Genomic DNA, 55,130 nt, shown 5'->3' on the forward strand with positions numbered 1-55,130 from the left:
GGACGCCCCCGTGACCATCGTCGCGGACCCCGCCGGGACCGGCATCCGCCGCGTCCGCCTCACCCGCGCCAGCGGCGACGTCCAGCTCTTCCGCCCCGGACTCTCCATCGCCGAACTCACCCAACCCGGCCAGCCCGCCCATCGCACCCCCCTGCTCCGACGCAGCCTGCGCGACTGCCTCGCCGAAGAACTCCGCCGCCTCGACCCCGACGAAGTCTTCGGCCTGACCCTTGGCTGCGTCAACGCTGCGCCCTTTGCCCATCCTTTTGGGTAGGCCCAACCGCCCAATCATGGCGTGGCGCCCCTTGGCCATAGGGGAGAGGATGGAGGGCAGCACCTTTCAGGAGGTCCAGTCAGTTTCCGGGCAATATTCGGGAAGCCTCCTCGAACGCCGCACCAGCCGCCGAAGTCGGCCGCAGTGCGGTTGTTAGCTGCAGCCGCCAGTTTCCTGGTCATCCAGCCACGGCGGCGAGTATTTTCCCTAAGGAGTTCCGTGTCTTCCAATCCGATTCGTGTCGCTATCGTCGGTGTGGGTAACTGCGCCGCCTCGCTGGTCCAGGGTGTCCACTATTACCGGGATGCCGACCCCCAGGCCACGATCCCGGGTCTGATGCATGTGGAGTTCGGCAAGTACCACGTCAACGACGTGAAGTTCGTTGCTGCCTTTGATGTGGACGGCAAGAAGGTCGGCGTGGACCTGGCCGATGCGATCCTGGCCAGCGAGAACAACACCATCAAGATCGCGGATGTGCCGCCGACCGGTGTGACGGTGCAGCGCGGGCACACTCTGGACGGGTTGGGCCGGTATTACCTGGAGACCATTGAGCAGTCCACCAAGGAGCCGGTCGACGTCGTGCAGGCGTTGAAGGATGCCGAGGTTGATGTGATGGTCTGCTACCTGCCGGTCGGGTCGCAGGAGGCGGCGGAGTTCTATGCCCAGTGCGCGATCGATGCCGGGGTGGCGTTCGTGAACGCGCTGCCGGTGTTCCTCGCGGGGACCAGGGAGTGGGCGGAGAAGTTTACGGCGGCCGGTGTGCCGATTGTGGGTGATGACATCAAGAGCCAGATCGGTGCGACAATCACGCACCGGGTGATGGCCAAGCTGTTTGAGGACCGTGGTGTGACGCTGGACCGTACGTACCAGCTGAACGTGGGCGGGAACATGGACTTCAAGAACATGCTGGAGCGGGACCGGCTGGAGTCCAAGAAGATTTCCAAGACCCAGGCCGTGACGTCCAATGTGGAGGCCGAGATGGCGGCGAAGGATGTGCACATCGGCCCGTCGGACTACGTGCAGTGGCTCGATGACCGCAAGTGGGCGTTTGTGCGCCTGGAGGGCCGGAACTTCGGTGACGCGCCGGTGTCGCTGGAGTACAAGCTGGAGGTGTGGGACTCGCCGAACTCTGCGGGTGTGATCATCGATGCGATCCGTGCGGCGAAGATCGGCCTGGACCGTGGCATCGGCGGGCCGCTGCTGTCGGCGTCGAGCTACTTCATGAAGTCCCCGCCGGAGCAGTTCAACGACGACCTCGCCCGTGAAAAGGTCGAGGCCTTCATCCGCGGCGACCTGGAGCGCTAACCCCCGCCCGACCCTCCCTCACCTTTCGCAGGTTTGGGCCCGACGCTCCCTCACTTCTTTTGGTGGGGGAGCGTCCTGTTTAAACGGCCGCGAGTTCCAAGCGACGGGAGTGCTGTTTTGTGGCGGCGAGGTAGCTCTCCAGCGTGATGGCCGCAGTGCGCTGCCATCCTGAACTCTCCGCCTGGACGGAGGCCGCACGGCCCATGTCCTCGCGCCTGACGGGATCGTCGTACAGGGCTTCGAGGGCGTCGGCCCAGTCGCCTGCATAGTGCCCGTCAACGAGAGTTCCTGTGCGGCCGTCGCTGACGGCCCGTGACAGGCCCCCAACCCGGGTGGCCACTACGGGTGTGCCGCAAGCCTGAGCCTCCAGTGCAACAAGCCCGAAGGACTCGCTGTAGGAGGGCATGACGACGACGTCGGCGGAGCGGTACCAGCCGGCCAGCTCCGGTGCGGCGACCGGCGGGAGGTGAGTTACGACGTCGTCCATTCCTTCGGCGCTGACAACAGCGTTCAGATCGAAGTCCCGGGCGCCGCTCAGCGCGCCGACAACGGTCACCTTCAGGTCGATGTCCGGGCGGCGCCTGCGGAGGAGGGCCGCGGCCTGGACCAGGACCTGCGGGCCCTTGAGCCACTGGATCCGCCCCGCAAACAGGAGATGGAAAGTGCCCGGGGCAATGGCGTGCGCGGCGCGGGAGCGGCTTCGGGACGTGGGCGTGAAGACCGACAGGTCAACGCCAGGGGGAGCGACGTCGATCCGGTCAAAGTCAGCGTTGTAGTGCGAAACCAGCTCGGCCGCCTCGGCGCCGGTGTTGGCGATCAGGCGGGCAGCGCCGTCGACGATCCTGTACTCGCCGTCCTCCCGGCGCCGCGGCTCGGGTTCCTCGCCCGCCTGCAGCACGAGGTTCTTGACCTTGGCCATGGTGTGCATGGTGTGCACCAATGGCACATTCCACCGCCGGGACAGCTCGATGCCGGCGACACCGGAGACCCAGTAGTGGGAATGGATCGCGTCGTAATGCCCGTGCGGCTGCTGCCCGCGGAACTTTTCGATCTCAGCGACCATGCTGGGCACCAGCTCAGGCAGTTCCTCCTTGGGAACGTGCCGCCGCGGTCCCGCCAAGACGTTGTGGACGCGCACACCGGCCTCGGGATGTTCGACGGCGGGCCGGCTGGCGTCTGTGGAGCGGGTGAAAATCTCCACTTCCACGCCGGCTTCCGCGAGGGCCGAGGCCAGGCCGCGGATGTAGACGTTCATGCCGCCGGCATCACCGGAACCGGGCTGCTCCATCGGCGAGGTGTGCAGCGACAGCAAAGCCACGCGTCTGATCCGGGCCATGGCCCTCCCTTCTGGTTAATTGACGTCGGCGTATGCGAAAGACAGCAACGGCCCCCGCCTGACAGGGCGGGGGCCGTTCATGGATCAGGACGTCACTGGTTGACCTTGGCGAGTGTTTCGCGTTCGGCGGCGATGGTGGTGTTGTCTCCGTGGCCGGTGCGGACGATGGTTTCGGGTGGGAGGGTCAGGAGGCGTTCGCGGATGGAGGTCAGGATGGTGGGGTAGTCGCTGTAGGAGCGGCCGGTCGCGCCGGGGCCGCCGTTGAACAGGGTGTCTCCGGTGAAGACGGTGTTCTCGGTTTCGAGGTGGAAGCAGGTGGAGCCGGGTGAGTGGCCGGGGGTGTGGATCGCTTTCAGGGTGGCCCCGGCGATGTGGAACTCGTCTCCGTCGGTGATCTCCTTATCGGCGGTGGTGCCGGGGTAGACCTGTTCCCAGAGGACCTGGTCCTCGGGGTTGAGCCAGATCGGGGCGCCCACGGCCTGGGCCACAGCGCGGGCGGCGCCGATGTGGTCGTTGTGGGCGTGGGTGAGCAGGATCGCGGCGACTTTCCGGCCGCGGACCTGGTTGATGATCGCCTCCGCGTCGTGCGGGGAGTCGATGATCACGCATTCGGTGTCGTTGCCTACGATCCAGACGTTGTTCTCCACCTCCCAGGTGCCGCCGTCGAGGGAGAAGGTGCCGGAGGTGACGAGGTTTTCGATGGTGAGGCTCATGCGGTCACCGCCGTCGCGGTCCCGGCCGTGGCAGCGGCGGTGGCAGTCTCAGCGGGAATGGCGGCTGGCTGGGGTTGGGTGGCGGGCTGGGGTTGGGTGGCGGGCTGGATTTCGACGACGGAGCGCAGCACCTTGCCTTCGTGCATTTTCTCGAAGGCTTCCTCGACCTGGTCGATGGTGATGCGTTCGGTCACGAACGCGTCCAGGTCCAGGTTGCCCTGCTTGTAGTGGGAGACGAGCATGGGGAAGTCCCGGGAGGGCAGGCAGTCCCCGTACCAGGAGGACTTCAGCGACCCGCCGCGGCCAAAGACGTCCAGCAAAGGCAGTTCCAGGGTCATCTGCGGGGTGGGGACGCCGACGAGGACCACGCGGCCGGCGAGGTCGCGGGCGTAGAAGGCCTGCTTGTAGGTCTCGGGCCGGCCGACGGCCTCGATCACCACGTCCGCGCCGTTGCCGTTCGTCAGCGCCCGGATGGCCTCGACCGGGTCGGTGGTGCGGGAGTTCACCCCGTGCGTCGCGCCGAGGGTTTTGGCCATCTGGATCTTGTTCTCATCGATGTCCACCGCGATGATCGTGGTCGCGCCGGCCAGCTTCGCCCCGGCGATCGCGGCGATGCCCACCCCGCCGCAGCCGATCACGGCCACCGATTCCCCGCGCTTGACCTCACCGGTGTTGATCGCCGCGCCGATCCCGGCCATCACCCCGCACCCGAGCAGCCCCACCGCGGCCGGGTCGGCGTCCTCATCGACCTTGGTGCACTGCCCGGCCGCGACCAGGGTCTTCTCCGCGAACGCGCCGATGCCCAGCGCCGGGGAAAGCTCGGTGCCGTCCTCCAGCGTCATCTTCTGGACCGCGTTGGCGGTGTTGAAGCAATACTGCGGCTGGCCCTTCGCGCAGGCCCGGCACTGCCCGCAGACCGCGCGCCAGTTCAGGATCACCCGGTCCCCCGCAGCGACCTCCGTCACCCCCGCACCGACCGCGGCGACCACGCCGGTCGCCTCATGGCCCAGCAGGTACGGGAACTCATCCCCAATACCACCCAGCTTGTAATGCAGGTCCGTGTGGCACACCCCGCACGTCAGAACATCCACCAAAGCCTCACCCGGCCCCGGATCCGGCACCAGAATCGTCTCCACCGACACCGGAGCGTCCTTCTCCTTGACAACAACTGCCTTGACTTTATGAACCATTAGTTCGTGTTCCTTTCCTGGATCCGGGGACCCACGGGTGACGGCACCAGTGCCAATCTAGCTGACTCTGCGTGGTTCCAAATCTTCATCCCGCGGTTCGAGACTCTTGGCCGGGACTGCGACGGCCTCAGTGTCCTGAGCGGCCAGGACTGCCGCGTGAATTGCGTATTACACAACAGGATGCACATTGCGCGTACTGAAAATATGACAGCCGCCACATGGGGTGTCAACAGAGCCGAGGCGCGGCACCGCGGAAGCACCAGCCTCCGGCCCCTCAATTTCTGCAACTCTAATTTGATCAACGCAACCAAAATGCTTCGTCCCGCAAAAGAGCATTGACCGAAGCTGGCCTCAACACCTACTCTGATGCAACAGGGTTGCAGCTAATGCAACACCCTAATCTTGGTGGACATACGAGACACGAGGTCCTTCCGGGGCCCGAACGAAAGGACAACCATGACCGTCACCGAATCAGAGGCCGTCAACGATGTCGCGCGGCTGGACCGCCTGAAGGTCCTCAACAACGGCGAAAAAGTCAGGCTGACTTTCTCCAACGCCGAGTTCGAACGCCGGCTGGCCGGTCTCCGCCGCATCATGGCAGAGAAGGAACTGGACGCCGTCGTCCTGACGAGCTACCACTCGATCAAGTACTACTCCGATTTCCTCTTCACCTACTTCGGCCGTTCCTACGCCATGGTGGTCACCAAGGACGACAACGTCACGGTCACCGCCAACATCGACGCCGGCATGCCCTGGCGCCGCAGCTACGGCGACAACCTCGTGTACACGGACTGGCGCCGGGACAACTACATCCACGCCATCCAGGAGACTCTCCGCACCCGGGGCATCAACCCCCGCCGCATCGGCGTCGAGGACGACTCCCTGCCGCTGGACAACCGCAACAAGATCCAGGCCGCCTTCGCATCGGCCACGCTCGTGGACGTCGCCCAGGCCGCCATGCGCCAGCGGATGATCAAGTCCGCCGAGGAGATCGAGGTCATCAAGCACGGTGCGCGCATCGGCGACCTGGGCGGCGAAGCCATCCGCAACGCCATCACCGCCGGCATCACCGAATACGAGGTGGCGCTGATCGGCACCGAGGCCATGGTCCACGAGATCGCCCGCACGTTCCCGGACTCGGAGATCCGCGACACCTGGGTCTGGTTCCAGTCAGGCATCAACACGGACGGCGCGCACAACTGGGCCACCACCCGGAAGATCCAAGAGCACGACATCCTGTCGCTGAACTGCTTTCCCATGACCTCCGGCTACTACACGGCCCTGGAACGCACCCTGTTCTACGGCGAACCGGATGCCCGTTCCCTGGAACTGTGGAACGTCAACGTGGAAGTCCACAAGCGCGGCCTCGAACTCATCAAGCCCGGCGCCGTCTGCAAGGACATCGCCGCCGAGCTCAACGAGATCTACGTGGGACACGGCCTGCTGGCCAACCGCACCTTCGGCTACGGGCACTCCTTCGGCGTCCTCAGCCACTACTACGGCCGGGAGGCCGGGCTGGAGCTCCGCGAGGACATCGACACCGTGCTGGAACCGGGCATGGTGGTTTCCATGGAACCGATGATCACTGTCCTGGAGGGCCAGCCCGGTGCGGGCGGCTACCGCGAGCACGACATCCTGGTGGTGGGCGAGGACGGAGCGGAGAACATCACGAAGTTCCCGTTCGGACCCGAATACAACATCATCGGGGCCTGACCTCACCCGTCCCCGCGATACTCAAACGGAAGTGGCGCCACATTGGGGGTGGCGCCACTTCTGTTCCTTCTTAGGGAATGATGGTGAGCACCATGAGCCCAGCAGAATCTCCCGACCCCACCGGCACCGGCGAAGCCAAAGGAACCTCCGTCATTGTCAACGCCGTTGCCGTCCTCCGCACCTTCACGGCCGACGAGCCGTTGCTGGGGGTCACCGAGATCGCGAACCGCGTCGGGCTTCACAAGAGCACCGTTTCAAGGATCCTGGCCACGTTCGAACAGGAACACTTGGTGGAGCGGGACCCCGAGACGAAGCGGTTCCGTCTGGGGCTGGGCCTCATCGCCGTGGCCGGGCCGCTGCTTGCGGAGCTGGAAGAGCGTCGCGTGGCCTACCCCGTCCTTCGGGAACTGGCTGAACAGACCGGCGAAACCAGTGCACTGATGGTGTGGAACGGCTCCGCTTCGATGTGCGTGGAGCAGATCCCCAGCCATCACCAGATCAAACACACAACGCCCCTCGGGGCCCAGTACAGCGACGCGCTTAGCGCCTCCGTCCAGGTCTTCCTCGCCGCCGAAGCCCCGGACCGCGTCCGGACACTGCTGCGCAGCGGAACCATCACTTACCCGGGCCTCGATGAAACCGGCCTGGAGGACTATCTGGTCCGCCTCAAGGACGTGGCCCAGCGCGGCTGGGCCATTAACTATGGCGACACCTCGCTCGATGAGGTGGGTGTGGCGGCTCCCGTCTACGACCACCGCGGCGATATTGCCGCCGCGGTCCTCATTCCCGCTCCCCGGTTCCGTGTCTCTGCGGAGACACTGCAAAGCCTCGGCGAATCGTGCTCTGCCGCCGCCCGCCGCGTCACCTCGCGGCTTGGCGGCACCCTTCCCGGGTAGCCGCTGCCCGGCCGTTAACCGTGGCCCGCCGCCCGGAACCGCACACAGGCATCCAGGCCGCCGACGTCCCGCGGCGTCAGCGAGGCCGCGGCCCCGCTCGCCTCGGCAAGCTGCCGGACGATGGCCAGCCCGAGTCCGCTTCCGTCGTTGCTCCCCTGTCCCCGCCAGAACCGGTTGAAGGCCCGTTGGCAGTCCTCGGCGGAGAGCCCCGGGCCTTCGTCGATGACGTGAAGCTCAACCCTGCCGTCGTTGTCAGGACGCGCTACCTCAAGCCGCAGGAGCGACTCTGGCGGAGCGACGGCCAGGGCGTTGTCAATGAGGTTGTCGATGATCTGTTCGGCAGCGCCCGGCATGGCAGTGATGTGCGCGCCGGGCAGGGCGTCCAGGGCAATCCGGACGCCGGTTTCCTCTGCGAGCGCCTCCCACTGCTCAACCCGGCTCGCGGCCACCGCGCCCAGGTCGACCCTAACCAGCGCCACGTCGCGGCTGTCCCCGCGGCTCAGGAGCAGCAGGCCGTCGATGATCCGCTGGAACCGGTACGTCTCCTCCAGCGAATCAGCCACCATGACCCGGGCCTTCTCCGGATCACTGCCAATGGATTCGACGGCGTTCTCCAGCCGGAGCCTCAGTCCGGTCAGTGGTGTGCGCAGCTGATGGGAGGCATCGCTGGCAAAGCCCTTTTGCTGCTGGACCAGATGCTCCAGCCTGTCCGCCATCCTGTTGAATGAGCGTGCCAAGGCGCGGAGTTCCGGGGCTCCCTCGTCGTCCTCGGTGCGGGCGGAGAGGTCGCCCTCGGCAAGGATCTCGGTGGCTTTCTGGAGCCGCTTGATCCTCCTCGTCACTGCCCCGGCCATGAGATACGCCAACAGTCCGGCGAGGAGCACCGTTGTGCCTGCCACGGTCCACAGCACCGTCAACTGGCCGGATACCCGGTCTGTCACCTCAGATGCCGGGTAGGTGAGGCGGACTGCCCCGGTGATTTTTTCGGCGCTGAGGACCGGGACGGTGACGTACAGCAAGTCCAGGCCCAGTGTCTCCGAGTACCGCTGCCCCGCGTTGATCTGGCCGGTCAGGGCCTCGGCAATTTCGGGACGGGAGAGGTAGGAGGATCCAGTGGCAGACTGATCGTCGTCCGACGTCGCCACGGCGGTTCCTGCGGTGTTGACGATCACCACCCGGGCACCGCTCGCCTGGCCGTACGCCCGCACGGCGTCTGCAACGCCCGCGGATGTCCCGGTGCCGGATTCGAGCAACTGCCTGGCACGTCCGCCGAGGAGGAACGCGTCCCGCTCAAGGGACGTGGTGAGACGGTCGCGTTCCACCCGCACGAGGTAGTTTCCCAAGGGAATGTCCTGGACCAGAACGACCAGGAGGGTGATGACCATGAACGCGGAAATAAGCCGCCACCTCATCCAGGCACATCCAGCCTGAATCCGACACCGCGGACAGCCTCGATCCAGCGCGGATTCCCGAGCTTCTTACGGATCGCTGCCACATGGGCATCGAGTGTCTTGGTGGTTCCATACCAGTTGCCGTCCCAGACGGCGCGCAGGATATCGCTTCGCTGGCACACCGCTCCCGGGTCTTCGGCGAGATAGTACAGGAGATCAAATTCCTTGACCGTCAGGTGGATCTCCGCGCCGTCCATGAGCACCCGCCGGGAACGCTGGTCAATGCTCAGCGCGCCGAGCTGCCGGATGCCCGCGGCGGCCTGGCCGTCCCCCGCACGGTCATCGGAGCGCCGCGCCACAGCCCTGATCCTGGCGACCAGTTCCCGCATTCCGAATGGCTTGACCAGATAGTCATCCGCCCCCAGCTCCAGGGCCAGCACCCGGTCGATTTCCTCATCGCGGGCGCTGACAACAATGATCGGTGTCCGCGTCAACGCCCGGATGGCGCGGCACACGTCGGTGCCGTCCATGTCCGGCAGTCCCAGATCGAGGAGGATGAAGTCAGGGCCCGACGCCCGCACTTCGGCCAGGGCCCCCGCCCCGTCCGCCATGTGCCTGGTCTGGAAGCCTGCCCGCGTCAGTCCTTCAATAACACCGGCGGCGACCGATTCGTCGTCTTCAACAACCAGGATCTGCATACCTGATTATGTTCCCGCGCAGCGTGAACCGCTGCGGATATCCGCCTGCCGGGAAGTTTGCGGCATCAATCTTGGACAAATCTTGGATTTCCCGGGCACCTATCCTGTCCGACGGCTTCCTACAGTTGGGGCATGAGAACAAGAACAGCTTTGGCCCTTTCGATCGCAGGGATCCTCGTCACCGGGTCCACCGCCCTTGCCATCAACACCCAGACTCTCAACAACTCCTCGACAGGCACCACCGGCAACGCCAACACGGTTCTCCTGCCGGATGATTCGGCCACTGGGACGCCCGCCGCTCCGCAGGGGGTCACCGCGGCCGTCCCCAGCACGGGTCCGACGGCGACAGCGACGCCGCGGGACAGCCTGACGGCATCGCCGTCACCGACGTCACCGACGTCATCGCCTAGTTCGTCCCCGTCCTTCGAGCCCGACGACGACAAAGGCGGACTGGGCGGGACCCCAGAACCAGGCGACGACAAAGGCGGACTCACCGACGCCGTCGAACCCGGGGACGATAAGGGCGGTCTGCGGGTGACGCCAGAACCAGGGGACGATAAGGGCGGTTCGAGGGCGCCCGAGCCGGGCGATGACAGTGGCGGCCACAGCGGCAGGGGCGGCGGGGACGACTGAGTCCCGCCTCGGGCACACCCGGCAAATGGGCGGCGTGGCCGGTCGGCATTCCGGGCAATAAAGCAAAATTTTCGCATGCAGGCGGGATTCCTTTACGGTCACGTACACTCTTGCAATGAGGCTTCTGTACGTGACAGAAAGTATGCCCAACCGGGACCCTGTGTTCGGGGATGGCAGCTCTATGATCCCTTTCGAGTTCCTCCGCAATCTTCCCGACGACGTCAAAGTCACCCTGGTGACGTTTTCGGGGCCTGTAGGGCTTCCCGAGGAAGTAAGGGAGCGCTGCAAAGCAGTTCATATCCTCTCCCCGCGCAATCGCAAATTGGCATTCTTCCGGTCATTCTTCGGATTGAATGGCCTGGGAAAGCAGGAGCGCTACACAGCGAAAGCAAAAGAAATCGCATCGCGGCTTTCCGTGGAAAGCGACGCGACGCTGATACACGGTCCTCATGCGCTCCCCCTCGCCCATCATGTGCAGGGACCGGTGGTCCTGCAGACGGTGGACCCCTGGTCGATTCGCGCCGGCATGGACACCGCCATTGCACGGAGGTTGCGGCCGGCGTACCGGGCCCGGGAGTACCTGGCACTCAGGGCCGAACGTCGTCTTCCCCTCCGGGCGCGGCTCCTCACCGTTGGTGCCCAGGACGCCGTCGAATGGTCCAGCCGCCTCGGGCGGAGTGTGAGGAGTATTCCGAACGGCGCCGAAGTGGCGGTCCGCTCCGGCACCCGGGGGGACAGTCCCGTAGTCTGCTTTGTCGGCAGCCTTAACTATGGTCCGAACATCGACAGTGCGGGCGTGCTCATCAACAAAGTGGCACCACTGGTGTGGCAGCAGGTGCCGGATGCCAGGTTCGTCATCGCGGGCCGCCGTCCCGCACCCGCGGTCCTCGAACTGGCCGGGCCCCGCGTGGAGGTCCTGGCGAATGTGCCATCGGTCCTGGATGTTTTCCACGCCGCCGATGTGGCCGTGTTCCCTGACGAGCACGGAGTGGGCATTCGGAACTCGGTGCGCGAAGCCCTGGCTGCCGGCACTCCCGTGGTGGCGACGCCAGTGGCAGCCCGCGAACAGGAGGCCCACCCTCTGCTGACCGTCGAGGAGGACGTCGGCAGCATTGTGGAACGCGTGGTGGGCTATCTGGCTGCGCCTCGGACGGAGCACCGCGGGTCAGATGAAGCCGCTGTCCGGACCTGGGATGTGGTCACGCAGGAGTATCTCGACGAGCTTCGCATGGCCATCAGCCACGACACCCGCGATCCGCAGCGCCGAAGCTCACCGGCATGAAGTACGCGCCCGGGGAACTCGCCCAGGCCGGCGCCCGTGGAGCGATATGGCAGGGACTGGCCTTCGTGGCCGGCAAGGTGTTCGTGCTCGTCACCATCATCGTGCTGGCCCGGCTGTTGTCGCCCGAGGAGTACGGACTGGTGGCGCTGGCGCTGGTCCTGATGGCCTATGCGGAGACCATTGCCGATGCCGGTGTCGCCCAAGCGCTGGTTTACCTGCCGCACACCGGCGAAGTCGCCCGCTCCGCCCTCCTGATCTCGGTGGTTCTGGGCTGCCTCCTGGCCTCCGGGGCCGTCCTCGGCGCGCCCGCCATAGCCGGTGTCTTCAACCTGCCCGAGGTGGCACCCCTCGTGCAGGTCCTGTCGATCTCGCTGCTGGCCACCGCCCTGGCCGCTGTCCCGGAAGCGCTGCTGCGCCGCGACCTGCATTTCAAGCGCCAGACGGCGGCTCCTGTTCTTCGTGCGGCCACCATGGGCGCCGTCACCCTGTCACTGGCCTTTGCCGGGTACGGGGCCTGGTCGCTGGCCATCGGCACGGCCGCCGGCTCCGTGGCCTACGCCGCCGCCTGCTGGTTCCTGCTTCCTGGCAAGGCACCCTGGCAGGTCTGGCGCGTCACCAGGGATGCCCTCCGGGCCAACCTGCAGTTCGGCGCGCCGGTCGCGGGCAGTTCACTGCTGGCCCGGCTGATCTTTGACATCGACTACCTCATCATCGGCCTGTTTCTGGGGGCGAATGCGCTGGGGTTCTACACGCTGGCCTTCCGCGCGCCCGAGTTGGTGATCATCAACGTATTCTTCGTCCTGTCCACTGTCCTCTTCCCGCTTTACGCCAAGGTGCGCGGTGAACCGGACCGGCTCCGCAGCGGTTACCTGAAGAGCGTCGAACTTCAGGCGCTGTATGGGATGACTGCCGGCGTTGGCCTCGCCGTCACGGCTCCCATTATGGTCCCTGTGGTCTTTGGTCCGCAGTGGGGTGAAGCGGTCCTGCCGCTGGTCTTTCTGTCCCTGTACGCTGCCGCCCGTTCCCTGGGCGCGGGGGCCAATGACGTGTACAAGGCACTTGGCCGACCCGGACTCTCCATCCGCATTTCCCTCGTGCGGCTGGCGGTCCTGGCACCGGTCCTGCTTTTCGCCGTCCAGTGGGGCATTGTTGGCGTGGCCTGTGCGCAGCTCGCCGCCGCGCTGCTCTTCGCCCTGGGGATGCAGCTGGTGGCCGCCAAGGTCATGGACCTGCAGTTCCGCCAGCTCCTCCGCGCCGTAGTGCCCGGGGTGGTCTGCGGCGCAGCTGTGGCAGCGGTGGGCCTGGCGGGGTTGGCCCTGCCGCTCGCCGACGGCCTCTTCACAATGTTCGGCATTGCAGCCGCCGCCATGGGACTGGTCTACATCATCCTGCGCTGGGGCTTCTCGTCCCTGCACGATGAACTGCTGAAGCTGGTCCGCCGCCCCGCACCGTAAGTGGCACAGGTCCGCCGCATAGGGTCCGCAGCGTCCCGGGCGTGCCGGGCGTTCCGGTGCTAACGCCGGAACCGGGTGTCCACCACGTGCCGCCACAGCCAGAAGTCACGGTCTCCGAACACCGCGGCCCGCATCTGGTTCCTTCCCTGGCCGGGACCCCGTTCGCTGTCCAGCCTGTACGCCAGGGTGGCCGCAGACCTGGCCCACACCGCGATGACCAGCAGCGGAAGCAGATCCGGGTTCACCCCTCTGAGCTGCAGGTGGCCGCGGAGAGGAGCCAGGGCCCACCCGGTTGAACCGAACGCCTTGTCGAATGCCGCGAGCTGTGCCAGCCGGGAGAACGCCCGTTCGCTGGATTCGCTGAGGTACTGAAGATAGAACACGAGGTCGTGGCCGGGCACGCCGTCGGTCCGCGACCGCTCCCAGTCGACCACCTGCAGCTGTCCATTGGGCTGCAGGAAGAGGTTTGGATGGCTCATGTCGCCATGCTCGACGACGGCGGGAAGCTCCACCGAGCGCAGCGGTTCCAGCATCTCGTGAGTGCGTTCCACGAGCGCGGAAACGTCCGGCTCCGTCGGCAGGAGGGACACGAGGTCGCTCAGCGGACGGCTGATCGTCCGCTGGTACCAGTCCCCGTTGGCCGGTGCCGTGCGCGTGCAGGGCAACGCGGCCACAAAGGCGGTCCCCGCGCTCACGGCGGCCGGCACGTCGGCGCCCACCCGTTGGGGGTTCAGGGGCGCCCCGGTCACGGCGGTTTCGATCAGCACGGTGTGGGGTCCGGCGTCGAGCACGGCCACGACCTCCGGGACGCCGATCTCCGGACCCGCCCCGAGGGACCGGAGCTGGTCCATCACCTGTGCTTCATGCCGAACGCTGACGTTATCCCCCGGCTGCCGCGGCACCTTCACCACAAGGCTGGGCTCACGCGCCCCCAATGCGAAGATCAGGGCCACCACATGGCGGGACGTAACGAACCGCGGTGTGAGCAGCACGGTGGCCCATTGACGGCCGATGCCGTACCTCTCCAGCCCCAGCTCGTCGTAGTGGTCCGAAACGATCCGGTCAATGAAGGTCATCGCCGTTCCTCCCATCGCCGCGGCGGCCCATGACGGTGCCTTCTGGAATCGCCGCGTCAAACAGCCGCAGCGCGAGGGCCAGGCGGGCTATTGCGACCTTGGACCGGCGGAACCTGATGGCCTCCCGGAGCGACAGCGTGTCCCGGACTGCCGTGGCAGACGCCACCGGCACAATACGCGCTGTGCGCTCCAGGTTCGGAGCATGCCAATAGACGGCGACATCACTGAAGCCCTTCCGCTCGAAGACGCGCTTCCAGCCGCCCACCGTCCGCGGGCCCGAGCTGCGGAGCAACGACCGGCTGACCTGGGCGCACACCCACCCGCCGGGCTCCACCGCTGCTGCCGCCTCCTCAAAGAGCCGGACGTCAGGCGCGGAAAGCAGAACGACGTCGAAATCACCTGCCGCAGCACTCTGGCGGTCAGCTTCAATGCGGTCGGCTCCGATGCGGACCGCGCCGGGGTCCAGCAGGTGCAGCGCCGCCACCATATCCCGCCCCATGTCCCCGCCGTAGCCCAGGCTCCTGGGCTGCACCACGGGCAACAGGAAGCGCCAGTCGAGCAGCCTCCACAAGTGCAGGTTCAACTCCACCGGGCCGGCGTGAGCTGCTTCGGAGGCACCCGCAGGGCTGGGTGACGTGTGCCGCCAGACTATGTCCGTTGCCTGTCTCTGCACCTCGTCCTGCGGCTGCACCGCATCAAGAACCCTGGCCTGGGGCAGACTGTCAGCCAGCTGCAGGTAGGCCTGCCTCCGGCCCTCCAGGATTTCGGCAGAATGTTCGCCCTTCCTCGCGAACATCACCTCACCCGGGGCATCCAGCACCAGAAGGACGTCCGGATCCGGCACCAGGTAAAAGGCCATGGCGTTGGTTATCCTGCCGAGCACGCTGTTGTCGGCTGAACCGGGCAGCACAGCGTCGTAGGCAACACGGTCCATGAGCACCATCCGCCCACGCAGGGAGTGATACCGGGCGGCCAGCCCGCCGCGGACCAGTCGGAAAACCTTCTTACCCAGCCGGCCGCCGGGGATACGGCTGAGCCAGGCATCCCAGGGACCCGAACCCCACATCCCCATGTACACATAGCTGCTGGGAAGGGGGACAGCTGCACCAAGGCTCCGGAGCAGGGTGGTCTTGCCGGCACCGTCCGGTGCCATGACCCCCACCACCGGCGCGCGGCCTCGCAGCCTCGGGGTGAGTAGGCGCTGGGCCCTGTTCGCCACGGCAAGGATGCTGGGGCGCCGTTGAGCCGACGTGGTCCACGCCGATCGCATGCGGGCCGCCATCGCTGGCACCTCGTCAAACCTGCCGGCCCGGACCACGTTCAGCAATCGTCCGGCGGCGCCGGGGCCCACACGCCGGTCCAGGAATTCCGCCAGCACGTCGCTTGTTGAGGCGGCCGACGCCGCCCTGTTCGCGATGCCGGCGCGTTCCGGGCGGACCTCGCCTTTGTCCAGCACGAGGTGGAGCAGCTGCAGCCACGCCTGGTCTGCAGGATCCGGCAGCCAGAACGGTCCGTTCCGGACGCGTCGGCTGAGGCACCCGGACGCCAGCGCAGTGCGCCACTGTTGATACGGGCCGAAGGAGATGTCGGATACGAAGTCCAGCTTCAGCCACAGGTCATCCGGGCCGGCATACGCGAAATAGAACCGGTGGCTGCCGTGCCCGGACGCCAGGACGCGGCGAAAACCGATGCCGGCCATCAGGTGGTCAAGGCCCGGCAGCTGTTCCCTGGCGACCAGAATGTCCACGTCGCCCGAGGGACGGGCAAGGTCGTGCTCGCCCCTGACCAGGAGCCATGGCAGACCGGAGCCGTCCAATGCATGAAACACCTTTGCCACGTCCGGATGCAGAACCGTGGGCATACGCCCCGGTTCATGCACGCTGTGGTGTCCCTCGTCCACAGTCATCCGTTCCTCCCCGATTCCAGACCTGAAACTGCGTACCTATGGAGTTCCCGCAATTTGATATATCCGAACAGTTTCAGTCTCGAACACCCGCGAAGCCCTATTGTCGAAACTCAGGTCCTGCTCGAAGTTGGAAACCGTGCCGGCCGGCGACAGCTTGGCCGCTGACTCGTCTTCGCGTTTATTGTCCGAAAAGACAACATAGACATTGGATGTGGGCTTGATGCTGTCAGCGTATTTCTCAATGTTTTCCGCATTGACGGGTCCCGTCAGATTCTTAATAAGCCCTGAAAGCGGGGCCACCCTGATTGTCCGGTAGTAATTCGGATAATTCGGTCCGATCAGCGTCGGGAAGAAGTAGCCCGGCTCGAAGATCACATCACCGGAACGGGCGTGCGAGTCTATCCATTGGCTGGCAACCACGTCGCCCTTCGGGATCCGGTGGTCCTCCTCCGGCTGGAAGTACACGACGCTGAACAGGAGGGCCATGGAGCTCAGGGCGGCGGTGGCTCCCAGGAGCGCCTTCCGCGTGCGCAGCGGCCCCGACCAGAACAGCCAGGCTACGCCGATGGCCAGCCACGGGAGGGCGAAGAGATAGATGCGGAGCCGCGCTTCTCCGCCGTACGACTGGCCGAGCAGCCCGAATGCGGGGGCCACCGCCATCCACGCAACCATCAGCGTGGTCCGTACTTCACCCTGCATCAGGCGCCGGACGAATCCGGCGAGCGCCAGGACCCCCGTCAGGACGGACAGGAGCACAGCCGCACGGGCCATCCACCGGGTGGTCATCAACCAGGCCGCTGGGTCCGTAAATGTGTCGCTTCGCGGCTGGTATCCGGCGTTGGCAAGGGGGTCGAATCCGGTGAACAAGCCATATTTTTGCTCTATGAAGCCAATGTTCGGAATGAGATAGAGGAGGGTCATGACCACAAGCGCCGGCGCCAGCCACCGCGGCCGGAAATATCCGAGCAGGAAGAGCGGAACGAGCCCCAGGAGGGCCAAATAAGGGGTCAGCTGGTGGCTCACGACGATCGCGGCCTGCAGGAGCAGCACGGCGACGATGGCGGTGACCCTCATCGAACGGGCGACAGGCCTCTCATACGATTCAATCACCGGCAGCTGTGGTCTCGTCAGGCGTTCCTCAAGTACCTGCACCACCATGACGGGCGTACTGCGCAGGAAGGTGAGAACAATAAGGCACATGGTCAGGTACAGCGTGTATCCGAATGCCTGGGGGGAGTAGTAATTCTGGTTGACCCAGTTGGCCAGGACGAACACCAGCGTCGCGGTCCAGTACACGCGGGGATTCCTGGAGAGAGCGCGGGCTATGGCCAGGACGGTGACGACGTTCAGGAGCGCGAACCCGATCTCCGCCCATGCGGCATAGTCCAGGGCGTCCCGGAGTCCGATCGCCTCTCCAAGGAACGCACTGCTCGCGAAGAAGCCCGGCCATCGGTTGTAGATGTCCACGGACGGGTCCATCTGGCCCGTGGCGCCAATGAAGTCTGTCACCGCAATGTGCTTATAGCTCCACGGCAGGCGCGGCACGGCCGTCAGCAGGTTCGCCGACGCATAAAGCATGACGACCAGGCCCGAGACAGAGGCGACCAGGAACCGCGCAGGGGTTTCCCGCCGTGTTCCGATGCCCCAGATGCAGAGGCCCAAAACGGCGGCCACGGCAAGGTACCAGGTGACCGGGTATTTGGTCAGCAGGCCCCAGGTGTCCAGTTCGCCGGAGCCGGTCATTGCGAGCGAAACGCCCCACAGGACCAGGGCGGCTCCGAGGACCAGCCAGGGCAGGAGTTCCCGCAGGCCCCGCTCCCGCAAGCGGCCAAGCACGCGCAGCCGGTCCAGCGGAATCATCTGTCGCAGCGGACGCAACCGCCACTCGAACGGCCGGGAACCGAACCCGTGGACGGCCGGGAACAGAACCATGGCTGCTGAGGAGGCCACCAGGCCGGCCGCGGCGACAGGCCGTGGATGCCAGATGCCGGACCACGCCATGAAAAATGCGAACACCGTGAAGAGCATGGCACTCGCCACAACAGTCCAGACCAACCGTGCTGCAGGGTCAGCGTCCGCAAGGCGGCTCACAAGGACCCATCCCGGCAATGCCAGGCACATGATGAGTTTGAAGGGCGCAAGAACTGTCCCGCCGGCGTCCAGCAGAATCAGGAGTGCTGCCAGCAGGCCCAAGGCCCCGATGACTCCATCCCACGAGCGGAATGAATTCAGCGCCACCTCCCTGTAAATGAGCAGCCTCGACGTAACGACTTCCTCCTGCAATGAGCGACTCATGTGGCTGAACCCTTCTGGTCCGTTTGAAGAAATGTGGGGAGACGCGAACGGGAACCTTGGGCGGTTCGGCGCCGCGAAAGACGGCCGCAGGACTCAGGTCATGAGCGGCGCTGCAGCAGGTAGTTCAGGGGTCCGCGGGCAACCGCAAGCAGTTCCAGCCGCAGCACCTTGGCAAGCTGTGGATCCCAGGGATCGAAGGCGCCAGTTCCGCCGGCAGTCGGTTCCACGGGATGATGCCGGGCGTTCGTCAGCAGTTGGCGGACCGCATGCGGCGTCCGCGCCAGGGCGAGCCGGGCAGTACGGGGGTTCAGAAGGATCTTCGTGAGCCATGCGCCCAATCCGCTGCCGTAGCTGCGCGCCTGGGCCTGCAGTTCCTCCAGGCCGTCGCGGTGACGGTGCCAGACGATTGCTGAGGGATGGACCACCAAGGGGTGGCCCGCAAGAATCACCCGGGTGAACATGTCGATGTCTTCGCCTCCACCGGTGCGGGTTCCCGCCCCCAGAGCGGTGTCGAATCCGCCCAGGCTGAGCGCAGTCCGGCGGTCCAGCGCGAAATTGGCCCCGGTGCCGTAAGCCCCGACGCAGAAGGGGAAGTTCGGAAGGTCGGCAGGAGGCTCGGCGAGGGAGTACACCTTGGCCGTGATGCTCTTGGACCAGCTCACCCGGTAATCGAAGTAGCCCTGGGCGCGCGACCGCACCTCCCCGGCCGGCACCAGCCCCGTGACGCAGGCAGTGCCCGGAGCGCGTTCGAAGCCCGCGGCGATCTCCCGGAGCCAGGCTTGGTCCACCACGACGTCGTCGTCCGTGAATGCGACGATGTCGCCCCGGGCGTGCTCGAGCCCGGTGTTGCGCGCGTGGGACAGCCCAGGCACAGGCTCCTCGATCAGCCTGATGCGGGGGTCTTGGAACTCCTGCCGCACCATGTCTTTGGTCTCGGTGCTTCGCGCCGCGTTGTCCACCACCAGAATGTCGTAGTCCGGATAGTCGAGGCGGAGCAGAGCCTCGAGCGCACCGCGCAGCACGGAGGCCCGGTCTCTCGTGCAAATGACCACCGTGATGCTGGGGGCCGACACCGCGGCGGCAACCGGCTCGGCCTCGGGCAGTGCGGCCGTGGCCGAATCCAGTGTTGCCCGGTCCAGGACGCCTCCCGGCGCTTCGACATCAACGAAACCCCGCACGGATGAGCCCTCGCGCACCAGCAACCGGGCACGCTCGTACCCCTCGGAATCCCGCAGCTTCAGGCTTTTGTGCCCGTTCAGGGAGGTGAGGTCCACGGCGCCGATCCACCGGGCTCCAGACCAGTCCGGGCGGACGGGGCTTTCCATGGCCCGCGGCAGTTCCAGGACGAGGTGCTCATGGCCCTCTTCCCGATGAATGGTGGCATCCAGGGGGTCGCTCACGTCAAAGCCCTCCACGGCGTGCACCCGCTGCCCCGCGAAGGTGCGCCCTGGCCCACGGGCTCTTCATGCGGCGCTGGAACTGCACTGGGTATGGACACGAGCCTCACCGCTTCATAAGGTAGCGACTTCTGGAGACGCCGGCGGAATCCCCTGATCGGACGACACCATCGGCAACTTGCGGCACTATCGGGCGTGTATCCGCGGCGACGATGCCTCGTGCGCCACAGATAAGGCCTTGTGGGCTAAAAGCCTATGATTGGGCCCACTTAGTGTCACCAGTAGGGGATACCTGTTTTTCGGAGCGAAAATCAGCTTTTACCACTTGGTTTGCGGCAATGCGGGGCTAGGTAATGGTCTGGTGTCTCTTGACATTCTCTGGGCCATTCCGCTTCACTATTACGTATGCTGAAATAACAGTTCCACGATGCGGAAGACTGGAACTCCAAGGGGAGTTCCAGCCTCGCCGGGAGAAGACCCGGCATGCCGCATAGCCGTCACCGTGGATGCCAGCACCAGCACGAGGGATCATCAAGCATGAAGCTTGCCGAATTCAATGAAGCGGACCGCGCAGACGCCAGCGCGGTCCTCCGGCCCTGCATCGACATCCAGCGCTGGGTGGACCAGATCGCCGACGCCCGCCCCTTCGCCTCCGGCGATGCGCTGCTCGGCTTCGCCCGTGACGCCGCCTCGCCGTTCACGCCGGACGAGGTCGACGCCGCCTTGGCGCACCACCCGCGGATCGGTGAACGCCCGACGGCGGCAACCGCGGAGGCGTCCATGTCCCGTTCGGAGCAGGCCGGCGTCGATCCGGAGGACGCGGCGGCCGCGGAGGCACTGGCTGCCGGAAACCGCGCGTATGAGGAGAAGTTCGGCCGCGTTTTCCTGATCCGCGCCGCCGGCCGAACAGCACCCGAAATCCTGGCCGCCCTGAACGAGCGCCTTGCCAACAGCCCCGCCCAAGAAGACGTCATTGTGGCCCAGCAACTGCGCGAGATCGCCTTGCTGCGCCTCGAAGGAGTGATCAGCGAATGAGTGTTTCCCACGTCACCACGCACATCCTGGACACCGGCGCCGGACGCCCGGCGGCGGGCGTCGCCGTCGTGCTTTACGCGGACGACGGCGGCCGCTGGACTCAGCTGGCGGGCAGCACCACCGATGCGGACGGCCGCGCGAAAGACCTCGGCCCCGAGGAACTGGCCCCGGGCAACTACCGGCTCAACTTCGCCACCGGCGACTACTACGCAAAAAGCGGCACGGCCACGTTCTTTCCCGAGGTGGACCTCGTCTTCGAGGTGACCGGCCCCGAGCACTACCACGTGCCGCTGCTGCTGAGCCCGTTCGCCTACTCCACCTACCGCGGAAGCTGAAAGGACAAGCATGCGGCTGATGCGCATTGGCACAACCGGGAACGAGATCCCGGTCATCATCGACGACGAGGGGAAGGCGTATGACCTGAGACCCGTCACCTCCGACATCGACGGCGCCTTCCTGGAAACCTGGGCACATCGGCTGGACGACCTTGACGTGGCGGGCCTGCCGCACGTCTCCGTCGAGGGCAAGCGGATCGGCGCCCCCATCGCCCGCCCGGGTGCGGTGATCGGCGTCGGGCTGAACTATGCCGCGCACGCCGCCGAGTCGGGCCTCCCTGCGCCGGAGCGGCCCATCATCTTCTTCAAGCACCCCAACACCGTGGTGGGGCCCAACGACGACGTCGTGATCCCACCCGGCGCCCAGCGCGTTGACTGGGAGGTGGAGCTCGGAGTGGTGATCGGCCAGCGCGCCAGCTACCTGCAGTCCAATGCCGCTGCCGCTGTCTGCATCGCAGGGTACGTGCTGTCCAACGACGTCTCGGAGCGCGAATACCAGCTGGAGCATTCCGGGCCGCAGTGGTCGCTGGGCAAGTCCTGCCCGACGTTCAACCCGCTGGGTCCATGGCTGGTACCCGCTGCCTCGGCGGACCCCGGCAGCATCGAGCTCGCATCCTGGGTCAACGACGAGCCGCGACAGAAAAGTTCGACCCAGGACATGGTCTTCGGCGCGGCCGAGCTAGTCCGCCGGGTCTCGCAGTACATGGTGCTCGAGCCCGGGGACCTGATCACCACCGGCACTCCGGCCGGTGTAGCGCTCTCGGGCCGCTACCCGTACCTCAGGAACGGGGACGTGATGCGGATGTCCGGCGGCGACGTGCTGGGCGAGCAGCGGCAGCGGCTGGTGGACGCTTCCGTGCTGGTCTGACTCCGAATCTGATCTGGCACGGCCCGGACAGTAGGCTAGATGGCATGGCCTCTGACGACCCCACCCCCGAACGGCACGAAATTCCTGAACGGCGCGAGATCACCGTACGACGCGCCCCCAAGTACGTCCCGTTCCTGATTCTGGGCGGGCTCGTGGGCATCGCCGTGGCGGCAGTGATCGCCTATGCGCTGCCGGGCAACGCCACCTACGACCCCGGCACCGTCTTCGGCTTCTTCATGGTCCTGTGCGGTGCCGGCGGTGTGATCCTCGGCGCAATTGCGGCGCTGATCCTGGACCGGCTAAGCGTCAGGCGGGCGCGCCAGGGCGTTGTCGAGGCTGTCCCGGAGGCTGGGCCCGAGGCCGGGCCTCCGCTTCCTGACGCGGAACAGCCCGGGAGTGGCGCGGAGGAGCACCCTGCTCCCGGGCACCGGCAGGACAACGGCAACGAGCCGGGCCTCCGGTCATAAACCGGCCGGCGGAAGTTCCCTACCCCATCACGTGAGATAATCGACCAGTGGCACGCGGCGATGGAAAACTTTCTCATGATCTTCTCCCTGGCGAAAAAGGCCCTCAGGACGCTTGCGGCGTCTTCGGGGTCTGGGCACCAGGTGAAGAAGTAGCAAAACTCACCTATTACGGGCTGTATGCATTGCAGCACCGCGGTCAGGAGTCGGCTGGCATAGCAACCAGCGACGGCAAGCGGATCAACGTCTACAAAGACATGGGCCTCGTATCCCAGGTCTTCGACGAGACCACGCTGAACACCCTGACCGGGCACTTGGCCGTCGGCCACTGCCGCTATTCCACAACCGGCGCCAGCCACTGGGCCAATGCCCAGCCCACCCTCGGCGCCACGGCCACCGGCACGGTCGCCCTGGCCCACAACGGCAACCTGACCAATACGGCCGAGCTCAACGCCATGATCAACGACCGCAACGGCGGCCAGCTCAGCGGCGAAATGAAGCAGGGCAACACCTCGGACACCGCACTGGTCACGGCACTGCTCGAAGGCGAAGAGGGCAAGACCCTCGAACAGACCGCCATCGAATTGCTCCCGAAGATCAAGGGCGGCTTTTGTTTCGTGTTCATGGACGAAGGCACCCTCTACGCGGCCCGCGACACGTTCGGCATCCGTCCGCTCTGCCTCGGCCGGCTGGAGCGCGGCTGGGTGGTCGCCTCGGAACAGTCCGCGCTGGCCACCGTTGGCGCCAGCTTCATCCGTGAGATCGAACCCGGCGAATTCATCGCCATCGATGAGCAGGGCGTGCGGTCCCAGCGCTTCGCAGAGCCGACGCCGGCCGGCTGCGTGTTCGAATACGTCTACCTCGCCCGCCCCGACGCCGCGATCGCCGGGCGCTCCGTGTACGAGTCCCGGGTGGAGATGGGCCGCCAGCTGGCCCGCGAAAACACCCAGGAAGCGGACATCGTCATCCCGGTGCCCGAATCCGGAACCCCGGCCGCCGTGGGCTACGCCGAGGAATCCGGCATCCCGTTCGCCCATGGCTTCGTCAAGAACTCCTACGTGGGCCGCACGTTCATCCAGCCGTCCCAGACGCTCCGCCAGCTCGGCATCCGGCTCAAGCTCAACGCCCTGGAATCCGTGATCCGCGGCAAGCGCGTGGTGGTGGTGGACGACTCGATCGTCCGCGGCAACACCCAGCGCGCCATCGTCCGCATGCTCCGCGAGGCCGGCGCAGCCGCCGTGCACGTGAAGATCTCCTCCCCGCCCGTCCAGTGGCCCTGCTTCTACGGCATCGACTTCGCCTCCCGCGCGGAACTGATCGCCAACGGCGCCACGATCGAGGAAATCTCCCAGGCCATCGGCGCGGATTCGCTGGCGTACATCTCCGAGGACGGCATGATCGGCGCCACCCGGCAGCCCCGGGAACGCCTCTGCACCGCCTGCTTCACCGGCAAGTACCCCATCGAGCTTCCGGGCTCGGACAAGCTGGGCAAGAACCTGCTCGAACGCACGGACCTCGGCGGCCTCCCCGCCGCCGGTGCCCGCTCCGGCGCCGCCGCGGCTGCGCCGGGACCGGCCGCAGCCACCCCCGGCAACCCGGACACCATCACCGTCACGGAAGACCCGGCGGAGAAGCCCGGCGCAACGGGCTGCGACCCGGGACCGGATTCCGAATTTGAGAACCTGCTGACCGAGGCCGACCGCGTGCCTGACGTCCACCACGACGCTGCCCCCGTCGGCGCTGACAAGAAAGAGTCCGTATGACTTCCGCCTCCCCCACTGCTGACATGAACGCCGCCCAGAACGGTTTGGCGCAGAACAATTTGGCGCAGAGCAACGCCGGCATTACGTACGCGTCCGCCGGCGTCGACGTCGAAGCGGGAGACCGCGCCGTCGAACTCATGAAGGATGCCGTCAAGGCGACGCACAACGCTTCGGTGATTGGCGGCGTCGGCGGTTTTGCCGGACTGTACGACGTCTCGAAGCTGCTGACCTACAAGCGGCCCCTGCTGGCCACCTCCACGGATGGTGTCGGCACCAAGGTGGCCATCGCCCAGGCCATGGACATCCACGACACCATCGGTTTCGACCTGGTGGGCATGGTGGTGGACGATATCGTGGTGGTGGGCGCCGAGCCGCTGTACATGACCGACTACATCGCCTGCGGCAAGGTGGTCCCGGAGCGCATCGCGGACATCGTCCGCGGCATCGCGGCAGCCTGCTCTGTGGCCGGCACCGCCCTGGTGGGCGGCGAAACGGCCGAGCACCCGGGCCTGCTGGGCGAGCACGAATACGACGTCGCCGGCGCCGCCACCGGTGTTGTTGAAGCCGATGCCCTGCTGGGCCCGGACCGCGTCCGCGCGGGCGATGTGGTGATTGGCATGGCGTCCTCCGGCCTCCACTCCAACGGCTACTCGCTGGTCCGCCGCGTCATCAACCACGCCGGCTGGGCCCTGGACCGGCAGGTGTCCGAACTCGGCCGCACGCTGGGTGAGGAGCTGCTGGAACCCACCCGCGTCTACGCCGCTGACTGCCTGGACCTGGCCCGGACCTTCCCAGTGGGCTCGGATAAGGCCGTGCACGGCTTCAGCCACGTCACCGGCGGCGGACTTGCAGCCAACCTGGCCCGTGTCCTGCCGCAGGGCCTTGTGGCCACAGTGGACCGCGCCACCTGGGAGCTGCCGGCCATCTTCAAGCTGGTCTCGGAGCTTGGCCGCGTCCCGCTGGCTGACCTCGAGCGTACGCTCAACCTCGGTGTGGGCATGGTGGCCATCGTCTCCGCAGACGTCGCTGACGCCGCAGTGGCCCGCCTCAACGAGCGCGGCCTGCCGTCCTGGATCATGGGCACGGTCAGCGCCGACTCCGACGACATCCTCAAGACCGGCCCGGACTACGTCCAGGGCGCGAAGGGCGTCGACGGCGGCGCCGTCCGGATGGTCAACACCTACGCCTAATTAACTCATCGAGTGCTCCGTAACTGCCGTTTAGAAGGTTCATAACGGCGGGTTGGGCCCACGCCGGCAGGGTTCCCTGGCCGAGCTTGCGAGGCGAGGGGGCCGGTCGGGAGCACTGGATGCCTAACCCTTCGGTACGTCAACCTCCAGGACGCTGAACACTCCGCCCTGCGGGTCCTTCAGCGTGGCGATACTCCCGGCATCCTCGTCGAATTCCGGCTCCACGAGCACTTCAGCGCCCGCCGTCACTGCCGCCAGCACGGCTTCCTTGACGCTGGAAACTCCGAAATAGACCTGCCAGCCCAGCCGGGCGCGCACCTCGCCGTCGCCCGGCGCGGATGCTTCCTCCGGACCGGCGCCCGCGTCTGCGCCCTCGTCCTCGGGCGCGGGGGCAATGCCCGCCACCTCCGAGCCGCCGACAATCAGGGTGGTGTACGTCCCGCCGTCGTCCTGCGGATATTCGGTGACCTCGTGACCGAATATCTGCTGGAAGAATCCGACGGCGGCCTGCGGTTCGGGCGTCAGGAGTTCGGCCCACGCGAACGCTCCAGGTTCGTTGTGCCGCCCGCTGCCTGCGTGCGTTCCCGCCTGCCAGACGCCGGTGGTGCCGCCCCCGGGCGGTTCCAGGAACACCATGACGCCGGTGTCACCCACTTCTTCGGGGCCGAACTGCACTGTCCCGCCCGCGTGCCGCGCCTCCTCCGCCACTTCCCGGGCGTCATCCGCACAGAAGTACACGTTCCACTGCGCCGGGGTGCCCGACGTCTGCTGGGCGGGATTCTGCGGCGCCACGACTGCGACAACGTCGCCGTCGATGAAGGCCTTCGAGTAACTGCGTCCGTCCCGGGTGGGCAGGTCCTCGTAACGCCAGCCGAACACTGCGGCATAAAAAGACTTGGCCGCCGCAACATCCGGAGTCTGGACGTCCGCCCAGCACACCTCCCCTTTGGTGTAGCCGCTTCGCTGAACCATGCTGCTGCCCATCCCTTCGCCAGACCAAACCCCTAACAGCCTAGACGTGAACGGGCACGGCGGAGAAGGCCCCGGACCAGGCACCCTGCGGCCGGGCAGCAGAAAACCCGCCGGGCACGCCAATGGCTGGCGTGCCCCGACGGGCCTGGTAATTGGTGGCGGCCATCGCTTAAGAGAGCCTTCTTAGAAGGCTCCTTCGGAAACGAAGGGTGCCGAAATCTGACGACGGGATAACGACGAACAGGAGGGTATGACGCCGCGCGCAACCGAACGCCTTACGGCAGGTTGCAGTTGTAGCGACTAACCGATCCGACGGGTATCTACCTCGTCGTCGTCGTCTTCCAAATCGTCCGCGTACTTATCCACGTAGGCTGAATAGTCCGGTTCGACCGGTTCATTCGCGAAATGGCTCGTGGCACGACTGCCCGGACCCGTGAGCTCACGCTGAAGGGCCGAATAGTCAGTGTTCGGGGAGTAGTACTTAATGTCCCGAGCCTGCTTGGTAGCTTTTGCCTTTTGACGGCCGCGCCCCATGGCGTGACCCCCTTTTGTACTTGGACCGGAGGTGGTCACCTTGGCTATCGGTGAGGCCCCGGAATGTTTGGTCAATTTGTCGTATCCCTAGATTACATGCTTTCGGCGGTCACTGCTCGCCACGGGCGCGTCGCACGGGCCGGCGTCGGGACCAAAACCGCGGCAATCATGGGGTTGGAGGGGAATTTTTCGGTAGAGTCTCCTGAACGAGTGAAACAGAGGAAGCAGGGTCCGAGGCCGCGAAACCGCAAGGAAGGGGTGCCGAGCCATTGAATGAAGGCAATCCAGTCCCCGGCGCCGGGCCGCGGCCCGTCCCGCCGCCCCCGGCTGTCCCGCCGCGAATTGCGCAGCCTGATTCGCCGGTGCAAGCTGACCCGCGGCCCTCCGATCCAGAGGCCTCGCGCCCCGGGCCCTCCAGCCCGCAGGATATTCCGTCAGGGTACGCAGCGAATGCCGCCGGCGAGGTCCGGCCGGGCCTGCAGCAGAACTTCATGAAAGCGGGCTTCTTGGTCGCGTTGCTCGTGGTGGCCGGCCTGCTCCTGTGGATCCTCGGTTCGCTGCTGGCCGGTGCCACCCTGCAGACCATCGGCGAGCCCGGCCCCGCCGCGGCATCCGCGTCCTCTGCCGCGCCCCGGGCAACAGCGCGCCCCAGCCTTCCCGTGAAGGGCGTAAGCCCCTTGGACTTCAGGGTTGGGGACTGCTTCAAGGATTTTGACGCCTCGGCGGCCAACGCCACGGTGGTGGCCTGCACGTCGGGGCATTCCGCCCAACTTGTGGCCGTCCACCAATACCCCACCGGGGATTCCTACCCCGGCGCCAAGGCCATGAAGGCAAAGGGCCGCGAGGCATGCCAGGCTGCGGCGCTGACCAGCAAGACCAACGCCTATGTCCTGACGTACCAACTCGCCTACCCCAGCCCCGACAGCTGGCGGCAGGGGGACCGCCGGGTGGACTGTTACGTTACTTCCGCGTCGGGAAACATCATCAAGGCCAGCCTTCTCCCGCAGGGCTGACGCCAGGGCATTCCTGACGCCAGCCCGCTGGGTCCTCCGCAGGCTTAGCCCTTGCGGCGCACCGAGAGTCCGCTTCCGGCGGGGGTGCCGGCGGAGGGCGTTCCCATGGCCTCCAGCCCCTCGATGGTGAGTTCGTCGACGTCGGTCGCGGTATCCACGAGCACCGTGTCGCCGTCGGAAATGTCGCCGGCAAGGATGGCCTTGGCCAGGCGGTCGCCGATCTCACGCTGTACCAGGCGCCGCAACGGGCGGGCTCCATAGGCCGGATCGAAGCCGGACATGGCCAGCCAGGCGCGGGCGCCCTCGGTCACCTCGAGTGAGAGCCGCCGCTCGTGGAGGCGGCTGGAGAGATCTGCCACCTGCAGTTCGACGATCCGGGCCAGTTCCTTCACGGTCAGGGCATCGAACAGCACCACTTCGTCCAGGCGGTTCAGGAACTCCGGCTTGAAGGACGCGTTTACGGTGGCCATCACGGCCGTGCGCTTAGCCTGCGCATCCAGGGTGGGGTCCACCAGGAACTGGCTTCCGAGGTTGGACGTCAGCACCAGGATCACGTTGCGGAAGTCCACGGTGCGGCCCTGGCCGTCGGTGAGGCGGCCGTCGTCGAGCACCTGCAGGAGGATGTCGAAGACCTCCGGGTGGGCTTTTTCTACCTCGTCGAGCAGCACCACCGAGTAGGGGCGGCGGCGGACGGCCTCGGTCAGCTGGCCGCCCTCCTCATAGCCCACGTAACCCGGGGGCGCGCCGACCAGCCGGGCCACGGAGTGCTTCTCGCCGTACTCGGACATGTCAATCCGCACCATGGCGCGCTCGTCGTCGAAGAGGAAGTCCGCCAGAGCCTTGGCAAGCTCGGTTTTACCCACGCCGGTGGGACCGAGGAACAGGAATGAGCCGGTGGGCCGGTTGGGGTCGCTGATGCCGGCACGGGCCCGGCGCACGGCGTCAGACACCGCCTGCACCGCCTTGGACTGGCCGATCAGGCGCCTGCCGAGCTCCTCTTCCATGTGCAGCAGCTTCTGGCTTTCGCCCTGCAGCATGCGTCCGGCCGGGATGCCGGTCCACGCCGAGATCACCTCGGCAATGTCGTTCGCGGTGACTTCCTCGGCCACCATCTGCGAGGACTTATCCCCGACGGCGGCCTCTGCCTCCGCGGCGGCGTTCAGCTCGCGCTCCAGGGCCGGAATCTCGCCATAGAGGATGCGTGAGGCGGTCTCCAGGTCACCCTCCCGCTGCGCCTTGTCCGCCGTGGACCTCAGCTCGTCCAGCTTGGCCTTCAGGTCGCCCACCCTGTTCAGGCCGGCCTTCTCCGCTTCCCAGCGGGCATTCAGTGCGGACAGCTCCTCCTTCTTGTCCGCCATGTCCGCCCGCAGGGCGGCCAGCCGCTCCACGGAAGCGGCGTCCTTCTCGTTGGCGAGGGCCAGTTCCTCCATGGTCAGCCGGTCCACCTGGCGCCGCAGCTGATCGATCTCCTCCGGAGCCGAGTCGATCTCCATGCGGAGCCGGGAGGCGGCCTCGTCCACCAGGTCGATCGCCTTGTCCGGCAGCTGGCGCCCCGAGATGTAGCGGTTGGACAGCGTGGCTGCGGCGACGAGGGCGGAGTCGGCAATGGCCACCTTATGATGGGCCTCGTAGCGTTCCTTGAGACCGCGGAGGATGCCGATGGTGTCCTCCACGCTGGGCTCACCCACGTAGACCTGCTGGAAGCGGCGTTCCAGGGCCGGGTCCTTCTCGATGTTCTCCCGGTACTCGTCAAGTGTGGTGGCACCGATCAGGCGCAGCTCGCCGCGGGCCAGCATGGGCTTGAGCATGTTGCCGGCATCCATGGAGCTATCCCCCGTGGCGCCGGCACCCACCACCGTGTGGAGCTCGTCGATGAAGGTGACGATTTGCCCGTCCGAGTTCTTGATTTCTTCCAGGACAGCCTTGAGTCGCTCTTCAAATTCGCCGCGGTACTTGGCGCCCGCCACCATGGAGGCGAGGTCCAGGGCAACCAGGGTCTTGCCGCGCAGGCTCTCCGGGACGTCGCCGGCCACGATCCGCTGCGCCAGCCCCTCGACGACGGCGGTCTTACCGACGCCCGGCTCGCCGATGATCACCGGGTTGTTCTTGGTCCGGCGGCTCAGCACCTGGATGATGCGACGGATCTCGGCATCCCGTCCGATCACGGGGTCCAGCTTGCCGGAGCGGGCCGTCGCCGTCAGGTCTGTGCCGAACTTCTCCAGCGCCTGGAAGGTGTTTTCCGGATCCGCGGTGTTGACCTTGCGGTCTCCACGCACCCCGGGCAGGGCGGCGAGCAGCGCCTCATGGGAGGCTCCAGCGTTGCGCAGGAGCTTCCCGACGCCGTCGCTTCCCGCTGAGAGTCCGAGCAGCAGGTGCTCGGTGGAGACGAACGAATCCCCCAGCCGGTCGGCCTCGTTCTGCGCCGTCTGGATGGCCTGCAGGGCGGTGCGCGACAGCTGCGCCTGCTGGACCGAACTGCCTGATGTGGCCGGCAGGTTCTTGATGGCGCTGCTTGCCTGCACGCTGACGGCGTCGGGATCCGTGCCGGTGGCACGGAGCAGGGCGACGGCGACGCCCTCGCGCTGATCCATCAGCGCCTTCAGCAGGTGCGCCGGCTCAACCTGGGGGTTTCCCGCCGTCGACGCATTCATTGCGGCCGCCGAAAGAGCCTCCTGGCTCTTGGTGGTGAATTTGACGTCCAAAGAGAGCTCCTTTCGGGATGGGATTACTAAGTTGAGTCTACTACGCTCAACTTTGCAGCAGGCGTGTCTGGACCCAGGTTTGCCCACAGCGAAACGGCCCCGCAGGGCAGATGAACTTCGGGAAAACCATCGCTCTTGAACTGTATCCCTGCCGCCCGGATCCCCCTAGGATCGACCTGTGACCAGCGACGACAGTTAATCGCATACTCGAACCGAGGAGCCGCAATGAAGAAGTTCGTTGTTCTTTACACCGCCCCGCAGTCGGCGCAAGCGCAAATGGCAGAAAGCAGCCCTGAAGCCGCCCAGGAAGGCATGAAGGCGTGGATGGAATGGGCTCAGCGCGCAGGCGACGGGATCGTCGACATGGGCAATCCGCTGGGGACGGGCAAGGAGATCAGCGCCACCGGCACCTCCGACACCAGCACGCACGTTGGCGGTTACGGCATTCTCCAGGCCGAGGATGAGGACGGCGCCCTCGCGCTGCTGGAGGGGCACCCGCACCTCATGATGCCCGGCGCCACCATCCAGGTCTACGAAGCCCTGGACCTGCCGGGGATGTAGCCCTCGGACCGGCTCCTGAGCCAGGGTCAGGAGCCGGAGTCAGGGTGGAGTCAGGAGCCGATGACGCCACTGATGCGGGTGATCCAGTCGAGGTTCCGGGCTATGGACGCATGGTCGCTGTAGTACTGGGAATAGTCAGAGGTGTTCCCTGCAGGCAGGACGCTGGATTCGGAAAGAACACCTGCCAGCTTGCCGTCGACCATCAGCGGACCGCCGGAGTCGCCGCCGACGGGGTGCCCCGACTGCGACCGGGTGCTGACCGACGCACCGCCGTAGCTGTCTGATCCCGGGCCGGTGACAGTGACATCGGCCGTCTTCAGGAAATAGGACATGGAGCCGGATCCCTCAGCCTGGTAGCCCCAGCCGTAGACCTTGGCCGCCGTGCCGGAGGCCGGCAGGGAAGCGGAAAGACTCACAGTGGCGCCGGAGTATGGCGTGGACAGCCTAAGGAGCAAAAGGTCACCCATGGGTGACGCGTAGCGGGCAGCGACAGTCCGGACAGCCCCGTACGCCTCCAGGTACGTGCTGCCGAGGCGGACCGACCTGAGGCTCTGTGAGTTGCAGTGCTTGGCCGTGATGACCCAATTGGCCGAGATCTGGCTCCCGGCGCAGCGCACGTCGGTGCCCGCTGCATCGAACGAGATCTGGGCCGCCGCGGGAGCCGCAAAAATGGAGGTCGGGCTGCCGCCGGCCACCTTCCGGTTCATGGTCCTGTCTCCGCTCCCCTCTCCCGTAGCGTCGGGATATCCCTCCCCTATGGGGGCTGCGGCGGCGGGCAGGGGTGCCAGCAGTGCGGCGGCAACGGCAATAGCGGCCAGGGCATTGGCGGTCTTCAAGAACTCTCTCCTTCGCAAGGGGCCGGACGGTCGGCAGTGGTCATTCTGTGGGCATGCCCGCCTCATGCCGGGTAGACGGACACGGCTCCGGCCTTGATCACAAAGAACACGGCCATTCCGGGCGCGAGTCCCAGGTCTGCTGACGCAGCGGGCGTGACGTCCGCGAAGAGTTCCCCCGCCCGGACGCGGATCTGGTCGCCGTGCGGCTCCAGGTCCGTGATCGTGACCGGAAAGGAATTCCGGGGGCTGCCGTGCGCTTCGGTCAGGAAGACCGAAACAGCCGACGGCGGGAACACTGCCACACCTGCCTGGCCGGGAGCGGCGGCCCCCGCGTCCAAACCAGACCATTCTTCCACGCCGGGCCCCGCGGCAGCCGCTTCCGCGTCCAGGAGGGAGTCGTGCTGTCCGGCAATGTGCTGGCCGGCGGCGGTCCTGAGGCCATGTTCCGTCAGGGTGCCGGGTATCAGGTTGAGCCCGGCCATACCGGCCACGAACCTGCTCCGCGGCCGCTGCAGAATGTCGCGTGTGGGACCGGACTCGATGATCCTGCCGTCCTCGAGGACGATCACGCGGTCTGCCAGCATCAGCGCGTCCAGGACGTCGTGCGTGACGATGATGGCCCGTCTCCCGGCGAGTACACGCTTCAAAAGCCTGCGCAGCAGCGGGGCGGCATGGATGTCCAGGGCGGCCATGGGTTCATCGAGCAGCAGCAGCCCGGGATCCGCCGCCAGAGCCCGGGCTACGGCCACCCGCTGGGCCTGCCCGCCGGAGAGCTCGGCAGGCCGCCGGCCGGCCAGGCCTCCGGCGTCCACGGCGCCGAGCCAGTGAAGCGCCGTTTTCCGCGAGGTACGCCGGGATTCACCCCGACTTCGGGGGCCGAACGCCACATTCTCCAGGGCGCTCAGGTGCGGGAAAAGGAGTGGCTCCTGGGCCAGCAGGGCGGTGCCGCGGTGATGCGGCGCCGTCCACGTGGACCGGCCGGAGCCAAGGTCGAACAGGACCCTGCCCCCCATGTCAGCCCTGCCCGAGTCCGGGTGCAGCAGCCCGGCGATGACGGCCAGCAGGGTGGACTTTCCTGCACCGTTGGGACCCATGATCGCCACGGTCTCCGCAGGGCCCACGGTGAGGGACACATCAAAGCCGCGCGCCGCCACCGCGGCCTCCAGCCGGAAGCTCACTGCACGCCGCCGTCCCGGGCGGGCACCGACGTCGTACGCCTTTCCGAACCGGATGGTCCGGCCGGCAGCCGCCGCGGGCCGCGGTAGGACACCGCGACCACGGTGACGGCGACCGCCACCAAAACAAGGGAAAGCGCGACGGCGGCGTCGGCGTCGGTTTCGCGCTGGAGGTAAATCTCCAGCGGCAGCGTGCGGGTGACACCCTGCAGGCTGCCCGCAAACGTCAGGGTGGCACCGAATTCACCGAGGCTCCGCGCGAACGACAGCACGGCTCCGGAGGCCAGGCCGGGCAGGACCAGGGGCAGCGTTACCCGGCGGAGGACCGTGCCGGGACGTGCGCCGAGTGTTGCCGCCACGGCCTCGTAACGCCCGCCGGCGGTCCGCAGCGTGCCCTCCAGGCTCACCACGAGGAACGGCAGCGCCACGAACGTCTGGGCGAGGACCACGGCGGCAGTGGAGAAGGCGATCTGGATCCCCAGCACCTCCAGGCTCCGGCCCAGGAGGCCCTGCCTGCCGAACGTGTAAAGGAGCGCAATACCACCCACCACAGGCGGGAGCACCAGCGGCAGCAGCACGAAGGAACGGAGCAGCCGCTGCCCGGCAAAGCTGCCCCGGGCCAGCACCAACGCCAGCGGAACGCCGAGCACGATGCACAGCAGTGTGCTCGCCGCGGACGTGCGCAGGCTGAGGCCCAGGGCGGTGAGCGACGACTCGGACGTCACCAGCGGAATGAACTGTGCCCAGTTGACCTTGGCCACCATGGCCGCGAGCGGGAGCACAACGAGCAGTCCGCCCGCCGCCGCCACGCCGTAGATCCAGGACGGAATGCCGGTGTAGGCGCCGGGGCTCCGCCGCTGACCGGCCTTCATTGGCTCGGGCGGCCTTCCGCCGGCGGGGCGCCGAAACCGGCGTCCGACAGGGTCTTCTGCCCGTCACTGCCGGTAACCAGGGCGATGAACGCCGCCGCCAACTCCTTGTTCCGGCTGCCTTCGACCGCCGCGATCGGATAAGTGGTCACGGCCTTGCCGGCCTCGGGGAACGGTATGCCTTCGACCTTGCCGCGGGCCCCCTTCACGTCAGTGGCGTAAACCAGGCCTGCGTCAGCCTCACCCGAGACGACCTTGCCCAGGACGTCGGCGACGGATGATTCCTCACTCACGGGCTCGAGCACCGTCCCGGCTTCCCGTTCGGCGTTTTCCGCGGCCGCGCCGCACGGCACCTGGCCGGCACAGACGACGACCTTCACGCCCGGCCTGGCGAGATCGGCGAAAGACGAGATCGACGCCGGGTTGCCTGCCGGGACAGCGATTTCCAGGATGTTGGTGGCGAAGTTAGCAGCCTGACCGTGAATGAGCGCGGCGTCCGAAAGGCGGGCCATGTTCCGTGTGTCAGCCGAGGCGAACACGTCAGCGGGGGCACCCTGGGAGATCTGTGTGGCCAGGTCCGACGACCCGGCAAAGCTCAGCGTGACCGTAATGCCGGGATTGCGGCTTTCAAATTCAGCGGCGAGCCGGGTGAAGGTTGCCTTGAGGGAAGCCGCCGCGAATACGGTGAGGGTACCGGAACGCTGAGGGGTGCCACTGGCCGCCGGGTTTCCGGGCGAGTCCGGGGCGCAGCCCGACGCCCCGGCGGCCAGCAGTATGGAAACGGCCAGCAGTGTGGAAGCAGCCCGCAGGACGGCGCGGATGCGGCGGAACTTCATCAGGCGCTCCTCCCCCGAGGCGTTTCCACAATGACGGTGGTGGCTTTGACGACGGCGGTGGCTACTGATCCCAGTTCGAGCCCAAGTTCACGGACGGCTTCGCTGCTCATCAGGGACACCACCCGAAAGGGCCCGCACTGCAGTTCCACCTGTGCCATGACCTTGTCGGCAGTGATGCCGGTGACCAGTCCCACGAAGCGGTTGCGTGCCGAACTGCCCGCCCTGGACGGGTCGTCCGGAAGGTGGGCCTGCTTGCCGGCAAGCCGGGCCAGTTCCAGGCCGTCCACGGCCAGCCGCCCGGACGCGTCCCTGTGCGGCGTCAGGCTGCCGGACTCAGTCCAGCGGCGGATGGTGTCGTCACTCACGCCCAGGAAGCGGGCGGCCTCGGAAACGCGGATCATGGCCATTTCCCAAGGATAGTCCGATTTTGCGGACTTTACTCCAACATTACTCCGCAGTTGCGCCACAAGCCTTTGGTCGGACTGCCGGCGTGCGCTCTCCCCCTACTCACGGGTGCGGGCGGCCCTGATCTCTGGTTTGGGCCGGGCCTGCGGAGTTACGCTATGGCCTAGGCATGTTCATGCTTTCGCCTCAGCCTGGTCTGCGGCGCCAGGTTCCGTTAGCCGATGCGAGGGATCATGACTGGACCGAAAACTGCACGGAACACTGGACAGAACACCGGACGGAACACCGGACGGAACACCGGACGTGCAGGTACGCGGCTACGGGCGGACGCCCGCCTTGGTGCGGCCGCCGTGACGACGTTGTTCCTGACACTGTTCCTGACGGGGTGCCTGCCGGCCACTTCACAGCTTCCCCCGCCTGCTACGCAGCTTCCCCCGGCGGCCACACCTGCCCTGTCGGAGGCTGCACCCTCTCCCGCGACCCTGGGCCCGAGCGGTTCGGCGGGGGTTACCGCCTCCGCCATACAGTCTGTCCACTTCACCGCGCAAGGGGACATCGGCGTCGGCAAGGACGCCAAACGGGTGCTGGACACCATCGCGGGCCTGAAGCCCCAGCTGAACCTTGCATTGGGTGACTTCACCTACCAGGCAGGAATCGAAAAAGAGTTCTGCGCCATGGTCACCGACAAGCTGGGGGCTGATTTTCCGTACGAGCTGGTCACTGGAAATCATGAGAGCGACGGACACGACGGCGACATAAGAAACTTCGTCCAGTGCCTGCCGAACAGGCTTCCGGGCCTCACGGGGGAATACGGAACGCAGTGGTACGTGGACGTTCCGGAACAGAAGCCCTTGGTGCGGATCATCATGCTGTCGCCCGGCATCAAATTCCATGACGGCAATGTGCTGGACTATTCGAAAAACAGCCCGCGCTGGCGCTGGACCGCGGCGGCGGTGGACGGGGCCGAGTCACGGAAGATTCCCTGGACCGTGGTGGGCATGCACACGCCCTGCCTCAGCATCGGCAAATACGACTGCCTGGCCGGGGAAGACCTCACGAACATGCTGATGGAGAAAAAGGTGGACCTCGTCCTGTCCGGGCACAACCACTCGTACCAGCGGACCCACCAGTTGAGCCTCGGCGATCGCTGCACCGCACTGGTCCCCGGGAGCTTTTCGGAAGCCTGCATTACGGATTCCGACGAGGCCATGGTGAAGGGCGCCGGCACGGTTTTTGCCACCTCAGGCCTCGGCGGAGCAGGCCTGCACCAGGTGAAGGAGGACGACTCGGAGATCCGCTTCTTCGCGGCCTGGTCGGGCCAGAACCGCCGGGCGGCGTTCGGCACGCTGGATGTGACTGCAACACCGGACCGTCTCGACGCCGCATTCGTTCCCGCCGAGGGCTCCTCGTTCAGGGATTCCTTCGCCATCGAGAAGAAGTAATCACTCGGCCCGCGTCCACACCGCAATCCAGTCCAGCTGGACGTGCCCTTCCGTCGTGGAATTCGGGCATTTTGGCAGGCATGACTCGGTCTGCAGGATCAGGTGCATGGGGGTCTTGGGAATGTTCTTGGTTGCGGCTCCGATCGAGCGCCCGTCAAGGAAAAACTCCACCTTGCCGGGGCTCCACTCCGTGGTGGCCACGTGCCACCGAGTAAACGTCTTGTTCGTGTCGAACATTTTGAAGTCGGCAGGATCGTCACTCCTGAAGTGCACGGCGCCGTGGGGTGATTCGGAGAGATCCCCTTCCGGGAAGTCGATCTCGCCGTCCCTGGGCCACTTGTTGCTGTTCGGCCAGAGAAGCCACGCCATCTTGTACCCCTTCAGGGAATCAGCCTTGAAGCGGACCGAGTACCTGCCGTACAGCATGCTGTTGTCCCGCCGCGGGTTCTCCGCCTTGTTGGGGAACTTTGGCCTGGGCGCCGCCCCCATGGATACGCCGTTTTCAGAGTGGAGGTACCAGTCCAGCACGCCGTCTTTCACACTCAGGACCTTGTTCGGGTAGTACCCCGAATTCTTGCCCTTTTGGCCGGCCGTGTCCGGTGTGCCGTCCTTGTATCCCGCGCTCCACTTCGGCCTGTAGGCGTCGCCGGGGAACTCTCCAACCGGAACATCCCCCCGGTCGAAATCTTCCCAGAACACCTGCTTCCAGCCGGGGAGGTCGCCCGCGGCCTTTTGGGACGGCGACGGAGTGGACGCTTTGGGCCGTTCCACGGCAGCAACGCTGCACCCGGCCAGCATCAGCGCTGCCGAGGAAACGAGCAGCCGGAATAGTCCGGGCCGGTATGAACTGCCCGGTGAAACCCCCCGCCGGCGGGCAATCCACATGGGGAAAGTCTCGCATTGGAGCGTCCCGCACTCAATAGCCCCAAAAGGGGTGCGCGGACAGGCCGAAAACGCAGGAGGCCTTCAACCAATTCCAAGCTTTTCACAAGTCAGCAAATCAAACTTAGACGAGGGGGAGTGCAAGCAAGTTGCCTCCAGTAGCAGCGAGTGCCGGGTCTACGTCCTGGGCTTAGCAGCCAGGAAATCCTGCTACTGAGGCAAAAGCAAACGACTCCATTGAGTGGTGAGGTTAGTGACCATCCCGATACTTCTTTCAACACAGAGCCCAACAACTGCGCTCCCTGCAAGCATGCCTTCCGTCAGTGTCGTGATCCCCACGCTGAATGAGGCCCTGAACCTTCCTTGGGTGCTTCGCCGAATGCCCTCGTATGTAGACGAGGTAGTGATCGTTGACGGACGCTCACTGGACAGCACCGTGGACGTGGCGCGGGCCCTTCGACTCGACGTGGTGGTGGTGGCCGAGCCCAATAAGGGCAAGGGCGTCGCCGTGCGGGCGGGCCTGGCCGCGGCCACCGGCGACATCATTGTCATGCTGGATGCCGACGGGAGCATGGACCCTCACGAGATCGGCTGGTTCGTCTCGCCGTTGCAGCATGATTTCGACTTTGTCAAAGGATCTCGCTACGTCACGGGCGGCGGCTCGGACGACATCACTTTTCTGCGCAGCGCCGGTAACCGGGCGCTGACCGGGCTGGCCAACATGGTGCTCCGCAGTGATTATTCGGACCTGTGCTACGGCTACATCGCCATGCGCCGCGAGTGCCTGCAGGTCCTCGAGCTGGAGTCGGACGGTTTTGAAATCGAAACGGAACTGATCGTGCGGGCTTCCCGGGCCGGCCTCCGCATTGCCGAGGTACCCAGCCGTGAGCTCTCGAGGATTTCCGGCAACTCGAATCTCAACACGTTCCGTGACGGCTGGCGGGTCTTGCGTACCCTGGCCCGCGAATACGTCGGGTGGGAGGCACCCACGGCCGGGGCCCGGCCCGAGGCGCTGAGACGGGTGAAGTACAAGTATCCCAGCATTGCCTTCCCGCACGTCCCCACGGACCCCCGTACGGTCCTCGGCGTCATGGCGGGTGAATGAGATGACCCGGCCTGCCGACGCCCTGGACGTTTCAGTCGTCATTTGCTCCTACACGGAAGACCGGTGGGACATGCTCATGGCGGCGGTCGACTCCGTCCGCGCCCAAACAGTCCGCCCGCGGCAGACGATCGTCGTCGTCGACTACAACAGCGACCTCTACAAACGGCTCATCTTTTCCGTGTCTGATGTGGTGATCCTCGAAAACACCGGGGCAAAGGGCCTGTCCGGGGCCCGGAACACGGGTGTCAGTGCCGCGACCACCGGCATCGTCGCCTTCCTCGACGACGACGCCCAGGCTGCACCCGATTGGCTGGAGCGGCTGACGGCCCTCTATGACGATCCCGATGTGCTGGCGGTGGGCGGCCGGGTTGATCCCGACTGGGAGGCCGGCCGGCCAGGCTATTTTGCCCAGGAGCTCGACTGGATCGTCGGGTGCAGCCACAGGGGCTTGCCCAAAGTCGCCGCCGAGGTCCGCAACGTCATCGGGGCGAACATGTCATTCCGTTCAGAGGTGCTGACCGGCGTGGGCGGATTCAACACGGCCCTCGGCCGCCAGGGTACATTGCCCCTCGGATGCGAAGAGACTGAAATCTGCATCCGAGCGGTCATCGGCTCCCCCGGCTCCCGGATCGTCTACGAGCCCGAGGCCATGGTGCGCCACTTCGTCCCGGCCGCCCGCGGCTCCCTGAAATACATGCTGAGCCGTTCCTGGTCCGAGGGGATTTCCAAGGCCCAGGTGAGCAAGGTCGTGGGACACAAGAGGGCTCTCGGCCCAGAGCGCCGCTACGTCCGGAGGGTGCTTCCCCGCGCCGTATTCATAGGAGTCAAGGACTGGCTGATGGGCAAGGACAAGGACGGACTGCGCCGGGCCGCGACGGTTGTTGCCGTACTTGCTGTCACCACGTTCGGCTACGTCCAGGGCCGCAGGTTTCCCGGCGGGGCGCTTGGAACGGAACCAGGACAGGACGTTGCCGCCGGCAGCTGGCGGGAAGTCAGCTGATTCCCGCCCTGGCAAGCCTCCGTTACAGCCTTTGAAGGCCGAGACGACCTAACCCGCAAGCCTTAAAGGACGTAATGAAGGACTCAGACGCGTCGGCCGGAGCGAGTTTCGACGTCCACGGTCTCGTGGGCATTGATGTGGACTCCGGCACGCCGGGCGGGTCGGAGTTGCACCAGGTGCTGGCGCCGTTCCGGGGCGGATCACGGGCTCCGCTGAGGCTCCGCTTCAGCGGGATCCTGACTCCGGTCCCGGAGCAGTCCCACGCCGACGGACACCGCTTCACGGAGGGCTCACTCTACCTGCCCGCGCACCAGGTCCAGATCGTGGCAAACCGGCACGGGTACGTGGTCCAGGGGCGCGGTGAACTGCTGTCTGCACTCATACCACTGCTGGACAGCCTGTGCATCAGAGCCAACGTAGCCATGATTCATGCCGCAGCTGTGGAGTACCGCGGTTCCGGAGTCTTGCTGCCGGCCTCGGGAGCGGTGGAGCCCCGCATCGTAGCCAGGCTCGCCGCACAACCCGGCGTGCAGTTCATGTCCGATGACTGGGCGTTCCTGGACGCGGACGGCATGCTCCTGGGCTGCGCGAAGCCGATGCCGTCTGCCCTGCCGGGAGGAACCAGACACCCGGCCGCGTTCTTCTCCCTGCTGCCCCAGCCGGCTGCGCCGGAATGGCTGGCCCGATCCGCCGCACGGCTGGCGGCGTCCGCGCAGCCGGTGCTGGAGCGGTACCCGGGGGCCTTTGCCCGACGGTGGGCCCAAGAGCGCCAGATGGTGGCCCCGGAGCAGCTGTTTGGGCCAGGCCGGATTTCGTCAGCTGCACTCACCCGTCTGGCCATCTTCCTTGAGCACTTTGACGGCCGCGACGCGCGGCTGGAATCGCGGAGTGCGGAATGGATGACGTCACGGGTTGTGGGCAACTTCCACGCGGGACTGCCCGCAGTGTCTCGGCGGCTGATCGAAGCGCTGGGCGCTACGGGAATCGTCCCGCTGGAGGACCACTTCGGGCAAAAGGCCGCCGTGGCGCGTCGGGCGCTGTCCGGAGTCCCCTGCTTCCAGCTGCGCATACCCGCCTCCTGGCCTGCTGAACGGACATCGAAGTACATAGCGGAGCTGGTCAGCTCCAAGCTGGAAGAGTGAGCAGGCGCCCCGAAGACTAGACTTTGCTCCATGGCCATTTACCTGGATCCGCCTCTTTGGCCTGCGCACGAAACGCACTTTTCCCACTTGATCTCCGACACCTCCCTGGAGGAGCTGCATGCCTTCGCTGCGGCGGCCGGGATACCCGAGCGGGCCTTTGACGGCGACCATTACGATGTCCCGGAACGCCGCTACACCTCGCTGGTGGCCGCCGGTGCCGTTCCCGTGGAAGCCCGGATCCTGGTCCGGAAACTCATTGCGAGCGGATTGCGGATTCCTGCCCGGGAGCGGAACAAGTCGCTGAAAATCCCACTGCTGAACCGCTGGAACACGGTGATGCCCGGCCACGACGCACTGTTCCTGGACCTCTTGGACCGGTGGAGCGAAAGCCACCGCACGTACCACGGCTGCACCCACCTGCTGGCGGTGCTCGAGGCACTGGACCTGCTCACGGCACCCGCCGGTCCTCCGCGCACGGTGCTGCTCGCGGCCTGGTTCCACGACGCCGTCTACCGCGGTGTCGCCGGCCAGGATGAGGAAGAGTCGGCGCGGCTCGCCGAGCTCCGGCTCGCCGAAGCTGGCCTCCCCGCCAATGACGTCGATGAGGTGGCGCGCCTGGTCCTGCTCACCTCCGACCACCGGCCGGCACCCGGGGACGACGACGGCGCCCTCCTCTGCGACGCGGATCTGTCCGTCCTCGGCGGCGAACCTGAGCCGTACTCGCGGTATGTGGCCGCCGTCCGGAAAGACTACGCGCACATCGGGGACGCCGACTTCGCGGCCGGCAGGGCCGCCGTCGTCCGCCACCTGCTGGAACTCGATCCGCTGTTCAACACGGAACGTGGCCGCGAACTGTGGCTAGAGGCTGCCCGGCGAAATCTTACAGGCGAGCTGCAGGCGTCGGGCCGCTGAACGCCACCACTGAGCGCAGGCCCCGGCACCGGCCCCGTGTCAGCGGTAGCCGGCCACGAACGGCGTACCGGTAGGAACGATCTGCTTGCCCAGCGGCATAAGCGAGACCGGGATGAGCTTGAGGTTAGCGATGGCCAGCGGGATTCCAATGATGGTGAGTGCCATGGCGATCGCGGTGACCACGTGCCCGATCGCGATCCAGATGCCTGCCACAAGGAGCCAGATCACGTTTCCCATCAGCGCGAACACTCCGTTTCCTCCGGGCTTGTCCACCACCATGCGGCCGAACGGCCAGAGCGTGTACGAGGCGATCCGGAACGACGCGATGCCCCAGGGAATGGTGACGATCAGGAGGCAGCAGATAACGCCGGCGAGGAAATAGCCGATCGCCAGCCAGAGGCCACCGAAAACGAGCCAGATGATGTTAAGGAGTGTCTTCATCTGTCCATTCTGCGCCCCCAGGTGCGGCGGGCGCCTCGGGGCATGCCCTGAATTAACCCTGAATTATGCAGCGGGTCAGGCTTTCGCGGCCGTCACAAAGGCACGGATCTTCGCCAGGTCCTTGACGCCGCGGGACTGCTCGACGCCGGAGGAGACATCGACGCCCCAGGCTCCGGCGGCCCGTGCCGCCTCGGCCACGTTTGCGGCGTCCAGCCCTCCTGCGAGGATCCAGTCGCGTCCCTCGAGGCCCTTGGTGCGCATGGAGCCGTAGTCCCAGCTCTCCCCCGACCCGGGGACGGCCGCGTCAACGAGGAGCAGCTCTTCTCCCCAGTTCGCGAAGGTGTCCGGGGCGGCATCCATGGTGACGGCCCTGATGACTTTCATGCCGGCGTCGTGGGCGGTCTTGACGTCTTCCGGGGTCCGGTCGCCGTGAAGCTGAATCCACTCGAGGCCGGCCGCACGGGCTATCGCCACGGCGTCCGTGGCCGGTTCGTGGCGGAAAACGCCGACGGCGGCCACTCGGTCCGGAACGCTGCTGAGCAGCTCGGTGACCTGTGCCGGGGAGACCACCCGGGGGCTGGCCGTCAGTACAAAGCCCACCGCGTCCGCTCCTGCGTCAACTGCCTCCCGGATCGATTCAGGCGTACTCAGCCCGCACACTTTGACGAACATTCACGGCTCCTATGGTTGATGTGTCCCCAACGAACGTAGTCATACTGCGCTGACTTTACGCGGGCCGGATGGCGGGGGCAACGAAGCTCCCGCAGGCGCCAGGCTGGTGACGCACGCAGGTGATTGCGGAAGGCTTGCACGCCGCGGGCTAGGCTGGGCCGATGGAGATCATTCGCTTCGCAGACCTCAGACCGCAGCCATGGCGCAACGGAGGAGGCGTGACCCGGGAGCTGGTGAGCCATCCCTTGGCCGCCTCGTCGCAGGACGGCGCCTGGGACTGGCGGGTCAGCATCGCAGACGTCACTAAGGCGGGCGACTTTTCGCCCTTTCCCGGCATGGAACGGGTACTGACGGTGGTCGAGGGCGAGCTGCTGCTCCTGAGCGTCGACGGCAGCGAACATCCTTTGGAGAAGTACCGGCCGTACCGCTTTTCCGGGGATGCGGCGTGCTCCGGCGCCTTGCCCACGGGCGACATCCGCGCCCTGAATGTCATCACTCGGGCCGGCGGGTACAAGGGGTACGCCTCGATCGTGGAGCTCTCCAAGAAGCGGCCGCACCCCTTGTTCGAAGGGCAGCTGGGCGTCCTGCTCCAGGGCGAGGCGACGGCCACGCCCGGCGCCGACGCGGAGGCATCGGAGGTATCGGCGGACGACGACGGGACGGTCACGCCTGCGCCCCCGAGCGAACCTGCGCCGCTCAGCCGTTACGACGCGGTGATCGGTTCCGGCTCCCGGGCGCCGGAAATCCTGGGCCGCGGGTTCCTTGCCGTGGTGTCCATCGACGCCGTCCCAACCGGACCCGGGGAAGGCTAGCCTGCGCTTCCTTAGCCGAGCATTGCCACACTGGTTTCCGCAGGAAGACCGGACCTAGACTCGGGGCCATGACGAAATCAAAGTTCAACGACCTCCTCTCGCTCCAGGTCGGCAACGAGTTCTCCGCCTCGCAGCAGTACATCGCGGTGGCCGTCTGGTTCGCCAACCAGGACCTCCCCCAGTTGGCGAAGTACTTCTACCGGCAGTCTGTGGAAGAACGGAACCACGCCATGATGATGGTCCAGTACATGCTGGACCGGGACCTGCCGGTCTCCATTCCCGGGGTCCCCAACGTCCGGAACGACTTCACCTCCGTGACGGAGCCGCTCGCCCTCGCGCTGCAGCAGGAAAAGGAAGTCACCAGGAGCATCGAAAGCCTGTTCAGGGCCGCCCGGGCGGAGGACGACGCCTTGGGCGAGCAGTTCATGCTCTGGTTCCTCAAGGAGCAGGTCGAGGAAGTCGCCTCGATGAGCACGCTGCTCAATATCGCCGAGCGTGCAGAGAACCTCTTCGACATCGAGAACTTCGTCGCCCGGGAAACCATCGGGGACAGCGGCCATGACGCATCGGCACCGGAGGCCGCGGGCGGCACGCTCTAGAAGTTGCTGCCTCTGGGGGTCCCGCCCGCTGGTGAGGTTAACCACCAACGGTGGTGCCCGCCGTCGGGCGTTGCTAGGGTGAAACCAAGGTCCCGTAGGCGGACCTCCGGACGACGGTTCAGTACCCGGCACGCGACAAGACTGGCCAAGGGAGCTGTCATGTCGTGGATCATCCTCATTCTTTCCGGTGCCCTCGAGGCGGTGTGGGCTGCCGCGCTGCACCGCGCCTCCCAGTCCACGGGCCGGCGCCGGATCGCGCCCGCCGCGCTTTTCCTGGCCTCCGTAGCGGCCAGCACGGGCGGCCTCGCCCTTGCCATGCAGTCCATCCCCACCGGCACCGCCTACGCGGTGTGGGTGGGCGTGGGTGTGGTGCTGACCTCCGGCTACGCCATTGTCGCCAGGGTTGAACGGCCGACGGCGGCGCGGCTGCTGCTGCTCGGCGGGATCGCCGCCTGCGTGGTCGGCCTGAAGGTGGTGGCGTGATGTCCTCGAACCTGGCGTCCGCAAACAAAATGACCTCCAACAAGCGCCGGGCAGCCTGGCTCGTACTGCTGGCCTCTGCCGTCCTTGAGGCTGTGTGGGCCACGGCCCTGGGGCTGTCCGACGGCCTAACCCGCCAGGGGCCCTCACTGGTCTTTGTCATAACCGCAGTGCTGAGCATGTGGGGCCTCGGCCTGGCGGTGAAGCACATCCCGCTCGGCACGGCCTACGCCGTCTGGGTGGGGATCGGCGCGGCGCTGACGGTCGGCTGGGCGATGGCCAGCGGCGTCGAGCCCTTCAGCGTGCTGAAGGTGCTGTTCATCGCCGGGATCGTGGGCTGCGCTGCGGGCCTGAAGCTGCTCCCCGCCGGGACCGCGCGGGAGCCGCGGCGGACGCCACAGGGCTAGCCGGGCGTATCCGCCACCGGCGGCGGAACATGCCGGGCGGAATATGCCGTGGCGGAATATGCCCGGCGCCGCCGCGGTTCTTGGCTGGGACGGCTGTTCACGAGGAAACGGAGATTGCGATGACGGACAACCCGGCAGCATCGGTGCACCTGGGCGACGGCCTGCATGTCAGCCCCCTGGGATTCGGCGGTATGGCCCTCACCCCCGTATACGGCGACGTGGATCCCGCCGAAGCGCTCCGCACCCTGCACCACGCTGTGGACGCGGGGATGAGCTTCATCGACACCGCTGACATCTACGGCGGCGGGAGCAACGAGGAGCTGATCGCCCGCCTGCTCAAGGACCGCCGCGGGGAAATCCAGCTCGCCACGAAATTCGCCCTCGTCGGCACTCCGTCCACGGGCTACAGCGACATCCGCGGGGACGCGCCCTACGTCAAGGCAGCCGTGGACCGCAGCCTGCAGCGTCTGGGCACGGACGTCATCGACCTGTACTACATGCACCGCCGGGACGTCCGGGTACCGATCTCCGAAACCGTGGGAGCCATGGCCGAGCTGGTCAGTGAGGGCAAGGTCCGGCATCTTGGACTGTCAGAGGTGACCGCCGGAGAACTCCGCGAGGCCAGCAGCATCCACCCCATCGCTGCGGTCCAGAGCGAGTGGTCCATTTGGAGCCGGGACGTGGAACGCAATGTGGTTCCGGCCGCGGCAGAGCTGGGTGTGGGCTTCGTGCCGTATTCTCCCCTCGGCCGGGGGTTCCTCACGGGAACCGTCGACGCGGCGCAGCTCGGCGACGACGACTTCCGGCGCAGGATCCCCCGTTTCGCCGAGGATGCGGCCGACGCGAACCAGGCGGTGGTGGCTGCCGTTCAGCTCGTGGCCACCGTGCTGGAGGCAACGCCTGCGCAGGTGGCCCTCGCGTGGCTGCTCGCCCACGGCAAGCGGCTTGGACTGCCGGTGGTGCCGATTCCCGGCACCCGCAAGGCGCACCGCATCGACGAGAACCTGGGCGCACTCGCTTTGGACCTGACCCCGGCGCAGCTGGAGACGCTGGATGCAGCCGCGGACGCCGTCGTCGGCTCCCGGTCCGCAGATCCGCAGTGGGTGTCGCAGGGCCGCGAGTAGGCGGCCAGGCTGACGCTCCGGTTGCCCCCGGACGCAGAAACGCCGCCCCTCCGCATTCCGATAGTGGAATCCGCGGAGGGCGCGGCGGCCCTGCGAGAGCGTCAGCGCTCAACTTCCTAGCAACTTCGTAGACTGAGGCGCATGGACACGCTCATTCATTCGCTCCGTGACATCACCATCCGCCGCATTTCTGTCAGCGAGATGGACAACAACGTGTATCTGCTGACCGCGAAGGAGTCGGGCGCTCAACTGCTGATAGATGCAGCGGATGACCTGCCCGCCATCCAGGGGCTGCTCGAGGACGCCGCCGAGGACACAGCGGCTACACCGAAGCTGGCGTTGATTGCCACCACGCACCAGCACTGGGACCACGTCCGTGCGCTTCCGGCACTGGTGGAGGCCACCGGGGCCCGGACGGCCGCCGGCAAGGACGACGCCCCGGAGCTTCCGGTGCCGGTGGATGTGCTGCTGGACCACGGCGACGTCGGCAACTTCGACGGCTTTGACGTGACGGCAGTGCATCTGCGCGGGCACACCCCCGGCTCGGTGGCCCTGGTGTACCAGGATCCGGCGGGGCCGGCCCACATCTTCTCGGGAGATTCGCTCTTTCCGGGCGGCGTGGGCAACACCCAGAAGGATCCCGGGCGGTTCAACCAGCTCATTACCGATGTCAGCAAGCGGCTGTTCGATGTCTACCCGGATGACACCGTGGTGCACCCGGGCCATGGCAAGCCCACGACCCTCGGCGCGGAGCGTCCGCACCTGGAGGAGTGGCGCGCCCGGGGCTGGTGAGGCCGGGTAATTAAGAAGCCGGTGGTTGAGCCTGTCGAAACCGTGGCTTCGACAGGCTCAACCACCGGTTAGGTTCTAGCGGCCGCGGCGTTCGTTCGAGGCCGGAGCCGAGGCGCGGCGGGGGCCGCTGCGTGCCGGACGGCCTTCGCCGGAACGGCCGTTGCCGCCGCCGGAGTAGGAACCGCCCGAGGTGCCGCCGGTGTTCGAGGACCAGACAGCCTTGTTGCCGCCGGCAGCGCCGCCAGTATTGCCGCCGGCGGAACGCTGACCGCCGGTATTGCCGCCTGTGCGGGCGCCGGCAGCTGCGCGCTGGCCCGTTGCCGGACGTCCGCCGCGCTGGCCGCCGGTTGCCGGGCGGCCCGTGCCGCCACGCGGAGCATCGCTGCGGGTGATGCGGGACTCGGAACGTCCGTCCGAACCGCGGCCAGCCGAAGGACGGCCACCGGCCGCAGGAACGTCGTTGCGGTGCGTGGACGCCGTGCCACGGCCACGTGCGTTGCGGCGTGCAGCTGCTGCTGCCTGGGCCCGGTCCTCGTTCTGCTCGATGACGCGGTCCGCGGCGTTACGGGCTGCGGCCTGGCCTTCGTAGGCCACCGCGCGGCGCTCAGCACGGGGCAGGTCGGTGCGGGGAGCCTCAGCCGAAACCCGTCCGCGTCCGCCGCGTCCGCCCCGGCCACCCGTGGTGGGTGCAGCCTGGCGGCGTGCGCGCTTGCGCTCTGCGTTGGCGCCGGTGGAGCTGCCGCCGCCGTGCTGCGCAGCCTTTGCGGCGAGCAGTGCGGCGCGGGTGCGCGGATCGATCTTGTCGGCCATTTCGCCGACCAGTTCCGCGACCAGCGGGGAGTTGGCGGTGACGCGCTCGAAGTTGACCTCGACGCCGGCAGCCTTCATCAGCTTCTTGACGTCGGACTGCTGCTCAGGCAGGGTCAGCGTGACCACGGTTCCGTCCGAACCGGCACGTGCCGTACGGCCGGAGCGGTGCAGGTACGCCTTGTGCTCCGTGGGCGGGTCGACGTGGATGACGAGTTCGACGTCGTCCACGTGGACGCCGCGGGCGGCGACGTCGGTGGCCACCAGAACGCGGACCTCGCCGGAGGAGAACTCTGCGAGGTTGCGGTCACGGGCGTTCTGCGAGAGGTTGCCGTGCAGATCGACGGCAGGGATCCCAGCGTCGGTCAGGGTCTTGGCCAGCTTGCGGGCATGGTGCTTGGTGCGCATGAAGAGCACGCGGCGGCCGGCACCTGAGGCGAGCTCGACGATCAGCTGCTTCTTGACGGTCTGGTCGTTGACCACCAGCACGTGGTGTTCCATGGTGGTCACCGCGGCCTGGGGATCGTCCACGGAGTGGGTCAGCGGGTTGGACAGGTAGCGCTGGACGATCTTGTCCACGCCGTTGTCCAGCGTGGCGGAGAACAGCAGGCGCTGGCCCTGGCTCGGGGTCATGTCCATGAGCTTCTTGACCACCGGCAGGAAGCCGAGGTCGGCCATGTGGTCGGCCTCGTCCAGGACGGTGATCTCGACGGCTTCGAGGGTCAGGATGCGCTGGCGGATCAGGTCCTCCAGGCGGCCCGGGCAGGCGATGACGATGTCGACGCCGGCGCGCAGTGCCTTCTCTTGGCGGGCCTGGGAGATGCCGCCGTAGATCACGGTGGTGTTCAGGCCCATGGCCTTGGCCATCGGCTCGATGGTGGCGTTGATCTGGGTGGCCAGCTCGCGGGTCGGCGCAAGGACCAGGCCCATCGGGCGGCCGGGCTTGCGGAAGTGCTTGGCTTCGCGCTCAGCGAGTCGTGCCACCAGCGGGATGGCGAAGGCGATGGTCTTACCGGAGCCGGTCCGGCCGCGGCCCAGGACGTCGCGTCCGGCCAGGGTGTCGGGCAGGGTCTTGACCTGGATGGGGAACGGGGTCTCGATCCCCTGTGCTGTCAGCGTGTCGGCGAGGGCCTTGGGCGTGCCGAGGGCAGCGAAAGTAGTCATGTGTTTATCAGGGTCTTTCAGGCGGTATCCGTGCGGATATCGGCCCCCGTACCGGTTAGCGCAGGGGTTCGCCGAGGAAAAGTCAGGTGATCAACCGGCCGGTTTTCGCGGCTGGGACCAAATAGCGTTCATCGACGCAGGATGTGCCTCTCACATGAAAAAAGCCCACTCCCTGCGAGAACGGATTCTCTGCGGGATTCCGGTTGATGGACCGGAACTGGTCCCTACGACCAAAAGTGGGCATCACTGCACATCAAGTTCCACTAGCTTACCATCTGCGGCGCGTGCTCCCCGCCCCGGCCCCGCCTCGCTCGGTGAGGTGCTCGGTGAGGTGCACGGCGAAGTGCGCGGTGAGGAAGGTGTTAAGCGGAAATTACACAGCCCGCAGCAGGCTGTAACACGGCGAGCGCAGGATGGGCCTATGCCGGGATAAGTGCACCACTTGCCGAAAGGATCTGCGCATGATCTTGAAGAACCTCTTCCTCCAAGGCATCTTCCCGTTCGACGGAGCCGGGCTGGAAAAGCCCGTTCCCATCCACAGCCAGCTGTCCCGCTATGTCCCGGACGGCGTCATCAACCAGACGCTGTACTTCCGGGGCGGCAATTCCTCCGCGGAACTGATCACGGTCGTCCTGATGCGCGACGGCATCCCCATGCGCTACTTCCCCATCGGCGCCAAGGGCCACGTCCACGTTCCGCTGCGGGTGGTGGAGGACATCGAAGGCGGCTCGCTGATCGAGCTGAGGCTGCTGGCGGACACTGGCGTCAGCGGCTCCGTGGTGGTGGACCTCGGCATGGTGGAGCACTGATGACCACGCTGGCCGGCCGCGCTGCCCGGACCAAAACCGTGGACTCCCGCCGTCGGCTCGTGGTGATCGGCAACGGCATGGCCGGGGCGCGCGCCGTCGAAGAGATCCTCGCCCGCGGCGGCGGGGTGCAGTACAGGATCACCATGTTCGGCGACGAGCCGTACGGCAACTACAACCGGATCATGCTCAGCCACGTCCTCTCCGGCGAGGAGGACACCGGCAACATCTTCCTCAACTCCCTGGACTGGTACCGGGAAAATGAGATCACCCTGCACGCTGGCGTCCGGGTGGACAGGATCGACCGCTTCGCCAGACTGGTGTTTTCCGACGACGGCCGGGCCACCCCATACGACGTCCTGGTGATCGCCACCGGCAGCCGCTCCCACCTGCCGCCGATGGACGGCATGTACACCCCCGGCGGGCGGCTGCTGCCCGGGATCTTCGCCTTCCGCACCATCGACGACACGCGCAACATGGTCTCGTATGCGCAGCAGGACCACCACCACCGCGCAGTGGTGGTGGGCGGCGGACTCCTGGGGCTGGAAGCCGCTCGGGGGCTGCAGAGCCACGGCATCGACGTCGACGTGGTCCACTCCGGCGGTCACCTCATGAATGCGCAAATGGGACCCGAGGGCGGCGCAGTCCTGCGCCGCAGCGTTGAGGCCCTGGGCACCAGGGTGCACACGGGCAGCCGCACCACGGCAATCCTGGGCGCGGACAAGGTGCAGGGCGTCCGGCTGCGGGACAGGCCGGACATCGAGTGCGACATGGTGGTGGTGGCGGCCGGCATCCGACCCAACGTGGAGGTGGCGGTCACCAGCGGCCTGCCAGTGGAGCGGGCCATCGTGGTGGACGACCACATGCGAGTGCCGGACGAGGAGGAGATCTACGCCGTAGGGGAATGCGTCCAGCACCGCGGTGAGGTCTACGGCCTGGTGGCGCCGCTGTGGGAGCAGGCTGCGGTGCTGGCAGACCACGTCACGGGCGCCAATCCGAAAGCGGCGTACCTGGGCACCCGTGCAGCAACCAAACTGAAGGTGGCCGGTGTCGACGTCGCGTCCATGGGCCTGCAGGGTCCGGAACGGGAGACGGACGAACATGTGGTGTTTTCGGAACCCAGCCGCGGGGTCTTCAAGTCGATCGTGATCCGGGACGGCAAGATCGTGGGCGCCACCCTGCTCGGGGACAGCCGCAAGGTGGCGTACCTGACGCAGGCGTTCGACCACGGCCTCCCGCTCCCGGAGGAGCGCGTCTCACTGCTGTTCGACGTCGGCGGGCCGGGTGAGGAGGCAGGGGTCGCGGAACTCGACGGCGACGCGCAGGTCTGCAACTGCAACGGCGTCAGCAAGCAGACGCTCGTGGAAACGGTCAAGGGCGGATGCAGCACGCTGGCCGGCGTCATGGACGCGACGCGGGCGGGCAAGGGCTGCGGCTCCTGCAAGCTGCTGGTCCGCCAGGTGGTGGAGTGGGCCGCAGACGGCGCCGTGGAGGAAGACCCGGCCGCGAACTACTACGTTCCCGGCGTGCCGCTGGAGAAAACGGACCTGATGGCGGCCATCCGCGAGCAGGGGCTGCGGTCCGTGTCGGCAGTGTTCGCGGCCCTGGCCCCCGGCGGCGCAGAGGACGCCAGGTCCAAGATGGGCCTGGCCTCACTTCTGAAGATGATGTGGGCCGGCGAGTACATCGACGAGCGCGACGCCCGGTTCGTGAACGACCGCGTCCACGCCAACATCCAGCGCGACGGCACCTTCTCCGTGGTGCCGCAGATGAAAGGCGGTGTCACCTCGCCGGAACAGCTCCGCCGGATCGCCGACGTCGCGGACAAGTACAGAATTCCCATGGTGAAGCTGACCGGCGGGCAGCGGATCGACCTGCTGGGCGTCCCCAAGGAGGACCTGCCGAAGGTCTGGGCCGACCTCAACATGCCGTCCGGCTACGCCTACGGCAAGAGCTTCCGAACGGTGAAAACCTGCGTGGGGCAGGAGTTCTGCCGCTTCGGAACGGGTGATTCCACGAAGCTGGGCGTGGAGATCGAATCGCGTTTCCAGGGCATTGAGTCGCCGGCAAAACTGAAGCTGGCGGTGTCCGGATGCCCGCGGAACTGCGCCGAATCGCTGGTCAAGGATGTGGGCGTGGTGGCCGTGGAAGGGGGGCGCTGGGAGATCTATGTGGGCGGCGCGGCCGGAGCACACATCCGCAAGGGCGACCTGCTCGCCACCGTGGACGATCCCGAGACCGTCAAGCTGCTGACGGGCCGCTTCATGCAGTACTACCGCGAGCGGGCGAACTGGCTGGAACGGACCTACGCCTTCGTGCCGCGGGTCGGGATCGAGCACCTCCGCTCGGTGATCGTGGAGGACTCTGAGGGAATCGGCCCGGAGCTGGACGCCGCCATGCAGCGGTCCGTCGACAGCTACGTGGACCCCTGGACCGAACGCGATGATCCTTTTACGCCGGGCCAGTTCCGCACCGCGCTGCCGCTCGAGGTCCTCCCCCAGGTGCCGGTCCGATGATCACGGGCCCCTCCGGCGCCGGACAGGGCACCGGCCTGCACGTCCTCGGCCCGCTCGAGCAGATTCCCGTGGGCGAAGGGCGCGCCTTCGGTGTGGCCGGTGAGCAGGTGGCGGTGTTCCGGCTCCGGGACGGCTCCCTCCGGGCGGTTTCGGCAGTGTGCCCGCACAAGGGCGGTCCCATCGCCGACGGCACCATCGACCGGTCCGTGGTGATGTGCCCGCTGCACCAGCACTCCTTCGAGCTGGAGACGGGCTGCTCCACCACCGGCGCCGGGCCGCTGCGCAGCTATCCCGTAGCTGCCGACGCCGCGGGGAACATCGTGTTGCAACTCCCCTGAGACCCCCGCAGCCTAGTTGGGCGGGGGTTTCTGTGGCAGGGTGATAGCCATGGACTACACGGCCGATCCGCGCGTGGACGCCTACATCAATGCCCTGCCGGAGTGGCAGCAGGAGGTGTGCCGGCAGGTCCGTGAACTGGTCCACGCCGCAGACCCCGAGGTCACAGAGACCATCAAGCGGACCCGGCAGCCGTACTTCGAGCTCCGCGGCAACGTCTGCGCCCTGCTGGCAGCCAGGGACCACGTGAACGTCTTCCTGTACGACGGCGGCCTGACCCCGGACCCTGAGCACCTCATCACCGGCGGGCTCGGTAACAAGACAGGCCGGACGGTGGCCTTCTACGAGGGCGAAGCCATCAACGCGCCGGCCCTGCTCGAGATGTTCAGGTCGATCATCGGGGACAACCGTGCCGGCGGCTGGCGCCGCCTCCAGAAGGGGCAGTAAACGATGAGCGATCCCCAGCAGTCCCCCGAGACGCAAGCCGGAACAACGCACGATGGAACAACGCACGACGCCGCTGCCCGCCAGTGGGACGACATGTACCGGAGCCGCGCCCGCGTCTGGAGCGGCCGGCCGAATCCGCAGCTCGTCGCGGAAACGGCAGGGCTGACACCCGGAACGGCCCTGGATCTCGGCTGCGGCGAAGGCGCCGATGCCCTGTGGCTCGCAGAGCGGGGCTGGACGGTGACCGCGGTGGATGTATCCGCCGTCGCGCTTGAAAGGGCCGCTGGCCATGCCGCGGCGTCAGAGGCGGGCTCCAGCATCACGTGGCTGCAGCGGGACCTGGAAGCGTGGGCTCCGGACGGGCAGTTTGACCTCGTCTCCGCGCAGTTCCTGCACTCAACGGAAATGCCCTGGCAGCGCTCGCACCGGATTGCGGCGGACGCCGTCCGGACGGGCGGGACCCTGCTCGTCGTCGGGCACCACCCGGATGGGCTGCCGCCGTGGTCGCGCCACAAGGAGGGCGGCCACGGCAGCCACGACGGCGACGGCGACCGCCATCGGGCGAGATACTTCACACCCGGGCAGCTCGTGGCCGAACTCGGCATCGCGCCGCCCGCGTGGCGCGTCGACGTGGCGGAAAGCCGGGAACGGGAGGCCACGGGCCCGGACGGGCAGGTGGCCATTCTCGCCGACGCCGTCCTGCGCGCCACCCGGCTGGCCACCGGCCCAGCCTGATCCCGCCAGGACTCGAGGCCGGCTCGAGGCCGGCTACGGCCGTCCTTCCCCCGGATGTTCATGTACGGCGAGCAAAACAAAACCCTGAGTTACCTGCCCGATCTGGCCTCCAAAGGCGTGGTCCTGGCAGAAATCCCGCACGGCGGCCACTTCCCCATGTACTCGAACGCCCCGGAAATGTGGCGCCGGATCGCCGCCTTCCAGGCGCAAGCGACCGAACCTACCGTGCAGCCGGAAGTCTCCCGCTCCTGATCAGAGCGCCCCTCCGGCGGCCTCCGGCGTCCCGGAGCCCTGATCTCCTCCGCCACCGTGCCCACCGTGGTGCCGGTGATGACCGCCGTGATGGCCGCCGTGCTGTCCGTGGTCGCCGACCCGTTCGCGGGCGAGGAAGTTTTCGATGTCGAAGAGGTTGTCGGCGCGCCGGGCGATGTTCAGCAGCGTCGTCATCGACGCCACTTCTTCGACCTGTTCCTTGAGGAACCAGAGCATGAACTGTTCGCCGAGGGCGTCATTTTCCGCTCGTGCTGCGGCAAACAGTTCTTTGATGTTCTCGGTGACTTCCTGCTCCTGGGCGAGGGCCAGGGCCAGCGGCTCCTCTACCTTGTTAAAGTCGTTGCGGACCGGTTCCACGCCGGGGATGGCGATCTTCAGTCCGCGGTCCAGGATGTAGCGGACCATCATCATGGCGTGGTTTCGTTCTTCCAGCGACTGACGGTAGAAGTGCTTGGCCAGCTGGGGCAGGTCCTGCCCGTGAAACCACACGGCAATGGCGATGTACTGCTGGGAAGCGGCGAACTCGTTGCCGACCTGGTGGGCCAGCAGATCATTGAATCTAGGGGCGGACATCGGGGTCTCCTCAGGGCGGTGGTGAAGGCTGTCCAGCGCCCGGGCCGGGGCTGCGGGCGGGGCCTGCAATGAGAATCCTCCGCCGCCGGTCCCGGGTCAATACCTCGCTGGCCGTGGTTGCGGCTGTCTTCCTGCGCAGGGAGGACCGGGAATCAGTCGGCGACGCGTGGCGCCGTGGCGACGGCGGCGACGGCGATCACCGCCGTCAGGGCGAACACTCCCGCGAAGGACGCCGCCGTCGTCGTGAATGCGGTAAACACGATGCCCGTGGTGGCGAGCGCCAGGGCGCCGCCGAGGGAGTCCGCGATGGACATCGCGGAGCTGTTGAAGCCTTCCGTGTCCGGCGTGGACAGGGCCAGCGTCATGACGCTCAGGCGCGGATACATCAGGCCCATGCCGCCGCCGGCAAGGATCCACCCGGAAATCGCGACGGCGGCCGGCCAGCCAAACGCGGTGGTCACCAGCGCGAGGACGATTGCCGACAGCACCAGCAGCGAGCCGATCCGCACCGCGACGGCGCTGGCGAGCCGGTTCCCCAGCCGGCCC

At 66.7% G+C, this 55,130-nt stretch carries 55 protein-coding genes and 1 riboswitch (1 of these 56 running past the window's edge); of the genes, 32 read left to right on the forward strand and 23 right to left on the reverse strand.

What is annotated here, in order from left to right; translation table 11 throughout:
* Both AC3A3W_RS21000 and AC3A3W_RS21005 read left to right on the forward strand, forming a co-directional pair.
* Positions 1 to 274: OpcA/G6PD domain-containing protein (locus AC3A3W_RS21000; RefSeq protein ID WP_487445057.1), on the forward strand; the 274-nt coding region annotated here is incomplete at its 5' end.
* Between the two features lie 219 nt (positions 275 to 493).
* A complete protein-coding gene (locus tag AC3A3W_RS21005; protein WP_487445058.1) occupies positions 494 to 1,579 on the forward strand; it encodes an inositol-3-phosphate synthase in 1,086 nt (361 codons plus the stop codon).
* Positions 1,580 to 1,658: 79 nt separating this feature from the next.
* On the opposite strand, the gene mshA is transcribed toward AC3A3W_RS21005, so the two are convergent.
* The 3 genes from mshA to AC3A3W_RS21020 form a co-directional block, all read right to left on the reverse strand.
* Positions 1,659 to 2,915 carry a D-inositol-3-phosphate glycosyltransferase gene (gene mshA, locus AC3A3W_RS21010; protein ID WP_487445059.1) on the reverse strand — a complete coding sequence of 419 codons (1,257 nt, stop codon included), beginning with the start codon at positions 2,913 to 2,915 and terminating at the stop codon, positions 1,659 to 1,661.
* Between the two features lie 92 nt (positions 2,916 to 3,007).
* Entirely contained in the window at positions 3,008 to 3,628 is a 621-nt protein-coding gene (locus AC3A3W_RS21015; RefSeq protein WP_487445060.1) for an MBL fold metallo-hydrolase, read from the reverse strand.
* Positions 3,625 to 4,818, reverse strand: a complete 1,194-nt coding sequence (locus AC3A3W_RS21020; protein ID WP_487445061.1) for an S-(hydroxymethyl)mycothiol dehydrogenase — start codon at positions 4,816 to 4,818, stop codon at positions 3,625 to 3,627. The genes AC3A3W_RS21015 and AC3A3W_RS21020 overlap by 4 nt, the downstream gene beginning before the upstream one ends.
* Positions 4,819 to 5,274: 456 nt before the next feature.
* Here AC3A3W_RS21020 and AC3A3W_RS21025 point away from each other — a divergent pair, with 456 nt between their 5' ends.
* Positions 5,275 to 6,531: an aminopeptidase P family protein gene (locus AC3A3W_RS21025; protein ID WP_487445062.1), complete on the forward strand. Its 1,257-nt coding sequence runs from the start codon at positions 5,275 to 5,277 to the stop codon at positions 6,529 to 6,531.
* A 92-nt stretch (positions 6,532 to 6,623) separates the two neighbouring features.
* Positions 6,624 to 7,427 carry an IclR family transcriptional regulator gene (locus AC3A3W_RS21030; protein ID WP_487445063.1) on the forward strand — a complete coding sequence of 268 codons (804 nt, stop codon included), beginning with the start codon at positions 6,624 to 6,626 and terminating at the stop codon, positions 7,425 to 7,427.
* Between the two features lie 14 nt (positions 7,428 to 7,441).
* Here the strand turns inward: AC3A3W_RS21030 and AC3A3W_RS21035 are convergent, their stop codons facing one another.
* Both AC3A3W_RS21035 and AC3A3W_RS21040 read right to left on the reverse strand, forming a co-directional pair.
* A complete protein-coding gene (locus AC3A3W_RS21035; RefSeq protein WP_487445064.1) occupies positions 7,442 to 8,839 on the reverse strand; it encodes a sensor histidine kinase in 1,398 nt (465 codons plus the stop codon).
* The gene (locus AC3A3W_RS21040) at positions 8,836 to 9,516 is read right to left on the reverse strand and encodes a response regulator transcription factor (protein WP_487445065.1); all 681 of its coding nucleotides are present in this window, start codon (positions 9,514 to 9,516) and stop codon (positions 8,836 to 8,838) included. The genes AC3A3W_RS21035 and AC3A3W_RS21040 overlap by 4 nt, the downstream gene beginning before the upstream one ends.
* Positions 9,517 to 9,648: 132 nt before the next feature.
* Here AC3A3W_RS21040 and AC3A3W_RS21045 point away from each other — a divergent pair, with 132 nt between their 5' ends.
* The 3 genes from AC3A3W_RS21045 (at position 9,649) to AC3A3W_RS21055 (ending at position 12,885) form a co-directional block, all read left to right on the forward strand.
* Positions 9,649 to 10,149, forward strand: coding sequence for a hypothetical protein (locus AC3A3W_RS21045; protein ID WP_487445066.1), 501 nt, complete (start codon positions 9,649 to 9,651; stop codon positions 10,147 to 10,149).
* Between the two features lie 181 nt (positions 10,150 to 10,330).
* Positions 10,331 to 11,431 carry a glycosyltransferase gene (locus AC3A3W_RS21050; protein ID WP_487445067.1) on the forward strand — a complete coding sequence of 367 codons (1,101 nt, stop codon included), beginning with the start codon at positions 10,331 to 10,333 and terminating at the stop codon, positions 11,429 to 11,431.
* Entirely contained in the window at positions 11,428 to 12,885 is a 1,458-nt protein-coding gene (locus AC3A3W_RS21055) for a lipopolysaccharide biosynthesis protein (RefSeq protein ID WP_487445068.1), read from the forward strand. The genes AC3A3W_RS21050 and AC3A3W_RS21055 overlap by 4 nt, the downstream gene beginning before the upstream one ends.
* 59 nt (positions 12,886 to 12,944) lie before the next feature.
* On the opposite strand, the gene AC3A3W_RS21060 is transcribed toward AC3A3W_RS21055, so the two are convergent.
* The 4 genes from AC3A3W_RS21060 to AC3A3W_RS21075 form a co-directional block, all read right to left on the reverse strand.
* Positions 12,945 to 13,961 (reverse strand): aminoglycoside phosphotransferase family protein, encoded by a 1,017-nt coding sequence (locus AC3A3W_RS21060; protein ID WP_487445069.1) that lies wholly within the window; start codon positions 13,959 to 13,961, stop codon positions 12,945 to 12,947.
* Positions 13,948 to 15,798, reverse strand: coding sequence for a hypothetical protein (locus AC3A3W_RS21065; protein WP_487445070.1), 1,851 nt, complete (start codon positions 15,796 to 15,798; stop codon positions 13,948 to 13,950). Before AC3A3W_RS21065 ends, AC3A3W_RS21060 begins: the two co-directional genes overlap by 14 nt.
* A 105-nt stretch (positions 15,799 to 15,903) precedes the next feature.
* A complete protein-coding gene (locus tag AC3A3W_RS21070; protein ID WP_487445071.1) occupies positions 15,904 to 18,162 on the reverse strand; it encodes a hypothetical protein in 2,259 nt (752 codons plus the stop codon).
* A gap of 98 nt (positions 18,163 to 18,260) precedes the next feature.
* On the reverse strand, positions 18,261 to 19,562 hold the full coding sequence (locus tag AC3A3W_RS21075) for a glycosyltransferase family 2 protein (protein ID WP_487445072.1): 1,302 nt from the start codon (positions 19,560 to 19,562) through the stop codon (positions 18,261 to 18,263).
* 534 nt (positions 19,563 to 20,096) lie between these two features.
* Here AC3A3W_RS21075 and uraD point away from each other — a divergent pair.
* Genes uraD through purM form a run of 6 tightly spaced genes read left to right on the forward strand, consistent with a single transcriptional unit; the run spans position 20,097 to position 25,214 of the window.
* Positions 20,097 to 20,594 (forward strand): 2-oxo-4-hydroxy-4-carboxy-5-ureidoimidazoline decarboxylase, encoded by a 498-nt coding sequence (gene uraD / locus AC3A3W_RS21080; RefSeq protein WP_487445073.1) that lies wholly within the window; start codon positions 20,097 to 20,099, stop codon positions 20,592 to 20,594.
* Positions 20,591 to 20,929: a hydroxyisourate hydrolase gene (uraH, locus tag AC3A3W_RS21085; protein WP_487445074.1), complete on the forward strand. Its 339-nt coding sequence runs from the start codon at positions 20,591 to 20,593 to the stop codon at positions 20,927 to 20,929. The genes uraD and uraH overlap by 4 nt, the downstream gene beginning before the upstream one ends.
* 10 nt (positions 20,930 to 20,939) lie before the next feature.
* Positions 20,940 to 21,797, forward strand: coding sequence for a fumarylacetoacetate hydrolase family protein (locus AC3A3W_RS21090; RefSeq protein ID WP_487445075.1), 858 nt, complete (start codon positions 20,940 to 20,942; stop codon positions 21,795 to 21,797).
* A gap of 44 nt (positions 21,798 to 21,841) precedes the next feature.
* Positions 21,842 to 22,264: a hypothetical protein gene (locus tag AC3A3W_RS21095; RefSeq protein WP_487445076.1), complete on the forward strand. Its 423-nt coding sequence runs from the start codon at positions 21,842 to 21,844 to the stop codon at positions 22,262 to 22,264.
* A gap of 47 nt (positions 22,265 to 22,311) precedes the next feature.
* Positions 22,312 to 24,024: an amidophosphoribosyltransferase gene (purF, locus tag AC3A3W_RS21100; RefSeq protein ID WP_487445077.1), complete on the forward strand. Its 1,713-nt coding sequence runs from the start codon at positions 22,312 to 22,314 to the stop codon at positions 24,022 to 24,024.
* Positions 24,025 to 24,047: 23 nt separating this feature from the next.
* Complete coding sequence (gene purM / locus AC3A3W_RS21105) at positions 24,048 to 25,214, forward strand: phosphoribosylformylglycinamidine cyclo-ligase (protein WP_487445136.1); 1,167 nt, start codon at positions 24,048 to 24,050, stop codon at positions 25,212 to 25,214.
* Between the two features lie 123 nt (positions 25,215 to 25,337).
* Here the strand turns inward: purM and AC3A3W_RS21110 are convergent, their stop codons facing one another.
* Both AC3A3W_RS21110 and AC3A3W_RS21115 read right to left on the reverse strand, forming a co-directional pair.
* Positions 25,338 to 26,186, reverse strand: coding sequence for a VOC family protein (locus tag AC3A3W_RS21110; protein ID WP_487445078.1), 849 nt, complete (start codon positions 26,184 to 26,186; stop codon positions 25,338 to 25,340).
* Positions 26,187 to 26,486: 300 nt separating this feature from the next.
* Positions 26,487 to 26,720, reverse strand: a complete 234-nt coding sequence (locus AC3A3W_RS21115; protein ID WP_205652002.1) for a DUF3073 domain-containing protein — start codon at positions 26,718 to 26,720, stop codon at positions 26,487 to 26,489.
* Positions 26,721 to 27,082: 362 nt separating this feature from the next.
* On the opposite strand from AC3A3W_RS21115, the gene AC3A3W_RS21120 reads away from it, so the two are divergent.
* On the forward strand, positions 27,083 to 27,733 hold the full coding sequence (locus tag AC3A3W_RS21120) for a septum formation family protein (protein WP_487445079.1): 651 nt from the start codon (positions 27,083 to 27,085) through the stop codon (positions 27,731 to 27,733).
* A gap of 44 nt (positions 27,734 to 27,777) precedes the next feature.
* Here AC3A3W_RS21120 and clpB read toward each other — a convergent pair whose 3' ends face one another.
* On the reverse strand, positions 27,778 to 30,435 hold the full coding sequence (gene clpB / locus AC3A3W_RS21125) for an ATP-dependent chaperone ClpB (protein ID WP_487445080.1): 2,658 nt from the start codon (positions 30,433 to 30,435) through the stop codon (positions 27,778 to 27,780).
* A 225-nt stretch (positions 30,436 to 30,660) separates the two neighbouring features.
* Here clpB and AC3A3W_RS21130 point away from each other — a divergent pair, with 225 nt between their 5' ends.
* Positions 30,661 to 30,996, forward strand: a complete 336-nt coding sequence (locus AC3A3W_RS21130; protein WP_487445081.1) for a YciI family protein — start codon at positions 30,661 to 30,663, stop codon at positions 30,994 to 30,996.
* A gap of 50 nt (positions 30,997 to 31,046) precedes the next feature.
* On the opposite strand, the gene AC3A3W_RS21135 is transcribed toward AC3A3W_RS21130, so the two are convergent.
* From AC3A3W_RS21135 to AC3A3W_RS21155, 5 genes are all read right to left on the reverse strand, one after another.
* Positions 31,047 to 31,832, reverse strand: a complete 786-nt coding sequence (locus AC3A3W_RS21135; RefSeq protein ID WP_487445082.1) for a S1 family peptidase — start codon at positions 31,830 to 31,832, stop codon at positions 31,047 to 31,049.
* 62 nt (positions 31,833 to 31,894) lie between these two features.
* Entirely contained in the window at positions 31,895 to 33,010 is a 1,116-nt protein-coding gene (locus tag AC3A3W_RS21140) for a sulfate/molybdate ABC transporter ATP-binding protein (protein ID WP_487445083.1), read from the reverse strand.
* Complete coding sequence (locus AC3A3W_RS21145) at positions 33,007 to 33,879, reverse strand: ABC transporter permease (protein WP_487445084.1); 873 nt, start codon at positions 33,877 to 33,879, stop codon at positions 33,007 to 33,009. The genes AC3A3W_RS21140 and AC3A3W_RS21145 overlap by 4 nt, the downstream gene beginning before the upstream one ends.
* Positions 33,876 to 34,712, reverse strand: a complete 837-nt coding sequence (gene modA / locus AC3A3W_RS21150; protein WP_487445085.1) for a molybdate ABC transporter substrate-binding protein — start codon at positions 34,710 to 34,712, stop codon at positions 33,876 to 33,878. The genes AC3A3W_RS21145 and modA overlap by 4 nt, the downstream gene beginning before the upstream one ends.
* On the reverse strand, positions 34,712 to 35,119 hold the full coding sequence (locus AC3A3W_RS21155; protein WP_309993803.1) for a TOBE domain-containing protein: 408 nt from the start codon (positions 35,117 to 35,119) through the stop codon (positions 34,712 to 34,714). The genes modA and AC3A3W_RS21155 overlap by 1 nt, the downstream gene beginning before the upstream one ends.
* 231 nt (positions 35,120 to 35,350) lie before the next feature.
* Here AC3A3W_RS21155 and AC3A3W_RS21160 point away from each other — a divergent pair, with 231 nt between their 5' ends.
* The gene (locus tag AC3A3W_RS21160) at positions 35,351 to 36,559 is read left to right on the forward strand and encodes a metallophosphoesterase (RefSeq protein ID WP_487445086.1); all 1,209 of its coding nucleotides are present in this window, start codon (positions 35,351 to 35,353) and stop codon (positions 36,557 to 36,559) included.
* Here the strand turns inward: AC3A3W_RS21160 and AC3A3W_RS21165 are convergent, their stop codons facing one another.
* Positions 36,560 to 37,444 (reverse strand): glycoside hydrolase family 16 protein, encoded by an 885-nt coding sequence (locus tag AC3A3W_RS21165; protein WP_487445087.1) that lies wholly within the window; start codon positions 37,442 to 37,444, stop codon positions 36,560 to 36,562.
* A gap of 307 nt (positions 37,445 to 37,751) precedes the next feature.
* On the opposite strand from AC3A3W_RS21165, the gene AC3A3W_RS21170 reads away from it, so the two are divergent.
* The 4 genes from AC3A3W_RS21170 to AC3A3W_RS21185 all read left to right on the forward strand — a co-directional run bounded on the left by AC3A3W_RS21170 (position 37,752) and on the right by AC3A3W_RS21185 (position 41,600).
* Positions 37,752 to 38,546, forward strand: coding sequence for a glycosyltransferase family 2 protein (locus tag AC3A3W_RS21170; RefSeq protein ID WP_487445088.1), 795 nt, complete (start codon positions 37,752 to 37,754; stop codon positions 38,544 to 38,546).
* 1 nt (position 38,547) lies between these two features.
* Entirely contained in the window at positions 38,548 to 39,546 is a 999-nt protein-coding gene (locus AC3A3W_RS21175) for a glycosyltransferase (RefSeq protein ID WP_487445089.1), read from the forward strand.
* 74 nt (positions 39,547 to 39,620) lie between these two features.
* Positions 39,621 to 40,688: a hypothetical protein gene (locus tag AC3A3W_RS21180; RefSeq protein ID WP_487445090.1), complete on the forward strand. Its 1,068-nt coding sequence runs from the start codon at positions 39,621 to 39,623 to the stop codon at positions 40,686 to 40,688.
* 30 nt (positions 40,689 to 40,718) lie between these two features.
* Positions 40,719 to 41,600 (forward strand): DUF4031 domain-containing protein, encoded by an 882-nt coding sequence (locus AC3A3W_RS21185; protein WP_487445091.1) that lies wholly within the window; start codon positions 40,719 to 40,721, stop codon positions 41,598 to 41,600.
* 39 nt (positions 41,601 to 41,639) lie between these two features.
* Here AC3A3W_RS21185 and AC3A3W_RS21190 read toward each other — a convergent pair whose 3' ends face one another.
* Both AC3A3W_RS21190 and AC3A3W_RS21195 read right to left on the reverse strand, forming a co-directional pair.
* Entirely contained in the window at positions 41,640 to 42,041 is a 402-nt protein-coding gene (locus tag AC3A3W_RS21190; RefSeq protein ID WP_487445092.1) for a YccF domain-containing protein, read from the reverse strand.
* Between the two features lie 75 nt (positions 42,042 to 42,116).
* Complete coding sequence (locus AC3A3W_RS21195; RefSeq protein ID WP_487445093.1) at positions 42,117 to 42,713, reverse strand: phosphoribosylanthranilate isomerase; 597 nt, start codon at positions 42,711 to 42,713, stop codon at positions 42,117 to 42,119.
* Positions 42,714 to 42,874: 161 nt separating this feature from the next.
* On the opposite strand from AC3A3W_RS21195, the gene AC3A3W_RS21200 reads away from it, so the two are divergent.
* The 6 genes from AC3A3W_RS21200 to AC3A3W_RS21225 all read left to right on the forward strand — a co-directional run bounded on the left by AC3A3W_RS21200 (position 42,875) and on the right by AC3A3W_RS21225 (position 46,927).
* Positions 42,875 to 43,525: a HutD/Ves family protein gene (locus AC3A3W_RS21200; protein ID WP_487445094.1), complete on the forward strand. Its 651-nt coding sequence runs from the start codon at positions 42,875 to 42,877 to the stop codon at positions 43,523 to 43,525.
* Positions 43,526 to 43,593: 68 nt separating this feature from the next.
* Positions 43,594 to 44,124, forward strand: a complete 531-nt coding sequence (locus AC3A3W_RS21205) for a ferritin (protein ID WP_487445095.1) — start codon at positions 43,594 to 43,596, stop codon at positions 44,122 to 44,124.
* Between the two features lie 84 nt (positions 44,125 to 44,208).
* Positions 44,209 to 44,274, forward strand: a riboswitch (guanidine-III (ykkC-III) riboswitch).
* 9 nt (positions 44,275 to 44,283) lie between these two features.
* On the forward strand, positions 44,284 to 44,607 hold the full coding sequence (locus AC3A3W_RS21210) for a DMT family transporter (protein WP_487445096.1): 324 nt from the start codon (positions 44,284 to 44,286) through the stop codon (positions 44,605 to 44,607).
* A complete protein-coding gene (locus AC3A3W_RS21215) occupies positions 44,607 to 45,011 on the forward strand; it encodes a DMT family transporter (protein WP_487445137.1) in 405 nt (134 codons plus the stop codon). The genes AC3A3W_RS21210 and AC3A3W_RS21215 overlap by 1 nt, the downstream gene beginning before the upstream one ends.
* 119 nt (positions 45,012 to 45,130) lie before the next feature.
* Entirely contained in the window at positions 45,131 to 46,135 is a 1,005-nt protein-coding gene (locus AC3A3W_RS21220) for an aldo/keto reductase (protein WP_487445097.1), read from the forward strand.
* Between the two features lie 141 nt (positions 46,136 to 46,276).
* Complete coding sequence (locus AC3A3W_RS21225) at positions 46,277 to 46,927, forward strand: MBL fold metallo-hydrolase (protein ID WP_487445098.1); 651 nt, start codon at positions 46,277 to 46,279, stop codon at positions 46,925 to 46,927.
* A 75-nt stretch (positions 46,928 to 47,002) separates the two neighbouring features.
* On the opposite strand, the gene AC3A3W_RS21230 is transcribed toward AC3A3W_RS21225, so the two are convergent.
* Positions 47,003 to 48,898: a DEAD/DEAH box helicase gene (locus AC3A3W_RS21230; protein ID WP_487445099.1), complete on the reverse strand. Its 1,896-nt coding sequence runs from the start codon at positions 48,896 to 48,898 to the stop codon at positions 47,003 to 47,005.
* A gap of 461 nt (positions 48,899 to 49,359) precedes the next feature.
* On the opposite strand from AC3A3W_RS21230, the gene AC3A3W_RS21235 reads away from it, so the two are divergent.
* From AC3A3W_RS21235 to AC3A3W_RS21260, 6 genes are read left to right on the forward strand one after another with little or no spacing between them, the layout of a single operon-like run.
* Positions 49,360 to 49,707: a molybdopterin oxidoreductase gene (locus AC3A3W_RS21235; protein ID WP_309993774.1), complete on the forward strand. Its 348-nt coding sequence runs from the start codon at positions 49,360 to 49,362 to the stop codon at positions 49,705 to 49,707.
* Positions 49,707 to 52,220, forward strand: a complete 2,514-nt coding sequence (gene nirB, locus AC3A3W_RS21240) for a nitrite reductase large subunit NirB (RefSeq protein ID WP_487445100.1) — start codon at positions 49,707 to 49,709, stop codon at positions 52,218 to 52,220. The genes AC3A3W_RS21235 and nirB overlap by 1 nt, the downstream gene beginning before the upstream one ends.
* Positions 52,217 to 52,558, forward strand: coding sequence for a Rieske (2Fe-2S) protein (locus AC3A3W_RS21245; protein WP_487445101.1), 342 nt, complete (start codon positions 52,217 to 52,219; stop codon positions 52,556 to 52,558). Before nirB ends, AC3A3W_RS21245 begins: the two co-directional genes overlap by 4 nt.
* A gap of 49 nt (positions 52,559 to 52,607) precedes the next feature.
* Positions 52,608 to 53,003 carry a DUF1801 domain-containing protein gene (locus tag AC3A3W_RS21250; protein ID WP_487445102.1) on the forward strand — a complete coding sequence of 132 codons (396 nt, stop codon included), beginning with the start codon at positions 52,608 to 52,610 and terminating at the stop codon, positions 53,001 to 53,003.
* Positions 53,004 to 53,006: 3 nt separating this feature from the next.
* On the forward strand, positions 53,007 to 53,738 hold the full coding sequence (locus AC3A3W_RS21255) for an SAM-dependent methyltransferase (protein WP_487445103.1): 732 nt from the start codon (positions 53,007 to 53,009) through the stop codon (positions 53,736 to 53,738).
* Between the two features lie 60 nt (positions 53,739 to 53,798).
* A complete protein-coding gene (locus AC3A3W_RS21260) occupies positions 53,799 to 53,990 on the forward strand; it encodes a hypothetical protein (protein ID WP_487445104.1) in 192 nt (63 codons plus the stop codon).
* On the opposite strand, the gene AC3A3W_RS21265 is transcribed toward AC3A3W_RS21260, so the two are convergent.
* Entirely contained in the window at positions 53,991 to 54,584 is a 594-nt protein-coding gene (locus tag AC3A3W_RS21265) for a ferritin (RefSeq protein ID WP_487445105.1), read from the reverse strand.
* Between the two features lie 152 nt (positions 54,585 to 54,736).
* Positions 54,737 to 55,130, reverse strand: partial view of an MFS transporter gene (locus AC3A3W_RS21270; RefSeq protein WP_487445106.1) — the end only. Its footprint extends 968 nt past the window's final position; the window shows 394 of its 1,362 coding nt (coding positions 969-1,362); its start codon lies beyond the right edge, outside the window — the gene reads right to left on this strand; its stop codon occupies positions 54,737 to 54,739.

It is taken from the genome of Arthrobacter sp. Soil_N43 (assembly GCF_057655195.1).

What these genes read in the sequence shown, in the direction of transcription:
- mshA (WP_487445059.1), bottom strand. Translation starts at nt 2,915, where the DNA reads ATGGCCCGGATCAGACGCGTGGCTTTGCTGTCGCTGCACACCTCGCCG.
- AC3A3W_RS21015 (WP_487445060.1), bottom strand. Translation starts at nt 3,628, where the DNA reads ATGAGCCTCACCATCGAAAACCTCGTCACCTCCGGCACCTTCTCCCTC.
- AC3A3W_RS21020 (WP_487445061.1), bottom strand. Translation starts at nt 4,818, where the DNA reads ATGGTTCATAAAGTCAAGGCAGTTGTTGTCAAGGAGAAGGACGCTCCG.
- AC3A3W_RS21025 (WP_487445062.1), top strand. Translation starts at nt 5,275, where the DNA reads ATGACCGTCACCGAATCAGAGGCCGTCAACGATGTCGCGCGGCTGGAC.
- AC3A3W_RS21030 (WP_487445063.1), top strand. Translation starts at nt 6,624, where the DNA reads ATGAGCCCAGCAGAATCTCCCGACCCCACCGGCACCGGCGAAGCCAAA.
- AC3A3W_RS21035 (WP_487445064.1), bottom strand. Translation starts at nt 8,839, where the DNA reads ATGAGGTGGCGGCTTATTTCCGCGTTCATGGTCATCACCCTCCTGGTC.
- AC3A3W_RS21040 (WP_487445065.1), bottom strand. Translation starts at nt 9,516, where the DNA reads ATGCAGATCCTGGTTGTTGAAGACGACGAATCGGTCGCCGCCGGTGTT.
- AC3A3W_RS21045 (WP_487445066.1), top strand. Translation starts at nt 9,649, where the DNA reads ATGAGAACAAGAACAGCTTTGGCCCTTTCGATCGCAGGGATCCTCGTC.
- AC3A3W_RS21050 (WP_487445067.1), top strand. Translation starts at nt 10,331, where the DNA reads ATGATCCCTTTCGAGTTCCTCCGCAATCTTCCCGACGACGTCAAAGTC.
- AC3A3W_RS21055 (WP_487445068.1), top strand. Translation starts at nt 11,428, where the DNA reads ATGAAGTACGCGCCCGGGGAACTCGCCCAGGCCGGCGCCCGTGGAGCG.
- AC3A3W_RS21060 (WP_487445069.1), bottom strand. Translation starts at nt 13,961, where the DNA reads ATGACCTTCATTGACCGGATCGTTTCGGACCACTACGACGAGCTGGGG.
- AC3A3W_RS21070 (WP_487445071.1), bottom strand. Translation starts at nt 18,162, where the DNA reads ATGAGTCGCTCATTGCAGGAGGAAGTCGTTACGTCGAGGCTGCTCATT.
- uraD (WP_487445073.1), top strand. Translation starts at nt 20,097, where the DNA reads ATGAAGCTTGCCGAATTCAATGAAGCGGACCGCGCAGACGCCAGCGCG.
- uraH (WP_487445074.1), top strand. Translation starts at nt 20,591, where the DNA reads ATGAGTGTTTCCCACGTCACCACGCACATCCTGGACACCGGCGCCGGA.
- AC3A3W_RS21090 (WP_487445075.1), top strand. Translation starts at nt 20,940, where the DNA reads ATGCGGCTGATGCGCATTGGCACAACCGGGAACGAGATCCCGGTCATC.
- AC3A3W_RS21095 (WP_487445076.1), top strand. Translation starts at nt 21,842, where the DNA reads ATGGCCTCTGACGACCCCACCCCCGAACGGCACGAAATTCCTGAACGG.
- purM (WP_487445136.1), top strand. Translation starts at nt 24,048, where the DNA reads ATGAACGCCGCCCAGAACGGTTTGGCGCAGAACAATTTGGCGCAGAGC.
- AC3A3W_RS21110 (WP_487445078.1), bottom strand. Translation starts at nt 26,186, where the DNA reads ATGGTTCAGCGAAGCGGCTACACCAAAGGGGAGGTGTGCTGGGCGGAC.
- AC3A3W_RS21115 (WP_205652002.1), bottom strand. Translation starts at nt 26,720, where the DNA reads ATGGGGCGCGGCCGTCAAAAGGCAAAAGCTACCAAGCAGGCTCGGGAC.
- AC3A3W_RS21130 (WP_487445081.1), top strand. Translation starts at nt 30,661, where the DNA reads ATGAAGAAGTTCGTTGTTCTTTACACCGCCCCGCAGTCGGCGCAAGCG.
- AC3A3W_RS21145 (WP_487445084.1), bottom strand. Translation starts at nt 33,879, where the DNA reads ATGAAGGCCGGTCAGCGGCGGAGCCCCGGCGCCTACACCGGCATTCCG.
- modA (WP_487445085.1), bottom strand. Translation starts at nt 34,712, where the DNA reads ATGAAGTTCCGCCGCATCCGCGCCGTCCTGCGGGCTGCTTCCACACTG.
- AC3A3W_RS21155 (WP_309993803.1), bottom strand. Translation starts at nt 35,119, where the DNA reads ATGGCCATGATCCGCGTTTCCGAGGCCGCCCGCTTCCTGGGCGTGAGT.
- AC3A3W_RS21160 (WP_487445086.1), top strand. Translation starts at nt 35,351, where the DNA reads ATGACTGGACCGAAAACTGCACGGAACACTGGACAGAACACCGGACGG.
- AC3A3W_RS21165 (WP_487445087.1), bottom strand. Translation starts at nt 37,444, where the DNA reads ATGTGGATTGCCCGCCGGCGGGGGGTTTCACCGGGCAGTTCATACCGG.
- AC3A3W_RS21170 (WP_487445088.1), top strand. Translation starts at nt 37,752, where the DNA reads ATGCCTTCCGTCAGTGTCGTGATCCCCACGCTGAATGAGGCCCTGAAC.
- AC3A3W_RS21175 (WP_487445089.1), top strand. Translation starts at nt 38,548, where the DNA reads ATGACCCGGCCTGCCGACGCCCTGGACGTTTCAGTCGTCATTTGCTCC.
- AC3A3W_RS21180 (WP_487445090.1), top strand. Translation starts at nt 39,621, where the DNA reads ATGAAGGACTCAGACGCGTCGGCCGGAGCGAGTTTCGACGTCCACGGT.
- AC3A3W_RS21185 (WP_487445091.1), top strand. Translation starts at nt 40,719, where the DNA reads ATGGCCATTTACCTGGATCCGCCTCTTTGGCCTGCGCACGAAACGCAC.
- AC3A3W_RS21190 (WP_487445092.1), bottom strand. Translation starts at nt 42,041, where the DNA reads ATGAAGACACTCCTTAACATCATCTGGCTCGTTTTCGGTGGCCTCTGG.
- AC3A3W_RS21195 (WP_487445093.1), bottom strand. Translation starts at nt 42,713, where the DNA reads ATGTTCGTCAAAGTGTGCGGGCTGAGTACGCCTGAATCGATCCGGGAG.
- AC3A3W_RS21200 (WP_487445094.1), top strand. Translation starts at nt 42,875, where the DNA reads ATGGAGATCATTCGCTTCGCAGACCTCAGACCGCAGCCATGGCGCAAC.
- AC3A3W_RS21205 (WP_487445095.1), top strand. Translation starts at nt 43,594, where the DNA reads ATGACGAAATCAAAGTTCAACGACCTCCTCTCGCTCCAGGTCGGCAAC.
- AC3A3W_RS21210 (WP_487445096.1), top strand. Translation starts at nt 44,284, where the DNA reads ATGTCGTGGATCATCCTCATTCTTTCCGGTGCCCTCGAGGCGGTGTGG.
- AC3A3W_RS21215 (WP_487445137.1), top strand. Translation starts at nt 44,607, where the DNA reads ATGTCCTCGAACCTGGCGTCCGCAAACAAAATGACCTCCAACAAGCGC.
- AC3A3W_RS21220 (WP_487445097.1), top strand. Translation starts at nt 45,131, where the DNA reads ATGACGGACAACCCGGCAGCATCGGTGCACCTGGGCGACGGCCTGCAT.
- AC3A3W_RS21225 (WP_487445098.1), top strand. Translation starts at nt 46,277, where the DNA reads ATGGACACGCTCATTCATTCGCTCCGTGACATCACCATCCGCCGCATT.
- AC3A3W_RS21230 (WP_487445099.1), bottom strand. Translation starts at nt 48,898, where the DNA reads ATGACTACTTTCGCTGCCCTCGGCACGCCCAAGGCCCTCGCCGACACG.
- AC3A3W_RS21235 (WP_309993774.1), top strand. Translation starts at nt 49,360, where the DNA reads ATGATCTTGAAGAACCTCTTCCTCCAAGGCATCTTCCCGTTCGACGGA.
- nirB (WP_487445100.1), top strand. Translation starts at nt 49,707, where the DNA reads ATGACCACGCTGGCCGGCCGCGCTGCCCGGACCAAAACCGTGGACTCC.
- AC3A3W_RS21245 (WP_487445101.1), top strand. Translation starts at nt 52,217, where the DNA reads ATGATCACGGGCCCCTCCGGCGCCGGACAGGGCACCGGCCTGCACGTC.
- AC3A3W_RS21250 (WP_487445102.1), top strand. Translation starts at nt 52,608, where the DNA reads ATGGACTACACGGCCGATCCGCGCGTGGACGCCTACATCAATGCCCTG.
- AC3A3W_RS21255 (WP_487445103.1), top strand. Translation starts at nt 53,007, where the DNA reads ATGAGCGATCCCCAGCAGTCCCCCGAGACGCAAGCCGGAACAACGCAC.
- AC3A3W_RS21260 (WP_487445104.1), top strand. Translation starts at nt 53,799, where the DNA reads ATGTACGGCGAGCAAAACAAAACCCTGAGTTACCTGCCCGATCTGGCC.
- AC3A3W_RS21265 (WP_487445105.1), bottom strand. Translation starts at nt 54,584, where the DNA reads ATGTCCGCCCCTAGATTCAATGATCTGCTGGCCCACCAGGTCGGCAAC.